The 55,238-nt window shown below is 58.3% G+C and carries 45 protein-coding genes and 11 pseudogenes; 27 read left to right on the plus strand and 29 right to left on the minus strand.

Translation table 11 applies throughout. The features are described 5' to 3' along the window. Together AC0L2H_RS29960 and AC0L2H_RS29965 are read left to right on the plus strand one after the other, a co-directional pair. Positions 1-761, plus strand: a 761-nt coding sequence (locus tag AC0L2H_RS29960) for an omptin family outer membrane protease (protein WP_473593435.1), incomplete at its 5' end; no start/stop codon positions are given. 318 nt (positions 762-1,079) lie between these two features. Then, the gene (locus tag AC0L2H_RS29965) at positions 1,080-1,400 is read left to right on the plus strand and encodes a hypothetical protein (protein WP_155249172.1); all 321 of its coding nucleotides are present in this window, start codon (positions 1,080-1,082) and stop codon (positions 1,398-1,400) included. A gap of 17 nt (positions 1,401-1,417) precedes the next feature. Here the strand turns inward: AC0L2H_RS29965 and AC0L2H_RS29970 are convergent. Then, positions 1,418-1,775 (minus strand): annotated as a pseudogene (locus AC0L2H_RS29970) (transposase); the annotation flags it as partial. Continuing rightward, positions 1,744-2,473: pseudogene (locus tag AC0L2H_RS29975) on the minus strand (IS110 family transposase); the annotation flags it as partial. The pseudogenes AC0L2H_RS29975 and AC0L2H_RS29970, both read right to left, overlap by 32 nt. On the opposite strand from AC0L2H_RS29975, the pseudogene AC0L2H_RS29980 reads away from it, so the two are divergent. Then, positions 2,412-2,674 (plus strand): annotated as a pseudogene (locus AC0L2H_RS29980) (integrase core domain-containing protein); the annotation flags it as partial. The pseudogenes AC0L2H_RS29975 and AC0L2H_RS29980 overlap by 62 nt on opposite strands. On the opposite strand, the gene AC0L2H_RS29985 reads toward AC0L2H_RS29980, so the two are convergent. Continuing rightward, positions 2,631-3,806, minus strand: coding sequence for an acyltransferase family protein (locus tag AC0L2H_RS29985; protein ID WP_223217792.1), 1,176 nt, complete (start codon positions 3,804-3,806; stop codon positions 2,631-2,633). The pseudogene AC0L2H_RS29980 and the gene AC0L2H_RS29985 sit on opposite strands and share 44 nt — an antisense overlap. Positions 3,807-4,249: 443 nt before the next feature. Then, positions 4,250-4,513: an SRPBCC family protein gene (locus tag AC0L2H_RS29990; RefSeq protein ID WP_245306409.1), complete on the minus strand. Its 264-nt coding sequence runs from the start codon at positions 4,511-4,513 to the stop codon at positions 4,250-4,252. Positions 4,514-4,779: 266 nt separating this feature from the next. Here AC0L2H_RS29990 and AC0L2H_RS29995 point away from each other — a divergent pair, with 266 nt between their 5' ends. The 6 genes from AC0L2H_RS29995 to AC0L2H_RS30020 all read left to right on the plus strand — a co-directional run bounded on the left by AC0L2H_RS29995 (position 4,780) and on the right by AC0L2H_RS30020 (position 9,950). After that, positions 4,780-5,817, plus strand: coding sequence for an IS110 family RNA-guided transposase (locus AC0L2H_RS29995; protein ID WP_027047818.1), 1,038 nt, complete (start codon positions 4,780-4,782; stop codon positions 5,815-5,817). A 475-nt stretch (positions 5,818-6,292) separates the two neighbouring features. After that, positions 6,293-6,733 (plus strand): type II toxin-antitoxin system toxin DNA ADP-ribosyl transferase DarT, encoded by a 441-nt coding sequence (gene darT / locus AC0L2H_RS30000; protein ID WP_236952145.1) that lies wholly within the window; start codon positions 6,293-6,295, stop codon positions 6,731-6,733. Next, entirely contained in the window at positions 6,733-7,812 is a 1,080-nt protein-coding gene (gene darG / locus AC0L2H_RS30005; protein WP_019863525.1) for a type II toxin-antitoxin system antitoxin DNA ADP-ribosyl glycohydrolase DarG, read from the plus strand. The genes darT and darG overlap by 1 nt, the downstream gene beginning before the upstream one ends. 38 nt (positions 7,813-7,850) lie before the next feature. Continuing rightward, positions 7,851-8,042, plus strand: a complete 192-nt coding sequence (locus tag AC0L2H_RS30010; protein WP_223217790.1) for an RNA-binding protein — start codon at positions 7,851-7,853, stop codon at positions 8,040-8,042. Positions 8,043-8,066: 24 nt separating this feature from the next. Then, the gene (locus AC0L2H_RS30015) at positions 8,067-8,792 is read left to right on the plus strand and encodes a hypothetical protein (protein ID WP_155249173.1); all 726 of its coding nucleotides are present in this window, start codon (positions 8,067-8,069) and stop codon (positions 8,790-8,792) included. A gap of 12 nt (positions 8,793-8,804) precedes the next feature. Beyond that, entirely contained in the window at positions 8,805-9,950 is a 1,146-nt protein-coding gene (locus AC0L2H_RS30020; RefSeq protein WP_051112868.1) for an XRE family transcriptional regulator, read from the plus strand. 224 nt (positions 9,951-10,174) lie between these two features. Here AC0L2H_RS30020 and AC0L2H_RS30025 read toward each other — a convergent pair. From AC0L2H_RS30025 to AC0L2H_RS30035, 3 pseudogenes are all read right to left on the minus strand, one after another. Then, positions 10,175-10,583 (minus strand): annotated as a pseudogene (locus AC0L2H_RS30025) (GNAT family N-acetyltransferase). After that, a pseudogene (locus AC0L2H_RS30030) lies at positions 10,580-10,979 on the minus strand (copper homeostasis protein CutC); the annotation flags it as partial. The pseudogenes AC0L2H_RS30030 and AC0L2H_RS30025, both read right to left, overlap by 4 nt. Next, positions 10,968-11,849: pseudogene (locus AC0L2H_RS30035) on the minus strand (IS701 family transposase); the annotation flags it as partial. The pseudogenes AC0L2H_RS30035 and AC0L2H_RS30030, both read right to left, overlap by 12 nt. Positions 11,850-12,689: 840 nt before the next feature. Here AC0L2H_RS30035 and AC0L2H_RS30040 point away from each other — a divergent pair. Then, on the plus strand, positions 12,690-14,876 hold the full coding sequence (locus AC0L2H_RS30040; protein WP_027047822.1) for a tetratricopeptide repeat protein: 2,187 nt from the start codon (positions 12,690-12,692) through the stop codon (positions 14,874-14,876). A 346-nt stretch (positions 14,877-15,222) separates the two neighbouring features. Then, on the plus strand, positions 15,223-15,486 hold the full coding sequence (locus AC0L2H_RS30045; RefSeq protein ID WP_019863533.1) for a helix-turn-helix transcriptional regulator: 264 nt from the start codon (positions 15,223-15,225) through the stop codon (positions 15,484-15,486). Positions 15,487-15,572: 86 nt separating this feature from the next. On the opposite strand, the gene AC0L2H_RS30050 is transcribed toward AC0L2H_RS30045, so the two are convergent. After that, complete coding sequence (locus tag AC0L2H_RS30050) at positions 15,573-16,391, minus strand: NAD(P)-dependent oxidoreductase (RefSeq protein ID WP_155249174.1); 819 nt, start codon at positions 16,389-16,391, stop codon at positions 15,573-15,575. A gap of 28 nt (positions 16,392-16,419) precedes the next feature. Between AC0L2H_RS30050 and AC0L2H_RS30055 the strand changes: the two genes are divergently transcribed. Further along, positions 16,420-17,523 (plus strand): IS5 family transposase, encoded by a 1,104-nt coding sequence (locus AC0L2H_RS30055; RefSeq protein WP_019863535.1) that lies wholly within the window; start codon positions 16,420-16,422, stop codon positions 17,521-17,523. 1 nt (position 17,524) lies between these two features. Further along, a complete protein-coding gene (locus AC0L2H_RS30060) occupies positions 17,525-17,869 on the plus strand; it encodes a hypothetical protein (RefSeq protein ID WP_019863536.1) in 345 nt (114 codons plus the stop codon). Between the two features lie 5 nt (positions 17,870-17,874). Here AC0L2H_RS30060 and AC0L2H_RS30065 read toward each other — a convergent pair whose 3' ends face one another. From AC0L2H_RS30065 to AC0L2H_RS30105, 9 genes are all read right to left on the minus strand, one after another. Next, on the minus strand, positions 17,875-18,138 hold the full coding sequence (locus AC0L2H_RS30065; RefSeq protein WP_155249175.1) for a hypothetical protein: 264 nt from the start codon (positions 18,136-18,138) through the stop codon (positions 17,875-17,877). A gap of 94 nt (positions 18,139-18,232) precedes the next feature. After that, positions 18,233-19,237, minus strand: coding sequence for a N(2)-acetyl-L-2,4-diaminobutanoate deacetylase DoeB (gene doeB, locus AC0L2H_RS30070; protein WP_019863537.1), 1,005 nt, complete (start codon positions 19,235-19,237; stop codon positions 18,233-18,235). 4 nt (positions 19,238-19,241) lie between these two features. Beyond that, a complete protein-coding gene (gene doeA / locus AC0L2H_RS30075) occupies positions 19,242-20,420 on the minus strand; it encodes an ectoine hydrolase DoeA (protein ID WP_019863538.1) in 1,179 nt (392 codons plus the stop codon). Positions 20,421-20,602: 182 nt separating this feature from the next. Further along, positions 20,603-21,379, minus strand: a complete 777-nt coding sequence (eutA, locus tag AC0L2H_RS30080; protein WP_019863539.1) for an ectoine utilization protein EutA — start codon at positions 21,377-21,379, stop codon at positions 20,603-20,605. A 5-nt stretch (positions 21,380-21,384) separates the two neighbouring features. Beyond that, positions 21,385-22,044, minus strand: coding sequence for an ectoine/hydroxyectoine ABC transporter permease subunit EhuD (ehuD, locus tag AC0L2H_RS30085; protein ID WP_019863540.1), 660 nt, complete (start codon positions 22,042-22,044; stop codon positions 21,385-21,387). Next, positions 22,044-22,703: an ectoine/hydroxyectoine ABC transporter permease subunit EhuC gene (gene ehuC / locus AC0L2H_RS30090; RefSeq protein WP_019863541.1), complete on the minus strand. Its 660-nt coding sequence runs from the start codon at positions 22,701-22,703 to the stop codon at positions 22,044-22,046. The genes ehuD and ehuC overlap by 1 nt, the downstream gene beginning before the upstream one ends. Positions 22,704-22,860: 157 nt before the next feature. Next, on the minus strand, positions 22,861-23,697 hold the full coding sequence (gene ehuB / locus AC0L2H_RS30095; RefSeq protein ID WP_223217947.1) for an ectoine/hydroxyectoine ABC transporter substrate-binding protein EhuB: 837 nt from the start codon (positions 23,695-23,697) through the stop codon (positions 22,861-22,863). A gap of 114 nt (positions 23,698-23,811) precedes the next feature. Further along, a complete protein-coding gene (gene ehuA / locus AC0L2H_RS30100) occupies positions 23,812-24,522 on the minus strand; it encodes an ectoine/hydroxyectoine ABC transporter ATP-binding protein EhuA (protein WP_394811817.1) in 711 nt (236 codons plus the stop codon). Positions 24,523-24,725: 203 nt separating this feature from the next. Beyond that, on the minus strand, positions 24,726-25,631 hold the full coding sequence (locus tag AC0L2H_RS30105; protein WP_155249176.1) for a peptidyl-alpha-hydroxyglycine alpha-amidating lyase family protein: 906 nt from the start codon (positions 25,629-25,631) through the stop codon (positions 24,726-24,728). 254 nt (positions 25,632-25,885) lie between these two features. On the opposite strand from AC0L2H_RS30105, the gene AC0L2H_RS30110 reads away from it, so the two are divergent. Together AC0L2H_RS30110 and ehuR (AC0L2H_RS30115) are read left to right on the plus strand one after the other, a co-directional pair. Continuing rightward, entirely contained in the window at positions 25,886-26,968 is a 1,083-nt protein-coding gene (locus tag AC0L2H_RS30110) for a 2-hydroxyacid dehydrogenase (protein WP_019863545.1), read from the plus strand. Positions 26,969-27,127: 159 nt separating this feature from the next. Continuing rightward, positions 27,128-28,513, plus strand: coding sequence for a MocR-like ectoine utilization transcription factor EhuR (ehuR, locus tag AC0L2H_RS30115; protein WP_019863547.1), 1,386 nt, complete (start codon positions 27,128-27,130; stop codon positions 28,511-28,513). A gap of 187 nt (positions 28,514-28,700) precedes the next feature. On the opposite strand, the gene AC0L2H_RS30120 is transcribed toward ehuR (AC0L2H_RS30115), so the two are convergent. From AC0L2H_RS30120 to ectA, 3 genes are read right to left on the minus strand one after another with little or no spacing between them, the layout of a single operon-like run. Further along, positions 28,701-29,093, minus strand: a complete 393-nt coding sequence (locus AC0L2H_RS30120; protein ID WP_019863548.1) for an ectoine synthase — start codon at positions 29,091-29,093, stop codon at positions 28,701-28,703. A gap of 10 nt (positions 29,094-29,103) precedes the next feature. Continuing rightward, on the minus strand, positions 29,104-30,411 hold the full coding sequence (gene ectB, locus AC0L2H_RS30125; RefSeq protein ID WP_051112870.1) for a diaminobutyrate--2-oxoglutarate transaminase: 1,308 nt from the start codon (positions 30,409-30,411) through the stop codon (positions 29,104-29,106). A 17-nt stretch (positions 30,412-30,428) separates the two neighbouring features. Then, positions 30,429-31,004 carry a diaminobutyrate acetyltransferase gene (gene ectA, locus AC0L2H_RS30130; RefSeq protein WP_019863550.1) on the minus strand — a complete coding sequence of 192 codons (576 nt, stop codon included), beginning with the start codon at positions 31,002-31,004 and terminating at the stop codon, positions 30,429-30,431. A 370-nt stretch (positions 31,005-31,374) separates the two neighbouring features. On the opposite strand from ectA, the pseudogene AC0L2H_RS30135 reads away from it, so the two are divergent. Next, a pseudogene (locus AC0L2H_RS30135) lies at positions 31,375-31,739 on the plus strand (hypothetical protein); the annotation flags it as partial. Positions 31,740-31,983: 244 nt separating this feature from the next. Here the strand turns inward: AC0L2H_RS30135 and AC0L2H_RS30140 are convergent. Beyond that, complete coding sequence (locus AC0L2H_RS30140; protein WP_019863552.1) at positions 31,984-33,012, minus strand: IS110 family RNA-guided transposase; 1,029 nt, start codon at positions 33,010-33,012, stop codon at positions 31,984-31,986. Positions 33,013-33,197: 185 nt separating this feature from the next. Here AC0L2H_RS30140 and AC0L2H_RS30145 point away from each other — a divergent pair, with 185 nt between their 5' ends. The 5 genes and pseudogenes from AC0L2H_RS30145 to AC0L2H_RS30165 form a co-directional block, all read left to right on the plus strand. Then, complete coding sequence (locus tag AC0L2H_RS30145; protein WP_223217789.1) at positions 33,198-33,419, plus strand: transposase; 222 nt, start codon at positions 33,198-33,200, stop codon at positions 33,417-33,419. 418 nt (positions 33,420-33,837) lie between these two features. Then, positions 33,838-34,494, plus strand: a pseudogene (locus AC0L2H_RS30150) (IS110 family transposase); the annotation flags it as partial. Positions 34,495-34,804: 310 nt separating this feature from the next. Then, positions 34,805-34,978 carry a hypothetical protein gene (locus AC0L2H_RS30155; RefSeq protein WP_155249177.1) on the plus strand — a complete coding sequence of 58 codons (174 nt, stop codon included), beginning with the start codon at positions 34,805-34,807 and terminating at the stop codon, positions 34,976-34,978. Beyond that, a complete protein-coding gene (locus tag AC0L2H_RS30160; RefSeq protein ID WP_019863554.1) occupies positions 34,962-37,037 on the plus strand; it encodes a recombinase family protein in 2,076 nt (691 codons plus the stop codon). Before AC0L2H_RS30155 ends, AC0L2H_RS30160 begins: the two co-directional genes overlap by 17 nt. Positions 37,038-37,058: 21 nt before the next feature. Then, positions 37,059-37,430 (plus strand): annotated as a pseudogene (locus AC0L2H_RS30165) (transposase); the annotation flags it as partial. A gap of 306 nt (positions 37,431-37,736) precedes the next feature. Here AC0L2H_RS30165 and ehuR (AC0L2H_RS30170) read toward each other — a convergent pair. Further along, positions 37,737-39,125, minus strand: coding sequence for a MocR-like ectoine utilization transcription factor EhuR (gene ehuR / locus AC0L2H_RS30170; protein WP_019863556.1), 1,389 nt, complete (start codon positions 39,123-39,125; stop codon positions 37,737-37,739). A gap of 311 nt (positions 39,126-39,436) precedes the next feature. On the opposite strand from ehuR (AC0L2H_RS30170), the pseudogene AC0L2H_RS30175 reads away from it, so the two are divergent. Beyond that, positions 39,437-39,669, plus strand: a pseudogene (locus AC0L2H_RS30175) (IS6 family transposase); the annotation flags it as partial. A 79-nt stretch (positions 39,670-39,748) separates the two neighbouring features. Here AC0L2H_RS30175 and AC0L2H_RS30180 read toward each other — a convergent pair. After that, complete coding sequence (locus tag AC0L2H_RS30180) at positions 39,749-42,496, minus strand: hypothetical protein (protein WP_019863557.1); 2,748 nt, start codon at positions 42,494-42,496, stop codon at positions 39,749-39,751. Positions 42,497-42,917: 421 nt separating this feature from the next. After that, on the minus strand, positions 42,918-44,210 hold the full coding sequence (locus tag AC0L2H_RS30185; protein ID WP_027047831.1) for an LLM class flavin-dependent oxidoreductase: 1,293 nt from the start codon (positions 44,208-44,210) through the stop codon (positions 42,918-42,920). 234 nt (positions 44,211-44,444) lie between these two features. On the opposite strand from AC0L2H_RS30185, the gene AC0L2H_RS30190 reads away from it, so the two are divergent. Further along, positions 44,445-44,621 (plus strand): hypothetical protein, encoded by a 177-nt coding sequence (locus AC0L2H_RS30190; protein ID WP_223217962.1) that lies wholly within the window; start codon positions 44,445-44,447, stop codon positions 44,619-44,621. A 7-nt stretch (positions 44,622-44,628) separates the two neighbouring features. Then, a complete protein-coding gene (locus tag AC0L2H_RS30195; protein ID WP_019863560.1) occupies positions 44,629-44,982 on the plus strand; it encodes a ProQ/FINO family protein in 354 nt (117 codons plus the stop codon). Positions 44,983-45,318: 336 nt separating this feature from the next. On the opposite strand, the gene groL is transcribed toward AC0L2H_RS30195, so the two are convergent. From groL to AC0L2H_RS30215, 4 genes and pseudogenes are all read right to left on the minus strand, one after another. Next, positions 45,319-46,983 (minus strand): chaperonin GroEL, encoded by a 1,665-nt coding sequence (gene groL, locus AC0L2H_RS30200; protein ID WP_019863562.1) that lies wholly within the window; start codon positions 46,981-46,983, stop codon positions 45,319-45,321. 64 nt (positions 46,984-47,047) lie between these two features. Continuing rightward, positions 47,048-47,344: a co-chaperone GroES gene (gene groES / locus AC0L2H_RS30205; RefSeq protein WP_019863563.1), complete on the minus strand. Its 297-nt coding sequence runs from the start codon at positions 47,342-47,344 to the stop codon at positions 47,048-47,050. 664 nt (positions 47,345-48,008) lie between these two features. Next, positions 48,009-48,233, minus strand: a complete 225-nt coding sequence (locus AC0L2H_RS30210) for a DUF1173 family protein (RefSeq protein WP_250637482.1) — start codon at positions 48,231-48,233, stop codon at positions 48,009-48,011. Beyond that, positions 48,190-49,030 (minus strand): annotated as a pseudogene (locus AC0L2H_RS30215) (DUF1173 family protein). Before AC0L2H_RS30215 ends, AC0L2H_RS30210 begins: the two are co-directional and overlap by 44 nt. A gap of 881 nt (positions 49,031-49,911) precedes the next feature. Here AC0L2H_RS30215 and AC0L2H_RS30220 point away from each other — a divergent pair. The 3 genes from AC0L2H_RS30220 (at position 49,912) to AC0L2H_RS30230 (ending at position 53,287) form a co-directional block, all read left to right on the plus strand. After that, positions 49,912-50,874 carry an ArdC family protein gene (locus tag AC0L2H_RS30220; protein WP_064982001.1) on the plus strand — a complete coding sequence of 321 codons (963 nt, stop codon included), beginning with the start codon at positions 49,912-49,914 and terminating at the stop codon, positions 50,872-50,874. Positions 50,875-51,057: 183 nt separating this feature from the next. Beyond that, positions 51,058-51,477 (plus strand): DUF2958 domain-containing protein, encoded by a 420-nt coding sequence (locus tag AC0L2H_RS30225; protein ID WP_019856449.1) that lies wholly within the window; start codon positions 51,058-51,060, stop codon positions 51,475-51,477. Positions 51,478-51,556: 79 nt separating this feature from the next. Further along, on the plus strand, positions 51,557-53,287 hold the full coding sequence (locus AC0L2H_RS30230) for a ParB/RepB/Spo0J family partition protein (protein WP_027046513.1): 1,731 nt from the start codon (positions 51,557-51,559) through the stop codon (positions 53,285-53,287). A 154-nt stretch (positions 53,288-53,441) separates the two neighbouring features. Here AC0L2H_RS30230 and AC0L2H_RS30235 read toward each other — a convergent pair. Further along, positions 53,442-55,238, minus strand: a 1,797-nt coding sequence (locus tag AC0L2H_RS30235) for a peptidase domain-containing ABC transporter (protein ID WP_473593436.1), incomplete at its 5' end; no start/stop codon positions are given.

Genomic DNA, 55,238 nt, shown 5'->3' on the forward strand with positions numbered 1-55,238 from the left:
AAAGCACCTCTCCGGTCATCTCAGCCGAGATGACGGCGCGCAGCGAGGCCGGCTGGACCGCCAAGCTTTCCGGCCAGTTCGCCTTCAGCGGCGACAGCTACATGGAAAACTATGACTGGAGCCCGGCCTTCTCGACCAATGATGGCTGGAACGACTGGAGCGACCGTTCGCGCTTTTCCGAGACCGATCTGGATCACTTCTATTCGGCAACCGTCGCGCTCGGCCACGACTTCCAGCTCAGCGATCAGTTGCTGATCAACGTCAACGGCGGCTTCAAGTACACCTCGGTCAAGTGGACTGCCTATGGCGGCTCCTATGTCGAGAGCGTTGGCGGCTTCCGGGATTCGGTTGGCGACTACCGAGGAGGCGAAAAGTCCAACAGCTACCAGCAGAACTTGCCGGTCGCCTTCGCCGGCATCGATGCGACCTATGTCAAGGATCGCTGGAACTTCGGCTTTGCGCTGAAGGGCGGCATGACCTTCTCGGCCGGTGATACCGATCATCACTGGCTGCGTGACCTGCGCTTCGAAGATCATTTCGAATCGGCGCCGGTTCTGATGGTCGGCGGCAGCGTCGGCTACCAGTACAACGAGCGGACCAGCTTCTTCGTCTCCGGTTCCTACGAAAAGATGTTCACCGCTCGCGCCGACTACAACACCTATGACATTCCGACCGGCGCAGAGACTCGCGGCTACGACGATCGGAGCGGCGGCGATTTTGCCGCGGCGACGGTGATGGTCGGCATCAGGACCTCGTTCTGACCGGAACGCCAAACCGATGTCCGCAACGGTGCAGAAATTGGTGGGCGCGATAGGAACGACGTTCTTTCGCCGAGCTGTCGTTCCGCGGTAGACCGTCTCTGATCTCGCAGCATCGTCCTTGTCCCCGACAAATGGCGTTTGGAGAGATGCAAGCCGGTTGGGCCATCGAATAGGCCCATCGCGATAGCTGTGAGCTGATCGCCTTCAATCGTAGGCTTCCAGAACAACGTCGAGCCGCACTCAGAACCCGCGTTCAACCGACTGAGAGCGCGTCGCACCGAACATTCACGGCAGCGAGCAAATGGCCCGATTCTTTCGATGTTATCGAACGTGAAGCACGCGACGTCGGGTGAGCAGACCCGGCGGTTCCCCACCATCTGCATGAACATGCTCCGGAACTTTCAATCGCGGCTGACCTGGCCCGCCGCTTTGCCGCGGCCATACATGGCGACGACGATGCAGGCCTCGGTCAATGGGGCTTCCCTTGCAGCAGCCTCCAGCCGTGACATTGAGGCTCTCCGGGCGGCAATCACCAAGCCCTGGAGTGCGAACCCGGTCGAAGGCCAGATCAACCGCCTCACGATCAAGCGCCAGATGTACGGGCGCGCTGCCTATCCCCGACTTCTGGCAGCCGCTTGACCCGACCGGACAAAGGGACAAGCCGCAGGGCCGAGGAAGGTCAGCGTGCGCCAGTGGCCGTGTGAGGCAAAGCCGCGCAGGGGTTTGCCGCACGGTCCCCAGCCCCGCAGCGGAGCCATGTTGGTCTTGATCCAGGTTTCGCCGATAAACACCAACCGTTCCGGATCGAGACCCGCTTGCCAGGAGCGCCAGCGTTGCCGTCGCCGCGCGATGTCGGCGCGAACCTGTTCAACGGCGAACAGCGTTTTTTTTGAACCGCAAACCCTCGCACCGCAGGAAGTGCCATACCGTGTCGTGCGAGACCTTCACACCGCGTGCGGCAAGTTCGTCCTTCAGGCCGTGTAGCGACAGATGCGGCGTCTGGTTGATCCGCTCCTTCAAGTGGCAGCGGCAGTCCGATCGATGAGCGCGCCGTCTCAATATCCGTCAGAATCTGTGTCTTGCTGACCTTGCGACCGACGACATCCCACGCTCCTGTCACAAACTCCTCCTTCGTCAGTGCCGTGATGCTTGCCGGGGTAGGAAAGGCATGGAGGAAAGCGAAGAACCAGTCGCTGCGGCTGTTCCCCCGGAGGCGGTCGATCTCGGGAAAATACAGCGGCAGGTAGTGCGTCAGGACACGGTGCTGGATCTCGGTCTTGGCCCTGGCGATCGCTTCATGGGTCTTCGACAGCTCCTGCACGTCGTTGATGCCGGCGCGCAGCGGATCATGGTAGACTTGTGTTGCCTGGATCCTGAGCATGTGCAGCATCACCTGTGCATCTTGTTGTGCAACGCTTCTCGTGTTCGGGCCAGCGCCAGCGACGACACCAGCCGCACCTCAAAGCCCGCTTCAGCCAGGCGCCATGCTATCGGCCGGTGATAGTTCCCAGTCGCCTCAAAGGCGCAGAGCACAGGGCGGCCATACGCCTGCAGCACCTCTATCAGATGGTCGTGCTCAGTACAGGTGTTGAGGACCAAAAGGCGACGCCGGCGCTTGTGTGGCCTGGTGCTTCGATCAGAACTTCATTGCGAACCACAAAGCCAAAGCATCCATGGACCAACGACCAGGTCGAGCGCACGAATCGCACCATCAAGGACCCAACCGTCAAGCGCTTGCACTAGGAAGATCACGACCAACTACGTCGGCATCTTGCTGACTTCGTCGCAGCTTACAACTTCGGCCGCAAGCTCACGGCCTCACGCCCTACGAGTTCATCTGCAAGGCATGGGCTTCCCAGCCCGAGCTCTTCACTCTCGATCCGATCCGGCAAATGCCGGGACTAAACAGCTAGAAGGTGCCGCTGCTGTGGGAAGTTCCTCTTTGGCGTCACCCTTGCGCGCGGTGAAACTGTATTTCCTGCGCAATCCAAGGGTAGGCTTCTCAATGAAATGCCATGAGAGCATCGCCACTCCTGTCACCAGTACCATCGAGATGCCAAAATGCAGCCATGGCGATGTCAGTTTCGGGAAGAGCGTCACCAAAGCCTGCTGAAATGGGTAGCCGTAGAGATAGATGCCGTAGGAGTAGTCGCCTCGACCATAAATCGGAATGCGCGGGATCGGCGATAGCCCAACATAGACTGTTACGTAGGCGACAATCGGAATCAGCAGAAGCTTTACCGGCATTTGCGGGAGAGCAGCAAACACGTCAAATGCCGCCAGGAAAAACAACAGGATTGCAGTGCCGAAAATCGCAGGATGGAAAGGTATTTTGTTACGGAACAAATACAGCAGAATGCCCGCGAGGAAATAGACGTACAAGGTCCTGCCGTCGCTCTTGAGGAAATGGTTCGTGGCCGTGAAGATCCGACCTTCGCCACCAAATGGAACCCACTCATAGGCGAGAGAGATGAAGACCAGCACGGCGAAAACGAGTGCGGCGCACAAGAGAATTCGCGGGCGCTTCAGCAGGTGCGTGAGGATGATCAACGCCATGATCGCATAACACCCGATTTCGAACGGAACCGTCCACAACGAGCCGTTTACGGTGTTGGGAAATGGGTTGCTTTCGAAAACGCCAGGCAGGACATAGTGAATCAGTCCAACGATGTTGGCGAAGTATGACAAAAATTCGTAGGTTGAAAAATATTCCCTTAAACTAAGTGTCGTGAATATTGGCCCGATAACGATAGCAGCAAAGAATATATCCATGACCAAGGCTGGGACAATCCTCATGCCTCTATTCAAGATGAAGTCCTTTAGACGGAGTCGTAGTGCGCTGCCCGTTATAAGAAATCCACTTAGGGTGAAGAACATCGGGATGATGCTTGCATGCATCAGCGCCAAGGGCGGGGTGCTGTATTGAAATTTCTCGCCTTCGGCAATCAGAAACGAATGGGCGAACAGCACGGACATAGCCAGCGCGATACGCAAAAAATCGAAGCCGGGTCCAATGCCTTTGTTTCGGTCCAGCACTTCGCCCATGGTCCGCATACCAACATAGCCTCCTGCATCAACACCTCGGAGCTAGTTGGTGTTGCTGCACTGCACAATAAACGATTTCTTTCTCTTCGAGACATTGCGTCGGTTTCCGAATACCCGGGTGATGGAGGGGTGACTTCCCCAGCCACTGGCGTCTTCGCCGGCGCGCCCCGCAGCGACTATCTTATCGAGCGACCGGCGCGCGAATGGCTCGACCGCAACTGGTGAATGCCGCCGCAACTGGTGAATGCCGCCGCCCTTGGTGCGAATAGGCACATTGGAACCTTGAGATGACGGTCAGGTCGATCGGCTCTTCTTCTCGATCAGATACCGCCGGAGGCCGGCTTCGCCGCACGGCCTCGTCCAGCGATGGTTCCACGCGAAGGCTGGCCGCAGCAGCGGCGCTAGCAATTTGAGGATCGGCCTCAGCACCGTGACCTGCCAGGTCAACTGGACGTGGGTGCCGGTGCCCTGTCGGCCGGACACGCCCGCCACAGCCTGTCGAAATCGCCGAGGGCTTTCACCACCACCAGGCGGCCGGGTACAAGCTCCGCCGCTTCGATGATGAAATTGAGCTCGTAGGGGCAGGGCGCCGCGAGCCCGGCTCTTGCGCGCGACCCGATGGTCGCCTTGCCCTTGCTGCCGAGCGGGACCACTTCCTTGTAGACGTCGCACCACCAAAGCGGCAGCAACTCGGCATCCGAGAGCACTCCCACACTTCCTGCGGCGTGCCCTCGGGGACGTGCCAGCTTTCGTCCAGCGGACGAAGTTGCTGGGCGCTGCATTTCCTCCGGTTGGTGGAAACACCGATATTAGCTTCAGCTTGGTTGTCTGGCCAGTGCAGCGCATTAGGGGTAGATGGGGTATTCGGCTTGCGCCCCTTCTTCAATGGTGAAGCAGGAAGGTGCTGCGCTTCGAGCTGATGATAGAACGTGGTCTGTCCAAACAGCCACAAGCATCAGGAAGGAAGCGCAGCATGAAGTACTTTATCGGTCTCGATGTCGCGGTGAAAGAGACTGCCGTTTACATCGTTGATGAAACCGGCAGGATCTGGCGTGAGGTGAAGGTGGTCAGCCATCCCGACGATCTCCTCGCCGTGCTGAAGCATGCTGCCTTGAATATTGAACGGGTCGGCCTCGAGGCCGGGCCGTTGTCGCAATGGCTTTTCGAGGGGCTGGCCAGGGCCGGGTTGCCGGTCATCTGCATCGAGGCGCGCCATGTGAAAGCGTTCTTGAAGGCGCAGCCGAACAAGACGGATCGCAATGATGCGCGCGGCATCGCGCAGATGATGCGGGTCAACCTGTACCGCCCGGTGCATGTGAAAACGCTCACGAGCCAGATGCGGCGGGCACTCCTAACAGCCCGCAAGCTACTGCAAGGCAAGGCAATCGCCATCGAGAATGACATCCGCGGCCTTCTGCGCAACTTTGGCCTCAAGGTCGGTGTTGTGGGAACGGTGAAGTTCGAGGAGCGCACTCGCGAGCTCGTCGAAGGCATGCCCGATCTCGAAGAAATCATGGAACCGCTGCTGGCCGCCAGGCGGAAGCTGCGTGCCGAATTTGCTCGCCTGCACAAAAAAGTGCTCATGATCGCCAGGAATGATGCGACCTGCCAGCGCTTGATTACGGTTCCCGGTGTCGGCCCTGTTGTGGCGCTCGCCTATGCCGCGACAATCGACATTCCGCAGCGGTTCAGCAACTCCAAGGCGGTGGGGCCCATCCTGGGACTGACGCCGAAGCTCAACGAGTCCGGGGAAAGCAAGCGCGTTGGATGCATATCCCTGTGCGGGGACGGCATGATGCGGACGTTGCTCTATGAGGCTGCCCAAACGCTGATGACTCGCGTGACGAAATGGTCGTGGCTCAAGACCTGGGCGATGAACGTCGCCAAGCGGCGCGGGATGCGCAAAGCAATTGTCGCGCTGGCACGTCGCCTGGCGGTCATCATGCATCGCATGTGGCTGGACGGCGCCGAGTTCCGCTGGACGCGGGAAACCATGGCGTCAGCCATCTGATCCAGGAGGCCGGGAAGGAGAGAGACAGTGCGATCAGGACGCTTGGCAGATTGGGCCGCCTCGTTCTTCTGACCCCATACTGGGAGGGCAAAACGCCGATCCCGCAGAGAAGCAAGGCCCTGCGAAAGACGTCAAAATGCCGGAGACTGAAAAGCCCGATAGCGCTTGACCTCAACACGCCGAATAGAGAAGTGTCTCGGTTTGAAATCTTGTCAGCCGTGTAGCCACGGCGACCATTCCGGGCTGTGCTTGCCGCTAAGCATGTGGCAGCATTCGCGCGAATCATGTCCAAAGACCTCAACCCAGAGAAAGCGCTCATTTTTCGGATTGTCCACAGGGACAATATCGGACCAGTGCTGGCTGATGGTTGCCACTGCCGCGCGACCATGGAAGGTAAGAAATATATCGAGATCGGGAATCCGGAGCTGATCCGAAGCGCACTGACAAGGCGGTTCCGATCGATCCGGGCGGCACTTTGAGCGACTACGTTCCGTTCTATTTCACACCCTATAGCCCGATGCTCTACAACATCAAGACGGGTTACAACGGCATCAAGCAGCGCTCGATGCGAGACATCGTGATCCTCGTATCTTCGCTGCATCACCTGGCCAAGCTAGAGGTTCCGTTTGTGCTTACCGACCGGCATGCCTATCTGAAGTTGGCGCAGTTCTCGGACGATTTGGCCGATCTGAACTGGATTATCTGGCTGACCCTGCAAGCGCGCGATTTCAAGAAAGATGACATCGACAAGTTCGAGAAATATCAGGCTGAAGCGCTTGTATATAAGCACGTTCCGCTCACTGCCCTGCTTGGCATCGTTTGCTATGACGAAAACGCAAAAGCCGAGATCGAGGCTGCCGCCGCGAAAGCAGGCGCTAAGGTGAAGGTCCTGGCAGAAAGGAGATGGTTCCTCTGATGGTCAAGTTTGTCCGTGGCAACCTACTTGAAGCTGACACTGAAGCTCTGGTGAACACCGTCAACACCGTCGGCGTGATGGGGAAGGGCGTCGCCTTGATGTTCAAAGAGGCATTCCCCGAAAACTTCAAGCTTTACGAAGCCGCTTGTGAGGATAAGCGCGTGCGGCTTGGCGAGATGTTCGTTACGGAGCGGAACGACCTCTATGGCCCGAAATGGATAATCAACTTTCCCACTAAGGCGCACTGGCGATATCCATCTAAGATCGAATGGATAGCAAAGGGCTTGGACGATCTTAAAGCTGTCGTGGAACATAACAACATCAAATCCATAGCTGTTCCACCTTTGGGTGCTGGCAACGGCGGCTTAGATTGGCCTGAAGTTCGCGAGATAATCCTGTCTAAGCTTGATTCGCTAAATGATGTCGAAGTTCTTGTTTACGAGCCGACCCGACAATGCCAGAACGTGGGCAAGCGTGCCGGCGTAGATAAGTTGACTCCAGCGCGAGCGCTGATAGCTGAACTTGTTAGGAGATATTGTATTCCTGGAATCCAGTGCTCGTTGCTGGAAGTTCAGAAACTTGGCTATTTCGTGGAGAGATTCGCGAACCGAGAGGGCTTGGATGAGATGAAATTCGAATTCGGAGCCAATAAATATGGGCCGTATTCGGACAAGATGAAGCATATGCTGAATGCTCTGGATGGAAGCTATTTACATTGCGATAAGCGACTTGGTGATGCCGGCCCCTTTGAGCCAATTCATTTTGATGATGAGCGAAAGGAACGCGTCTCTGCCTACTTTTCTACCGCTGAAGCAAAGCCATATCGATCAGCTTTGGAGGCCACCAGCAAGCTTATCGACGGCTTCGAGTCTCCCCTGGGGATGGAGTTGCTTGCGACCGTCGATTGGTTGATGCGCCACGAAAAGGTTGCCCCCCAAGTGGATGAGATCAGGGCTGCCCTGTCCAAATGGCCCGGTGGCGAGGATGCGGCTGAGCGGAAGTTGCGGCTGTTTGATGATCGCATCATCAAGATAGCCCTGGATGCTTTGAAGGAAAACTCTTTGGTGCAGGCCAGCTAATGCCCACGGGACCTAAAGGACAGAAGCGCCCCGCCGACGTGATCGGCAACGCCGTCCGCGTCATGCGCATTGCCACTGGCGATGAAGCCGAGGACGTTGACGACGGCAAAGACCCTGCCGCCAAGGCGCTTGGCTCAAAGGGCGGCAAGAAGCGCGCCGAGAACATGACGCCAGAGCGCCGGGCAGAGATTGCGAAGAAAGCTGCTGAAAAGCAGTGGGGTAAGCTGTAATTCAGTTGACCGGAGATCGGGTTTTTGGGAATCTGGTTTACCGAATCAGATTTGAGCCCGCGCTGCATGCCCATCATTCCAGAAATTCAGAACCGCTTAAGGCTAGCCTTCCCGCAATCAAGCGACTTGGCTCTTGCTCGCGCGGTCCAAGAAGGCAGTTTCTTGGCGGGCCATCTTTTTGAGGGAGAATCTTTCCTCAACAACGCCATCGGTAGAGACCTCCGTGGCCATATTCGCCGGATCGGGATCGCATATCAGATCGACCTCTACTGCGCCCGAGGCGATCTTCCCTTTCTCGCATCAATGAAGCCCATGCCGAAAGGAAGCTGGCATTGGTTGGAGGTCACCGCGACTGGCGCGATTGCCCATGTCGTCCGGACCGATGATGTAGACGGCTTCCCAGAAGAGGCCGAGAGCAGGCAGGACACGCGGCTTTCTTTGCAGCCTGATCTGTTGAGCTGGTCAGAGAAGGACAAGGACATCAAAAGCCTCGTCCGCGAGATCCCAAAGCTTTACGCGTGGCTGACGCTTCGCGCGGCGCGTGATGGCAAGCTCAGCCATCTTTGCTGGGGTGCGCCGGCTCCCGACTCAGATACATGGATCGGGCACGTCAATGTTCTTGAGGAAGTGGCTAAACGTGGCGTAGAGGTTCCGGTGGGATCGACGGTGCCCGACGCTGGGGCAAAGCTTCGCCTGAAGGACCATATTGCCCAAGCGCTCGAAGAGAGCGCCAAGAAGGAAGGCGCATAAAGCGCAGCAGCAATGGATGATCTATTTTCTTCAGACAGGCGGAATCTGCCTCGGGTTATTCCCGAGCGAATCCGCGAGGCGCGGGAAGCTCGCGGGCTACAGATTGAGCCATTCGCCGAACTCTTGAACGTGACAAAGCAGGCTGTATCCCGGATGGAAAGCGGTCTCTCCGCCCCGAGTGGGGAAACATTCGGCCGCATCATAGCCGTGACTGAGCAGCCGCCGGCGTTTTTCACTACCCCAAGACAACGATCCGGCGCGGGCATCGCGCCGTTTTGGCGAAGTTTAAAGCGAGTCGAATTGTACCATCGCAAGCGCATCGCTCGTCGGCTTGAGTGGGCTAGCGATGTCGTCGCATATTTGGAGCGCTTCATTGATATGCCATCGCTCGATCTCCCAGCCCTTGATTTTGATCCGTCTTCTCAATCAACGGATCAAATTGAAGCGGCGGCAGATGCACTGCGATCCGCCTGGTCGCTTGGGCGCGGTCCCCTCCGGGACCTCTCAGCGATCATGGAGCTGCATGGCTTCATCCTTGTTCGCGAGGCGGTCGACTGTCCTGATATGGATGCCGTTTCATGCTGGCAGGCAGGCAGGCCGTATGTCTTGTTTTCAGCAGATGTAACCAGCGGGCCGCGTACCGCCTATAACCTTGCTCACGAACTTGGACATATGCTGCTCCATTCGTCTGTTGAGGTTACGTCCGAAAATATCAACGACATCGAGCGACAGGCGGATCGCTTCGCTAGTGCTTTTCTTCTACCTCAAGATTCATTTAGCCGTGAGGTTCTAGGTACCTCTCTTAGTCATTTTGAATTCCTCAAACAAAAGTGGGGCATTTCGATTGCCGCTATGGCCTATCGCTGTAGGGACCTTGAGATAATTAGCGGAAATCAGCACAGCTATGTAATGCGCCAGCTAAACATGAAGCGCATTCGCACGCACGAGCCATTGGACGAATTGTTCCAAACACGAGCGCCTGCTATTCTTGGGGCATCTGTGAAAATGCTTTTGGATCAATCTGTGCAGACAAGAAATCAAGTTGAGCAAGCATTGGCGTTGAACCTGGGTGACATTGAACGCCTTTGTGGCCTCCCGAAGGGCCATCTAGATACCCGCGTCGTCCCCTTCACGCCAAAGCTACGCAATTCGAATTGAGCTTTATGCTTGACACTAGGCATAAAAACCCGTTCAATATTCAAGGCAGGATTCTTCAGCACCAGTATTGGGTTAGAAGAACGAGGCGAGTACTTCATGCTGCGCTTCCTTCCTGATGCTTGTGGCTGTTTGGACAGACCACGTTCTATCATCAGCTCGAAGCGCAGTACCTTCCTGCTTCACCATTGAAGAAGGGGCGCAAGCCGAATACCCCATCTACCGCATTAGGCGGTGATCTGCTTGACGTAATAGCGCACCGCATTCTTGCCGCCATGGATCACCGCGTCGCCGGCCTCACTGAAGCCAAGGGCGGCGTGAAAAGGCATCCGAGGCGGGATGGTCTCGGCCACGCGCTTGCGCCGCCACCACAACGCGGTCGACCTAGACGAAGCGCTCGTAGCGCTCGCGGAACCACAAGAAATTCGGGCTGTCGTAACCGGCGTCCTGGTCGAAGGTCATGATGAAGGCTTCGAGATCGCCGATGCGGCGCGCATAGAATGATTCGCCAAGCAGGAAGGACAGCCGCTCAGCCTCCAGCCACAACAGTTCGGCGGGGTGCTCATTGTTGAGCGCCAGGATCGCCGCTTCGTCTGCGGCCGATACATGGGCTATCGGGGCAGGCCCCGCGCTCATGCCTTGGCTGCCTTGATGGTGGCTGCCACGAGGGCGGTGTCGGTCAGCGTGTTGCGATACTCGTCTAGGTCGGAGCCGCCCATGCCGACATTGGGATTGCGGTAGTACATAGCGCTCGGCACATCCTTGAGCGCGGCGAAATGCATTTCGGACAGGCCGGTCTTGCTGCGCACTTCGGCGATGTTGCCAAGATCGAGCCCGCCGCAACCGAGGATGACGATGCGGTCGCCGGCCTGCCGCACCAGGTCCGCCAGGAGTGAAGCGCTTTCGACTGCCATGTCGCGCTGGCCGCTGGTCGCGGCCGACCTTGCAGCGGATCAATGCTTCCAACGCCTCAGACGGATCGCGCGTCATGTCGAAGGCGCGATGGCAAGTGACGTTCAAGGGGCCGGCAGCTGCGCTGCGGCGAAGATCAGCCGATAGCTTCGAGAGGAATGCCAGGGGCGGCCATGCACAGGCTCATATGGCGATGCCATCCGTGCCAGGACCGAGCCTCGCAATGATCAAGAGATCATCCTTGGCGCGCGCAAAGCACTCCTCGATCGCCCAGCGCAGGCCGGCCACTGCCACCAATTCGGCCAAAGAGGAACCGGGCGGGGCGAAGACCAGGTAATAGGCTTTTCTCCCGATGTCGATCGCTTGCGGCTGACGAGAAGCCAATGCTCGAAGCCGCCCTTTTGACGTCCAGGGACGGTGGATGCGTGCCCAGTCGTAGAGCCGAGGCCCTTTGGCGCCATCACCTGCCGCATGACAGACCCAGTCGTCGGGCTCGAACTCGCTGGCCAGTTCCTCGGGCGAGGTTTCCTCAAACAGACGATCCCCTCCACGGCGCATGAAGTGAGCGCCTCGAACCGCCAGGACGTAGGGCTGCTCGCGAGCTTCCAGCATCCGGCGAAAGCTGCTGTCCGCTCAGTAGACAGCGTCGCCCAGATCGTAAGCGCACGGGACGCCGGCATCGAGCGCCGCCTCGACCATGGAGCGCGCCATCTTTGGCTTGGTCGCAAACTCGACCATCTCCGGGATCGATCCGCGTCCCAGTGGCTGCGCCCCAATAACGACTGCATCCGATAGGGCCGCCCCGCTCCGGATTGCTCAGCCATCAGCCAGCCTGTCTTGCGCTCAATGCCGGAAAGAAGGCCGTCAAGGAAATCGGCGCCCGTCTCCCGCAACTCACGACGAGGAAGCACCCGCCCAACCCGCGCCTTCAGCACTGTCAGCTCCTGCTCCCAGGTCAACAACGACCCCTGACCATGAAGCGACAGACATGGTTCCCTCCATAACCTGCCGAAGTGAATCAGAAAACCAAATGACCCGCAACTGTAGTCCTAAGCTTGACGGCGCCCGCGCGCCTGACGGCGCGGGCCGGGTGCTCGTGAACCGAGCCCGCTTTTTCTTCGACGGGCTCAGGCGGTCTCGGCCATCCGGCTTCGCCCCCTAGATTGCGAATATTGAGGAGCACGCCGGATTTCGCTTTGCCATCGCCATGACCGCGTCCTCCCTTCAGACTTGTTTTGCGGTTCAGGATCCAGTCGCCGACAAGGTCGAACGAGATAGCCACCGCCGCAAGCGTCGGGCCGGACGAGGGCGCTGAGATCTGTCTTGATAAGCCCGACCGACAACAAACCCGAAAGGGTTTTGCGGCCGTCGCCCTGCTTGCGCCGCTCCGATCACGTTCCGGGTGCGACAATCGCGTCGCACGCCGGCGGCCGTATGGGCGGGCAGTTTGTCCCAGCGAATTGCACCGCCGAAAGTAGCCAACATTTGTCCCACACACGACAATTCTGCCGCCCCGAGGGTGGAGCGGCGCGACAAACCTTTTATTCAAGCAATTGAGATCGCTCATGGAATTTCGGAGGTTCTTCGACGACGCTACACGCGCGGCACGAAAGTTGCTGTTCATCCTTGCAGGGTGCTGACCGCAGCAAGCCGGCGTACGGCAACATCACTGAGTAGCATCCGCCAACCACGAGAAAGGAATGCACCATGAAGAAGAAGATCGCAGAAACCACCACGGTCATCCGTACGACCACGCCGTACACGGGCACGGTCTGATGACTTGGGAGGGTGGCAATGCGCCACCCTCCCTCAACCAAGAAGGCGAGCAGTATGGCCGATTTTGTACAGTCGCACGCTTTGGCGTTGATTTCGGAGGCGGTTGGCGCCTCAACAATAACCGTGCTCAAGGCTGACAAAGGCATGGCTCCTCGAGCCACGGTCGCGACAGCTCTTGCAGACTGTGGATCTAATGTCGAGTTTGCTGATGGTGATTGGCAACGTGGCGGCTATCTCGCGGGATTCCAAAACCTGGTTGATGCGGCTTTGGAATGGACGACCAAAGAATGCCCGCACCTGATCGAGAAGCACCAGCAATCGCTTAAGCGCCTGTTTCCGCTTCTCTCCAGCGCCGCCTTTACCGTTCCAAAAGACCTCACCAACACATCGAGCAAGGAAGAGCGAACACGGTTCTACCATCACGAATATCAGAACAAGCTGCTCGTGGGGCTCGCCGAATATCTGCTCGAATATGCTAGCCGAAGCGGTCTCCGCTGTGTGCTGGTCATCGATCGAGCTTCAGAGATGTCACCTACGGCCGTCAACCTGGTGAAAGTGTTGCGGCGGCTCGACAGCGAACGCCATTTCCGCTTTGTTCTCGTGGACCATTCCAATTCCGTGTTCATTGAAGGGGCCTGTGAAGTCAACTTCGGCTGTTATTCGATCGATGAACTCGTCGATCTCTTTAAACCTGACATGGCACCACAGAAGCGGCGGTTGATTTTTGAGGCGGCTCGCGGGAATCCGCTACTCCTTCGCGCTCTGATCACCTGCAATCAGGCCGGCATGCCAGTTGTTGGATACTTGACCTCCAATGCTGCTATCGACTTGCACCTGGCGAGCCTGAGCCCTGAGGAACGCAGCGAGATGCTTCGATCTTATGTGGAAGCAGACTGCAACCCGACCGATCTAATCGCCCAACGCAACTATGAGACATTTGATCGGGAGTATGCTGACAGTCTGCATGCAGAAATGCATCGGGCCGCAATTGAAAAATATCTTGCCGGAAAGTCACCCTTGGTGACATTCCACGCCTTGTCTGTTCGGAACAAATTCAAGCGGCTCGAGCTTATTGCGGAGCCAAGCGAAATTCTTAAGAGCATTGGGCTTTATGACACTTGGTTCAGCTATTTCGGCGAAATGTTTGCGGATCCCGAGCTGCGCGTTTACGGAACAGGAAACGATGCGGTCAACGCGGTTTTCATCAATGCAGCGTTTGTTCTCTACAGCTTGGGATGCGGCTGCGTCTCGGTTCCCTATCTCGATCTTTTCTACTCGAAATTCCCATCAAGCCGCTACACGCCTACGGTGCTTTACGCCCAATCAATGACCTATGCCAGATATCAACAGCCAGTGAACCTTCCATTGGCGGAACAATACGCGCTGCGAAACATCGATACTATTGAGCGGGATTTCAAATATCACGAGAAATACCACTACATAAAGGTTTTCGCGGAAAACGCCTATGCCTATATCAAGGCAAGGCAGGGTCAATTTGACGAAGCCCTCCAGCTTTGCACGGAAGGTAAGGCGACAATGTCAGAGATATATGGCGACAATCGCTTCAAACTCCATCAGTCAATTTTGATGTATAATATCAGTCAGGTATACGAGCTTGTAAACGAACTTTCTCTCGCGGAGAAAAAGCTTGGCGATGTCATCGCCGTTGATCCTTATTACGGCGAATACCAGAACGATCTTGGCAATCTCCTCGGCAAAGTCCCGGGCCGTGAAGTTCACGCGTCAAATGCATATGCGCGCGCGATCGAGCTCTGCCCGCCTTACTACGAGGCGCATTTGAACCGGGCAGGTCTCCGTAAACGTCTCGGTGATACACAAGGCGCGCTTTCCGATCTTGATCGCGCTCTGTCGATCAAGCCGGAAGAATGGCGAGCTCTGCTGGAGAAAGGCAATATCCTTCTCTCAGCCGGAAGCCCTTCTTCTGCAATTGAAGCTTACCTTGCTGCCGCTGAGTTCGTTCCCTCACATGCGGACCTGCAGAGCAACTTGGGTCTTGCCTATTCCGAGTTGGAGAAGCCTGAGCAGAGCATCGCTCATTATCAGAAGGCCCTCGATATCGATCCCCGTCATGCGCCGGCCCACAACAACCTTGCAATTGAGCTGTTCAACGCCAAGCAGCCTGATTTGGCATTGGAGCATGCCAATCAAGCCGTCGATTTTGCCGGCGAGCCCGATTACGAGGCCACGCGCAACCATATCCGCATGGCATTGGCGAGTTAGACAAATAGGTAGGCGTAAAAATTTGCGGTAAGGGGCTCCGTCGCCATTTCCACAGCCCTGCGGATTGGCATGACAAGCCTCGCTTATGCCCAAGCTCGATTGCGCCTAACCGTTCACGCTGGGATCGGGAGGCAAGGGTTAAGCAGCAAGCAACTGACCGCCAATGACGACGGAATCGGGATCCTGAACCGCCCCAATCGGGCTGCGGAACCCCGACCATCTCCTCGTCGCAGCCGGTACGCAAAACACCAGCCATCAGTGTGGTATGAAGCCGGCCACCGTTCCAACCAAAGACCGGCCAGTTTTCGGCACTAAAGATTGTCTCCCGCGGGGCCGATCTGTAGCAATGTCGGCGAGATTCGAACCGACCCATCTGCAGATAAGTCCCCGGCGATGGCTTACCAAGGAGCGCATCATGATGGCGCAAAAGATGCTCCTCGAGACTGATCTGACCGCTAGCGACGTTGCCGATCAATGCGGTTTTTTTGACGCCTATCACTTTAGCCGCGAATTCAAGCGAAGCATTGGTACAAGTCCGCGCTATTGGCGACGAGGTGAGGTCGTTGAATTTCGCAAGCGTGGCGAGAGCTGCGGGACAGATGATCCTTGATGCGGTTGCCTTACAAGCGCCCGTCGACGAATCGACTTGCGATCCGCCGAAACCCGTATCGATCTTAAAATCAACGCTGGCGGGTTCTAATATCCTAGGTCGAGACTGACCTCGTTCTTAACCACCTGACCTCCAAAAAATTCTACTAGATTCTGGGTGCCGTAGGCGAGATTCCGTTCCCGGACGTCGTCGGCATTGGAGGCTTGATCACCTGAACACAGGACATTCGGCAATTTATGTACCCCCAGCCGAGACATAGTGCCGCTGTAACACGTTGCTGGCATCGCGTTCTCATACCACCACCAGACATCGGCTGCGTAACCGCGCAAACGACCGGAAATGAGGGCATCATGAAGAGGCTTTTCAGCAACCAGTGTGCCACGTGCGACGTTAATAAGAAATGCCGATGATTTCATTGCCTCGATTTCGGACTTGCCGAAAAACTGCTCGGTGTCTCGGGTGAGCGGCATTGCCAATACCGCATAGTCACTTCTAGCTATCACGGAATGCAGGTCATCTATCCCGTACATGGAATCGACATGATCGACGCCTACGTCTTTGTCGCGACGAACGCCCAAGACTTGCATGTCAAACGCCTTTGCACGTTTGGCGACGCGACCTCCGACATTACCGACACCGAGAAGTCCCAAAGTACGACCGTTCAACATGGCTGCCCGGGTTCCATCCTCCCACCAGGGAAAAACCTGCTGTCCGCTCGAAGCCATATTGTGCTTCAGCACGGTCAATTTAGCCAATGAAAGCATGAACATCTTGGCCTGTTCAGCGACCGCAATTGCATTCGACCCACGAATATTTGCGACCTTTATTCCTCTATTTTTCAAAAAATTGAGATCTAGCAGGCTGTTGAAAAAGGCGCTCGCCATCGGACCGCAGCGGTGATTCATTGGTTCCGAAGGGATTCGGAGGTGACGAGTGCGCGGCGGCGGCGATCGAACTGGCGAACTGTTCAGCTATGTTGACCTTGAGGCACGAGTGCGGCGCAATCATCCGTTGCGGGCGATCCGGTTAATCGTGAGCGAGGCGCTGTCGGCACTGGAGCGGGAGTTCGCGGCGCTGTATTCGCCGATCGGACGGCCATCGATCCCGTCGGAGAAGCTGCTCAGGGCGATGCTGCTTCAAGCCTTCTATTCGATCCGCTCGGAGCGGCTTTTGATGGAGCGGCTGGAATACGACCTCCTGTTCCGCTGGTTTGTGGGCATCGGCGTGGACGACGCAGGCTGGGATCATTCGGTGTTCTCCAAGAACCGTGACCGGCTGCTGGAGGGCGACATCGCTACAAAGTTCCTAAGCGCGGTGCTGGCGCAGCCCAAGGTGAAGAGGCTTCTGTCGACGGATCACTTCTCGGTCGACGGCACGCTGATCGAGGTCTGGGCGTCGATGAAGAGCGTCAAGCCGAAGGACGGCCCAAGCGGTGGTCATGGCGAGCCGCCGGCAGACGGCGGCGGGCGCAACGCGGAAGCGGACTTCCACGGCGAGAGGCGATCGAACGAGACGCACGCCTCGACCACCGATCCCGACGCCAGGCTCTACCGCAAAGGGCGAGGCAAGGAGGCGAAGCTGTGCTTCATGGGGCATGGGCTGATGGAGAACCGCCACGGCCTGCTGATCGAAGCCTGCCTGACGTTGGCCGACGGGCATGCCGAGCGGGTGGCGGCACTGCACATGGCCGAGCCTCGCGCCGACCGACCGCAGGCGATCACGCTCGGTGCCGACAAGGCTTATGACGCAGAAGACTTCGTCAACGAACTGCGCTCAATGAAGGTGACACCGCATGTGGCGCAGAACACCAGCGCCCGTAGTTCGGCGATCGACGGGCGCACGACGCGGCACAGCGGCTATGCGATCAGCCAGCGCATCCGCAAGCGCATCGAGGAGGCATTCGGTTGGATCAAGACCGTCGCCGGGCAGGAGAAGACCAAATTGCGCGGCCGCGACCGCGTCGGATGGGCCTTCACTTTCGCGGCTGCCGACTACAATCTGGTGCGGCTGCCGAAGCTCATCGCTGGGACCAACTGACATGGCCAAGGTTCCAGTCATCGCCAAGGCCTTTGCCGGTCGCTGGCGTATCGTCGAAATGGATGTCTGGGACAACGATTTCCTCGATCTCGTCGAAGAGGCGCATCTGACGTTCAAAGGCGCGGCGGACGGCGAGATTGGCTTCGGTGCCCTCAAGGGCTTCCTTGATGTCCGCTACGGCGCGCGAGACGGCTCGGCCTGCGCGGAATTCTCGTGGGAGGGTCACGACGAAAGCGATCCCGCTTGCGGTCGCGGATGGGCGATGATCGGCACCGCGGGTCGCCTCGTCGGCCACTTCTATATCCACAATGCCGACGATTCAGGCTTCGTCTGCGAGCGCGCCTGACTTCTTCAACAGCCTGCTAGTTCATTTATCCCTGAGTGCATGAAGCTGATGAACTGAAGTTTTTCTGCTATTTCTATCGTTCCTCTAGGAAAGGTGTAGCCGATGATAGCGTCTGCGTCTACGACAAGATCTCTGACATCGTTGAATGTACATTCAAATCGTGAAAAATAGTCGCCACGAGGCGCTACCACGTTGGTACCGGCCGGCAATGCATCCTTCAGGTACTTTAGCTCCTCTTCGGTGGCATGCCACGAGCAGGCAACGTTCATAGTGCAATCCTTCTAAGTCGGATGACGCCGACGGGGTCTCAAGATCCTGGTAAACGCCGGGCCAATTCAATGGATGCTGCTCTCGCTTTAGCAACTACGAGAGGACAGCCAAGACCGAGATGCAGTCACCGGCGGTCACAAGACCGGGGAAATGACGGGCCGCGATCACACCGTCCATCTTCGCACTCACCACCAACGGTTCGGCGCCGGTGCGACCTAGGGGATAAATGCGAGCGACCGCATTACCTTTTGCGACGCGATCGCCAAGGTCATGGAGCGGTTCAAAAAGCCCGCCATCCTCAGCGAAGGAGAAACAATCGCCGTCAGGCATATCGAGCCAGATGGTTGGGAGGGTCTGGACTTCACCTTTCAGGATCCCCGCTGCTTTCAAGACATTGGTAACACCAGTCTTGGCAATTCGGACACTTTTCGCAGTCGTGGTACCCCCGCCTCCGAGTTCGGTGGTGACGAAGACCTTCCCCATTTCCTCGGCCGCGGTGTCGTACATGCCGACCGCGTCTATCTCCAGCATAGCCATGGAATATGGTGCGCCGAAGGCCTGAACAAGCTCAAAGCTCTTTCGCTCCTGCACCTTGTCTGGCAACCGGTGTGCCGCGCAATAGGGCAGGAAATCTAGAGTTTTGCCACCTGAGTGGAAGTCCAGCACGATGTCGGCTAACGGCAACAGATATCGCTGGAAATAGTCGGCAATCTTTTGGGTGACGGTCCCATCCGGCGCGCCGGGGAAGGACCGGTTCATATTCCCCCTATCGATCGGCGAAGTTCGGGTACCGCTGAGAAACGCGGGATAGTTCATGGCCGGCACGATGATGACAGTCCCGGTTACGTCTTCAGCCTTCAGTGAACGCGCCAAGTCGAAAAGCGCAATCGGTCCCTCATATTCATCTCCATGGTTGCCGCCGGTGAGTAGAGCCGTCGGCCCCTCGCCGTTCCGTACAACCGTAACCGGGATCATCACGGCCCCCCAGGCAGAGTCATCGCGGCTGAAAGGCAGGCGCATAAAGCCGTGCTGTGTGCCTTTAGACGAAAAATCAACCGTGGGCGCGATCGGTGACTGGCGGAGAGGGCGGTCCAGCATGGTTTCAATCCTTCACGAGAAGTTTGCGTGGCACGTTGGCTAGGCACTCGACTCCGGTCTCGGTAATCAAAATGCTTTCAGTGATCTCGAAACCCATGTCCTCCAGCCAAAGACCTGTCATGAAGTGGAAAGTCATGGCCGGCCTCAATTCCGTGCGGTCGCCGGGACGTAAGCTCATAGTGCGCTCACCCCAATCCGGCGGATAGCTGACACCGATGCCATAACCCGTACGGCTGTCTTTGACGATGCCATGACGGGCCAACACAGCAAAGTACGCCTTGGCGATATCTTCACAGGTGTTACCCGGTTTGGCGGCGGCCAGGCCAGCCTCCAAGCCTTCGAGAGTTGCGCTTTCCGCGTCGAGAAAGGCTTGGGTAGGCTTTCCTAGGAAGACGGTTCGCGACAGAGGCACATGATATCGATTATGGCATCCCGCAATTTCAAAAAAGGTGCCTTCTCCCGCACGCATTGGTCGGTCATCCCAGGTCAGGTGCGGCGCACTGGCCTCCGCCCCGGAGGGCAACATTGGAACGATAGCTGGGTAGTCTCCGCCCGCGCCTTCCACCCCACGAGTTGCAGCGTCATAGATTTCGGCGACAAGATCGCATTTGCGCATACCGACCTCGATCTTGGTCGCGATACGCTGGTGCATAGTCTCCACAATGCGCGCGGCGCTGCGCATATATTTTATCTCGGTCGGGCTTTTGACCGCCCGCTGCCAGTTCACCAGCGCTGTACAATCGACGAAGCGGGCGTTCGGAAGATTCTTGACCAGGGCCGCAAATGCCGCTGCCGAGAACCAGTAATTATCCATCTCAACGCCTATGCGCAGCGAACCAAAGCCCTTGCCGGCAAGGATATTCGCCAGGTGGTCCATGGGGTGGCGCTCAGTCGACTGTACATAGTGGTCGGCATACGGAATTATATTGTCGTGCTGCAGATAGGCGGTGTGCTTCGCTCCATTGGCGTCCATGCCCCGGCCGTACCAGATGGGCTCGCCTGTAGGTGGGACGATCACCGCCTGATGAACATAGAACGACCACCCGTCATAGCCGGTAAGCCAGTTCATGTTGGAAGGGTCGCTAACAATAAGCAAGTCGACTCCCTTGGCCTCCATTGCCGTCCGCGTCTTCGCAAGACGATCGGCAAATTCTCCTCGTGAGAATTTCAGGTTTGGCTGCATCGTTGGTGGTCTCCTTTGTTGGTCCGCGCGGAGTCGATTGCTTTTTGGACTATCGCGGTGTCCCGTAGGCCTCAGCCGGTGAGATCCACGGCGGATTGTTGAGCGAGCATGAGCCACCTGTTGTCGAATGCCCGTCCCACTTCGGCCCACGGGATCATGCGCCGCAGATGTGCGTGCTGACATCACTCAGTCAGCCGCTTCGTCATCAGCCTGCCGAATTCGGGGCGCGCTGTGCCGTCCCCGCAAAGCCGCAGACAGTTCCAGGCGCTGGCCTGATTGCTGGTGACGACCGGGCGGCCGATCGCGTCTTCCATTCCGGAAACGGCGAGCGCAGCGCGTAGCGCCGTGCACGAGACGAACAGCGCGTCGGCCTGTGCATGCGTGGCCTTGCGCGCCAATTCCACGAGGGAAGACGGCTTGATGCGTGCCATCTCGCGATCGTCCTCGAAGCCGAGGCAGGTGAAGCTCTCGATATCGAAGCCATGCGCCGCAAAATAGGCGGCCATCGGCCGGCTGGTCTCGGTGGTATAAGGCGTGAGAATGCTGATGCGCTTCACGCCCAAGGCGTTCAGGCCGCGGATGCCTGCCATCGGCGGCGTGACCACGGGAACGCCGGGCTTCGCAGCCTGGATTGCTGCCTCAATCTCGGCATCGCCGATCACCACCGAGGCAGAGGTGCAGGAGTAGCAGACGGCGTCGAGCGGCTCGTCCGGCAGGATGAGCGCCGCGCCGGCCGAAAGTGACGGCTGCATCTTGCGCAGATTTTCCGGTGTCGTCGGATTGGCATAGGGAATGCGCGCCACATAGACGCCGATCCGCTCGCTCGCCACCATCCGGCGGAAATCGACCTCGCTGGTGTGGTCGGTGGCTAAAGCGATAAGGCCGACGCGCTTTGCCAGTGGGCGCCCATCAAATGTCGGGCGCCCTGTTTCGAGGCGGATCTCAGGCAGTGGTTTCATGACTTTCACCTCTCGATCCTGCCGTAACGATGCTCCAGCCAGCGCAAGAGCACGACGGAACAGAGGCTGATGATTAGGAAAAAGGCGCCGACCAGCGTGATCGGCTCGAGATAGCGGTAAGAGCTGTTGGCGACGATCTTGGCCTGGTTCATCAGTTCCAGCACGGTGATCGCCGAAAGCAGCGGCGTCTCCTTGAACATGGCGATGAAATAATTGGCCAGCGCTGGGATCATTGGCGGGATGGCCTGCGGAATGATGATGTGCGTCCAGGTCTGCCGGGCGGAGAGATTACAAGCCTTGGCAGCCTCCCACTGGCCACGCGGCACATTGTCGATGCCGGCGCGATAGACTTCCGCCGTGTAGGTGCCGTAGTGCAGACCAAGCCCGATGACGCCCGCCACCAGCGGCGGCAACAGGATGCCAATGTTGGGCAGCACGTAGAAGATAAAGTAGAGTTGCACCAAGAGCGGCGTACCGCGGATGAACTCGGCGAACCAGCCGACGCTGCGCGAAACGAGCCGGTGCGGCAAGCGCCGCGCCAGAGCGATGGCCAGGCCGACGATCGCCGCCAGGATCGAGCCGAGCACCGTCGCCAGGATGGTGATCTTCACGCCCTGGATAAGATTCGGCATGATCTCCCGGACGAAATTCCAATCCCATTCCATCAGACACGCACCCCGTCGAGGCCGCGCGCCAGGCGCCGTTCCAGCGTCCGTACGCCCCAGGAGATGATCAGCGCCAGCATAAAATAGATGACGAGAATGGTGGTGAACGGCATCAGCGTGCTGCCCGTTTGCGAGCGCACGATTTGCGCCTGGAATGTCAGGTCGGAGAGCGAGATCAGCGACACGACCGAGGTCGCCTTGAGCAATTCGATCGCGTTGTTGCCGAAGGTCGGCAGCATGATGAGCAGCGCTTGCGGCAGGATCACGTGGCGCATGCCTTGCCAGCGGCCGAGATTGAGCGCCGTGCAGGCCTCGTATTGCTCGCTGCCGATCGACAGGATGGCGCCGCGCACCACTTCAGCGCCATAGGCGCCGATATTCAAGCCCAGCGCCAGCACGCCAGCCTGGAGCGGCGTCAAAGTCACTCCCACCAGAGGCAGAACGAAGTAAGCGAAGAACAGTTGTACGAAGCCCGACGTGCCGCGGAAGAACTCAATATAGGCCGTCGCTAACCACCGTATTGCACCGAAGCGTGACAGCCGCCCTAGCCCGGCGACGAAGGCCATCACCAGCCCCAGCACTGCGCCCATCACGGTGAGTTCCACCGTGACCACCGCGCCCTGCAGGATCAAGTTAAGATATCCGCACCAGTCTGTCATGAGATCGCGTGTTTACCAATTAGCAGCTGAGGACGGGACACCCGCATGACCTCCCGTTCAAAGGGAGGTCATGCGGCGGGCACGGGTGGGGTTAATAAGGCAGCTTGGAAACCCACCCGTTCGCCGACCCTTCCAGTTGTGGGGGGTCAGAGCGAGCCTATTGCGCCGAGGCGCAGAGCTTCTCGCGCGTCGTCGACATCGCCGCCTTGGCGGAGAAGCCGTATGGCTCGATTATCTTGGCGAATTCGCCGGACTTCTTCATCTTGGCGAGCTCGACGTCGAAGGCATCGCGCAGCGCCTCGTCACCCTTTTTGAAGGCCGCGCCGTCGCAGGAGACCGGCAATCCCTGCACCGGGGCGATCACTTCGAGGTTTGGGTCGTTGGCCTTCTTGACAAGGTCGGTGATGGATAGAATCGGGAGCGTATAGACGTCAATGCGACCGTCTTGCACCATCTTCAGCCCGCTCTGACCGTCAGGCACGACGATGAAGCGGTCGCTCGGCACGCCGGCTTTGGACGCGTACTTTGCCTGAAGTCCACCACCCGGACCGCCGATGGTGGCGGAGGAGTCCTTGGCAATATCCTCATACGTCATTAAATGCTTTGGATTCCCCTTTCTCACCAGAAAGGCGTCAGCGTCGCAAAGCACGGGTTCGGAATAGGCGACCGACGCGCAGCGCTCCGGTTTCATCATCAGGCCGGCAGTGACGACGTCGAAGCGGCCGGCCTGCAGGCCGGGGATCATCGCGCCATATTCCGAGATTGAGGCAACGATGTCGGCGACGCCGAGGCGTTTGAAGATCACGCGCGCCACGTCGGGCGCAGCGCCCGAGACCTTGCCGTCGGCGGCTACCGCCGTGTAGGGCGGCTCATTGGCGATGGCGACGCGGGCGAAGCCTTGCGCCTTGAGCTCCCCGAGCTTGGCGTCATCTGCCGAACGTGCACCGGAGGCGAGTAGCATCGTGCTCACTGCGAGGCTGGCGACGCCAGCCATAATGCCAAGTTTGTTCATCGTTCCCAACTCCTTGTTTCTCTTCTGGTTGCTCGAACTGGGCGCGCAGGTCCGAGGACGCTCCTCGGAACTCGCTGCGTCGCCCGTGCATAGCGGTCAGACCCGATGTCCGGCCGCGATGATCTTCTTCAGGAAGCTCCGCGTTCTCTCCTGCTTCGGATTGCGGAAAATCTCATCGGGCTTGCCTTCCTCGAAGATCCTGCCGCGGTCGAAGAACAGCACGCGATCGGCGAAGTCGTGGGCAAAGCCCATTTCATGGGTAACAAGCAGCATCGTCATGTCTGTCTCGGTGGCCAGCTTGCGCATGACGTTGAGCACCTCCTCGACCAGTTCCGGATCGAGCGCCGAGGTAATCTCGTCGAACAGCATGATCTTGGGCGACAGGGCGAGTGCCCGAGCGATCGCCGCGCGCTGCTTCTGGCCGCCGGAAAGCTGCGCCGGCATCGCCTTGGCCTTATCGGCCATGCCTACCATGTCCAGCAGTTCCATCGCCCGTTTCTCGGCGGCGGCGCGCGTGACGCCCTTGGTCAGCATCGGCGCCAACGTCACGTTGTCCATGACGCACTTGTGCGGAAACAGGTTGAACAACTGGAAGACCATGCCGATCTTCTGCCGCATCTTGGCCAGATGCCCCTCGTCGGCGGCCAGCAGCTGGCCGTTGCGCTCCATGTGATAGAGCTGCTCGCCGTCGATCTGGATATGGCCGCCGTCGATCTTCTCCAGCGTCATCAGGATGCGTAGGATCGTCGTCTTGCCCGAACCGGAGGGACCGATCAGCGCCAGCTTCTCGCCCGGCATGACCTGCATCGACAGCCCCTCCAGCACCTTGAAGGCGCCGAAGCTCTTCGAAATGCCGTCGATCTTGATGATGGGCGCGGGCTTGCCCCGGGCCTCATCACGAGATTGCGAAAAAGGTATCAGGCTCGTGCTCCACGAAATCAGGGGTTTGTGCGTGAGCGGAAGGTTGCTTCAGATCTCTTGTTAAGGCGTCATCCGCTCACACCGCGCGCTCAGTTTAGTTTTCGGAATTTTGACATACGCCAGCCGTACACTTCGCAGACATAAATATCGCCATTTTGAGCGACGCATAGATCGTGTGGTCCGATCAGAGTCTCCTTGTCGTCACTCGCCGTATTATCCCAGCTAGTAAGCCGTTTACCGTCGAGGTCATAGAGTGAAATGGAGCCACTCCCTCGTCCGTTCGTCTTGTCCTCAAACGGTTGTAACTGGGCGAAGTAAACAATATCATCTTTGATAAAAATACCGCTCGGATTTCCGAGTTCCCATTCTTCTAGATATTTTCCTTCCATATTAAATAGCTGAACTCTGTCGTTCTCATCATCGCAGATAAGAACTCTGTCCCTGCTGTCGATCCAAACATTGTGAACCAGCTCAAATTGGCCTGGTCCTCGTCCTTGACGCCCCCAAGACAGCAGCAGCTCACCTTTCGAATTGAAGCGGTGAACCTTATGGCCACCATAACCATCGGCGACGAAAATATCTCCGTTCGGTGCAATCGCGAGATTTGTGGGCAGGTTGAAGGGTTGCGCGTGTACGAGGCGCCCCTCGCAAGTAGGCGATGGGGAGTTCTTGTTCCCTAAAGTACGCAAAATCTGACCGTGCGGTGAGAACTCCATCGCAACGTGAGCACCACAATCAACTATCCAGACATTATCGTCTTTCCCGATAAAGATTCCATGAGGTATAGCAGAGAACATTCCATCGCCCCACGACCCAATGAAGTCGCCTTCCGGGGTCCAGATAGTTACTGGATGGTTTCCTCGAGCGAGCACGAAGATCTCTCCAGAAGAGTTGATGGCAACATCGCTTGGCTGTCCCATCTCAAAATATTTTGGAACGTTTGGCCAACGCTCGACCCGCTCATAACGGTACTGACCTGACCCTAATACTTTCAATTTCTTTGTTCTCCAAGGCGGGACCCTTGTCCCCGATCGAGACCCATTGATATGCACCGATGAGGGGCAATGCCAACTATTCTTGCGTTTTAAATAGCTGTCAATCTCGAAATTGACACAGTTCAATCCTTGGGATCAAGGTCCTGTGCACACTCTGGCGGCCACAGTGATGAAACGGAGCATGCCGCTACGTATCATGCTGCTTGCGGAGCAATGCGCCAAAGCCAGATTGATATGATTCAAGTTAGCTATTGATGCATGTCAAATCCGGTGTTAACAGCAAGCGGCTTTCTGTTTTCGCAACCGGTCAGAGGATCAAAATGAAGGTTTTATTGGGATGGCATGCTACGGACGAGGAGTTGGCGACGGTCCGGCAGTCGCTTCCTGGAGCTACTGTCGTTGGGCCACGCCCTGAGCCATATCTTTCTCGATTCGATCTAACTCTAGAGTCGATCGCAGATACCCTTGGAGACGTGGACGCTTTCGTAGGTTATGTTTTACCCGAAGGGTCCTTAGACATCGCCAAAAACCTAAAGTTGATATGCTGGATGCATGCCGGCTGTGATGAACTTGACCTGGCTCGCCTAAAGACACTGGGTGTCCAAGTTACCAATTTACGTGGGGCCAACAGTATTGCTGTTGCCGAACATGCGATGGCGATCATTCTCGGGTTGGCCAAACGGCTGATTGCCAAGCACCAAGCCTGCGTCAACGCTCTCCCAGTGCCAGTTTACGATGCCGATTCCCGCTCAGCGATGTTGCATCGAAGAACCCTTGGGATAATAGGCCTTGGGCAGATTGGAAGTGCGATCGCCCAGCGCGCCAAGGCTTTCGACATGAGAGTCTTGGGCGTTCGCCTCCATCCTGAACTCGGTGCAGGTGCGGCGGATGCGGTTTTCGGCGTCGACCAGATGGCGCAGGTGCTAGGAAACAGCGATTACGTTGTGTTGGCGACACCTATCACTCGCAAAACGAACTCGTTTTTCGGGGCAACTGAAATTGATGCGATGAAGTCAGGGGCATTCCTCATAAACATTGCTCGTGGCAATCTTATTCAGGAACGCCCGCTCTATGACGCTCTGCAAAGCGGAAAGATTGCGGGCTATGGTTCTGACGTGTGGTGGACATATAACAACGCATTTCCAGCAAGTTACCATTTTCCGGTGCCTTCACGAACCGGAATCCAGAAGATGCCGAATGTCATCGGCACGGGTGATCAAGGTGCTAATGCCGATGACGTTCTCGATCGCAACATAGCGCGATCGGTGGAAAGTTTGCTTGAGTTCCAAAACGACAAGCCTCTTACCTGGAAAATCGATCTCGACCTAGGATATTGAAAAACCTTGTTTTTCGGAGGGTATTGATGGCAAAAACGGCTGGTCAAAATCAAGCGACCAGCCGATCCGCTTCGGGGAGTGTCTCGGCGAACATACATCGGATGCCGGAATTCATCGAGTTGGTTAGGGCTCTGCCGTACCGTGAGAGGATCGTGCATTATGGATGTGTGGCTACCTGAGCCAGGCTCACTTGAACGTCCAATCTATCTTTCTTTAGCTGAGAAAGTCGTAGAAGCTCTTCAAGCTGGCAAACTGGCAGAGGGAGCGCGCTTGCCAACGCACCGCGAGTTATCGTTCCGCTTAAAGGTTTCAGCTCAGACTGTTAGCAGGGCGTACGAAGAATTGGCTAGACGGGGTTTGGTCACCAGTTCTGTTGGGCGTGGGAGTTTCGTCAAGCACTCATTAGACAAGCCGGCTTACCCGCACTCCCCTGAACGCTCCGAAACATCAATTGACCTTTCGATTTTGAAGCCGGTGAGTGATTCAACTCATCTTGAGCATATGCGTAGGGTACTCCAAGATCTTGCGGTGGATCTGCCTCTTACGAATTTCTTTTCATTCCGGCCAAATAATGCATTGGCGCGTCATCGCAGCATCGGCGTAGACTGGTTGCGCTCGTATGGCATCGAAGTCGACGAACGCAACTTGATGGTCACCAATGGTGCAACGCCGGGCATGACACTTGCGTTGATGTCTGTTCTAAGCCCGGGGTCGACCCTGCTATCCGAGGAAATTGGCCACCACACGCTAAGTCCGCTCGCTGCGTACCTCGGCTCAAAGCTCCATGCGGTGAAAATAGACTCGGAGGGGATTTGTCCAGATTCGCTGGAGCAGGCTTGTTTAGAACACAACCCGCGCGCGCTGTTCATTATGCCTGGTCCCATCAGCCCGACTGTGAGTGTTATGAGCAATGGACGGCGAGCAGAAATCGCTGACATTGCGCGGCGCCATGGGCTCTTTATTATTGAAAATGATCCTCTCGGTGCGCTGGTCGATCGCGGCTTGCTGTCCTTTGTTGAACTCGCTCCCGAACGGACGTTTTATATTACCTCTTTGACAAAGTCCCTGATGCCGGGTTTGCGAACCGGTCATCTGGTCGTTCCAAGTAGCCTGATCCCTGCGGTCACGAACCGATCTCTGGTAACGACCTGGATGGCTACACCACTGGTAGCGGAGATTGCCAGCCGATGGATTGAAGATGGCACTGCGAAAGGCCTTATTGACTGGCAGCGGAAAGCATTGGCGGAGCGGCACAAAATTACGACCGAACTTTTGGGTGGCGTCCCATATATTTCGCACCCACAAAGTCTTCACATCTGGCTTCCGCTACCGAAAGGTCACACCGAAGATGGCTTCGTCGCCAATGCTCGTCTCCGCGGAGTGGGCGTCGCACGCGGCAGTGCATTTACGCTATCCCAACACGCGCAGCCTCCTGCAATTCGCATCTCTGTTGGATCAACGCGCCCAGATGAGTTGAGGCGGGGCCTTGAGATAATTTCCGCCATGCTAACAGAGGAGCCTGAACCGATTCTCCACAGGTTGTAATCTATGAGCGGAGAAAGCTGCCGCAGCCTCGCCTTCAAGCCGAGACCGTGTATTGTGGGCGCTAGGCAAGAGGAGGTTTCACCTCAAAACCCTTTCGGCGAGGTGGGTCGTATCCCCTGGGCGACGAGCGACGCGGAGAAGTCAAAACTCTCCATGTCGACACTCGCTAACCTTCACTGAAGCGAAATCAGATCGCCTCGGAATCGAGAGGATACGCGCCGGTCTCGTCATGCACCTCGCTGCCGGCCAAGGGAGGATCGAAGACGCAGGCTAAAACCAATTCGGTTTCGGCACACAGCAGGTGAGCATCGTGATTATCGAGCGCATAAATGATGCCCGGTCTAACGACATGAACCTCGTCTGCCTGCAGATTCTCGATAGAACCCGTTCCAGAGATGCAGTAGACCGCCTCAAGATGGTTTCGATAGTGCATCTTGAGCCGGGCGCCCGGATGGATCGTAGTGATATGGAAGGAGAAGCCCATTCCATCGTTCCTGAGGAGCAACCGCACACTTTCCCAGTTCGTCGTCTGGACCCGCCTAGCTGTCTTTTTTTCCTCATTGAAATCCCTCACGATCATGATTCACCTCTTACGCTGCCATATGCCCTATGCTGCCGATCACGCTATCGATAGCGTCCTCGAGGATGTCGAGACCCTGGCTAAGCTGATCCTCGGCGATGACGAGGGGTGGCAGACACTTTACGACCTCGTCTTTGGGACCAGCGGCCTCGAGAACAAGACCATTCTGAAAGGCGGTGCTGACGACCTGACCTGCAACTTCCCCAGACTTCAAATCGATGCCTCGCATCATACCCCGACCTTTAGCTGACACTCGGCTCGGGTCGTACTTCTGGGCGATCTGATCGAGGCGACCCTTCAGCAGCTTGCCTTTTTCCCTGACGGAAGCTGCCAAGCTTTCCGTTCGCCAGAAGTGCTCTAGAGCTGCTCTGGCGGTCACGAAAGCATGGCAATTGCCGCGGAATGTCCCAGTGTGCTCTCCAGGCTCCCACTTGTCGAGTTGTCGATCAATTAGGACGAGGGCCATGGGCAAACCATAGCCCGATATCGATTTGGCCATTGTGACGATGTCTGGACGGAGCCCGGATCCTTCGAAGCTGAAGAATGCATCGGTCCGGCCAACACCGGCCTGAATGTCATCGATGATCAGCAGAGCTCCGTGTCTCCGCGCAATGCCTGCTACTTTCCGCAGCCACTCCGTGCCGGCGACATTCAGGCCGCCTTCGCCCTGAACTGTTTCGACAATCACCGCCGCCGGGACGTCGACGCCGCTGGACGGATCCGACAGCAATCGATCGAGGTAATCGGCGGTGTCTACAGTAGATCCAAGGTATCCGTCATACGGCAGCCGGGTCACGCCGCCGAGCAACTGGCCGGCGGCTGCACGGTGGTGTCGGCTGCCGGTACAGGAGAGCGCGCCAAGGCTCACGCCATGAAAGCCATTGGTGAATGCTATGATGTTGGACCGACCAGTTATCTTGCGCGCTAACTTGAGGGCAGCCTCGACCGCGTTAGCGCCCGTTGGACCGGGAAACTGAACGACGTAGTCGAGTTGTCGCGGTCTGAAAATCGTCTCGTCCAATTCTCGTAAGAAAGATTCCTTAGCCTCACTATACAGATCGAGGCTATGCGTGATGCCGTCGCGGGCAATGTATTCTGCGAGCGCGCTCTTCAGTTCGAGGGGATTATGGCCATAGTTTAGACTTGAGCACCCCATCAGAAAATCGAGATAGACGGTTCCATCGCGCGCAAACAACTGGGCCCCCCGCGCTGTCGTGAAAACAGTAGGAGCGCGACGAGCGTAGCTGCGCACTTCGGACTCGAGATGGTGGAAGGTCGCGAATTCGCCCCCGCCGTATGGGCCACTTCGGTCAGTCATGTTTCCCTCTTATTTGCTTATTGGTTTGGGGGCTCGGCGAGCATGCCCTCAGCGCTGCTAGAGCATACGATAGGGCCGATGGCTATCGTGTACTCGCTCTCATGCTGTCCCTTAAAATGGATATCGCGGTCGAAGCGAATAGCCTGCCGGATGGGCGCGCGCATATCCCGAGCCACACCTGCGAAGAGCGACTGGGTGGTACTGTTGCTGAGAGTGACCGTGGCGCTGATGTGGGTCACGCCGTCGCAAGATCGCCTGTTTAGGGCTGAGATGATCAACCCTTTGCCGACCCCTATACTGCGTGCCTCAGGATGCACGGCAATCTGCCAAATGAAGAGCGTCGATTGCTCGCTCGGCCGCCGATACGTCGCTAGCCAGCCAACCACCTCGCCATCCCGCTCCGCGAGAACACAGGTGTCAGCGAAATCAGTGCAGAGCAGGAGCTCGCAGTACAGCGAGTTGCGGTTCAGGGGCGGGCATTTCGCGATGAGGTCCCATACGTCGGCTGCATGAATTTCCGTGGGCTCTCGGAATGTCACTCCTGACAACTGGACGGTGGGAGGCAACGAGAACCTCTGGCTATCACTGACCATTTGTATCCTCCGGGCGCAACACCAGTGCCGCCTCGCGTCGACTTCACGAAGAGGACTTCTCAAAAATCATGCCAATAGCGCCCAGGGAGCAACAGAAAGATTTTCTGAGCTTTGTTCAATGACTTGACCGGGAATGCCGCAGGCATGGAGGCCGAAAAACTGTGTCGCGGATATACGACAAACACGACAGGAGGCGTCGGTTGCCTGCGTTTTCTTAGGAATCCGACGGGGTTTAACAACGGGATTGGTCGCGCATCATCTTGTGATCGGCGCCGGCGACGGAGCAGGTCCGCCCTGAGCCCTAATCAACTAAATGCGTGACCGCGCCTCGCCTATCCGAACTCGCCGCCGTTCGCTTGACGCTCGAGATAGAACGCGGACGCCGGCCGGATATCAGGCGCAGGTCGACTTCGCGATCCATCATCGAGTTCACCCACGAGCCGTCGATACGCATCGGCTGGCTCTTTTCGGTGGTGCTTGGCCATTCGCGCCACATCTTCGCCCGCGCGTCATGCACCAGGACCTGCAGACGCTGCTGCGCGCACGTGTCAAACCAAGGTCACGAGCGAGGTCTTTGCGGCAAAGCAGCTGAAACTTCAATCCCTTCCGGCAGTTCCGTTCGACGTCCTGCTCAAGCTGGAGCGGCGGGTCAGCCATGACGATCTCGTCCGCGTCGAATGCGAACGGGAACGATGTAATAGTTGCCGCCGATGCGTTGTTGAGGTTCACCAGCTTGTCAAACGGCCCTTTAATTGCGGGTAGTTGTCAATCCGGATCTCGCACTGCCATCGCCGGGGTCATGGTCCTTTCCGAGGTCGAGTGCCTCATGATGATGTTCGGGTCGGGCGCCTCAACGTTTCCAACGAGATGCAGATGAACTGCTGTCAGCCGTTTGACCGAGGTCGCCGCAACCACCGTCCCGGCGGGGACATCACGAGTTCCGGAAACGGGCCCGCGATTGGGATCGAGTGCTGATCTGTTATGCCATCTTTTCGCCGCCCCACTCGAAGCTGGTGCCGTCGACCCAGAGGCAGTGGAGCAGAACCGCGATCTTGCGAGCAACCGCCACTTTCGCTTTCTTCATGCCGATCCGCTTCGACAGGCGAACACCCCACGCCTTGAGCGTCGACCATTTCTTCGTCCGGTGCAGGAGGACGCTGGCCGCCTCGTAGAGATAGGTTCGCAACAGCCGATCTCCCCAGCGTGAGACACGGCCGTTGACGTCTGTTTCGCCGGACTGCTTTCGTCGCGGGGTCAGGCCGAGATAGGCACCTACGTTGGCGGCCGAGCGAAAGCGCGCGGGATCGTCGATCGTGTGGCGGAAGGTGAGCGCGGTCACCACGCCAATGCCGGGGACCGTCATCAGCCGGCGTGTGGTTTCGTCTTCACGAGCGAGATGCCGGACTCGCCGATCGAGCTTCTCCTGTTCACAGCAGACCTGCTCGTGGACAGACAGAAGCGCCTGAACCAACGACTGAAGCGGATGCCCGTCAGCAACAAGTTCCCAAACCTTTCGCCGGAACTGTGACCCAATCGATCGACTGAACTGCAGCCCGTATTCCTTCAGCATCGACCGTGTCTGGTTTTCGAGATCGCGCCGGATCTCGACAAGTCTTGACCGTGCGACGAGCATGGATCGGGTGGCCTGGCTCTCTGCGCTCTTGACCTTCACTTCCCGATACCAACCGACGCGAACCAGTTCGGCCAGGCCGCGGGCATCGTTCTCATCACTTTTGTTCATTCGAACTGAAAGTGCCGCCTTTGCATGCCGAGCATCAAGGCAGACGACCGGCAACCCGACCCTTTTCAGCTCGTGCCAGAGCCAGCTGGACATGGCACCAGTCTCAAATCCGATGCGCTCGGCGTGAGGCGCACGTTTACGCAGTAACTCCGTCAAGGCTCCCGGATCGGACTTCGCCTTTCCCTGGAACACCGTCTTTCCAGCATCGTCGACGACGCAAACGCTGGTCTCACGCTGCGACACATCCAATCCGACATATTGCTTCACTGCGGCCTCCTTGATCTCAATGGTCGGCGGCTTTTGCCGTCAGCCGAATCTTCGTTCAAAGGAGCGACGGCAGCAATTACGTCATCGTTTCCAAAACTGACCCTAGATTGGAGTGCGCCCCTCGGGCCAGACAGGTTGAACAAGCAGAATTGACTTGGAAGCCGGGCTTCGAAGGATGGAAGCCCATGGTGACTTATCGCACGCACAGCATCGAGTTTAAACGTCAGGTAGTGCAGGAGTTCCTCTCCGGCGAGACGCTGCATGGTCTCGCCAAGCGGCATGGACTGCCGCGTAACCTGATCCGCATCTGGGTCCAGAAACACGAGGCCGGCTCCTTCGACGAGGACGTGGCGGCGGCCGACACGATGCCTATGAGGCGCGGATCGCAGCGCTGGAGCGGCTGGTAGGCCGGCAAGCCTTGGAATTCGAGTTTCTAAAGGGGGCTCTGAAAAGCGCACCACGTCCGAGAAGCGGGACTACATCCGTGATCACCGGCCCGGCGGTGTCTCCATCGCTGAAGGATGCCTGGCCTGCTGCCGGTTTTTCGGACACGAGGTTAAGCTAACATAGCTTGTTCCTCGAACTCCACGGGGCTCAGATAGCCCAATTGCACTCAGCGCTCGGCTATCTCAGCCCGCAGCAGTTCGAGGACCAACACGCCCGGCACATGGTCAAAACTGCGGCTTGATCCTGTCCGGCCCGAGGGGCGCACTCCAGATCGGCGTCCAATTTTGCACACGATGACGTAATTGCTGCCGTCGCTCCTTTGAACGAAGATTCGGCTGACGGCAAAAGCCGCCGACCATTGAGATCGAGGAGGCCGCAGTGAAGCAATATGTCGGATTGGATGTGTCGCAGCGAGAGACCAGTGTTTGCGTCGTCGATGATGCTGCAAGGTCTGTCTTCCAAGCGAAAGTGAAGTCCGATCCGGGAGCACTGACCGAGTTGCTGCGAAAACGCGCACCTCACGCCGAGCGCATCGGATTCGAGACGGGCGCCATGTCCAGCTGGCTCTGGCATGAGCTTAAACGGGTCGGAATGCCGGTTGTCTGCATTGCTGCTCGACATGCGAAGGCGGCACTTTCAGTTCGAATGAACAAAAGTGATGAGAACGATGCCCGCGGCCTGGCCGAGCTGGTTCGCGTCGGCTGGTATCGGGAGGTCAAGGTAAAAAGCACAGAGAGCCAGGCAACCTGGTGGCGCGATCGCGACTCGTCGCCATCCGCCGCGATCTCGAGAACCAAGTCCGGTCAATGCTGAAAGAGTACGGGCTGCAGTTCAGTCGCTCAATCGGTGCGCAGTTTCGGCGAAAGGTCGTGGCGTTGGTTGTCGACGGGCATCAGCTTCGATCCGTGATCGAGCCGCTTCTGACCGTCCATGTAACAGGCCTGCAGGGAACAGGAAAAGCTGGACCGGCAGGTACGACGCCTTGCTCGTGAGGATGACACCACGCGCCGGCTTGTGACGGTTCCTGGCGTCGGGCCGACAGCTTCATAATACCCGCTATCAGCCGGGGAGACGATTATCCGTTACCGATTCCATCCCCGTTACGGGGAAACGGTTACTGTTGCCGGGCGCAATCGTCGTGGTGACGAGGTCAGTCTGACCATCCGCCAGCCTGACGGCACCCTGGCGCATCTGCCGATCTGGATGACGGAAGATCAGGCGGAGGCGATGATGATGACGGAGCGTCCCCGTCTGCCGCTGGCGTATCTGCACGAACTTCGTCTGGAGCTCGATGCCTGTCTAACCTTGCTGCGTGACGATTCCCGTCACGAAGGAGGAGACAAGCATGAAGCAACGGCAACCCTGTCACCGCCAATTCGATCTCTTCGTGCCCAAGACCCCACCGGTGCCGGTAGCAGCGTCCGAGCGGACGAAGCTGTTGCCACTGGTGAGTGCGCTGCTGTCGGAAACACTCAGCGTCCCCGCAGTGACGGAGGCCGGCGATGAAGATCACGTCTGATCACCTGGCGCGCGGTGCCTTCATCTACATTCGGCAATCCACCGTCGATCAGCTTGCCAACAACCATGAGAGCCGGCGGCGTCAATATGGACTTGCCGACCGTGCCCATGCTCTTGGCTGGACGGATGTGACAGTCATCGACGACGACCTTGGCCGCTCGGGGTCGGGCATCAGTCGTCCGGGCTTCGAGAAGCTGCTCGCAGCGATCTGTGAAGGCCGGGTCGGTGCCGTTTTTGCGATCGAAGTGTCGCGTCTGGCGCGCAATGGACGCGACTGGCACACGTTGATCGAATTTTGCGGACTGGTTGGCACGGTGATTGTCGATGAGGATGGAATCTATGAACCACGCCATCCAAACGATCGGTTGTTGCTGGGCATGAAAGGGACGATGAGCGAACTCGAACTGTCGCTCCTGCGGGCCCGTTCGATGGAAGCCTTGAAGCAGAAGGCTCGACGGGGCGAGCTCTTCTTCACGGTAGCTGTCGGCTATGTGAAAGTGGGCCGCGACAAGATCGAAATGGATCCAGACCTGCGTGTGCGAGAGGCGATCGGGTTGGTCTTCACCCGCTTTGCCGAAATGCAAAGCATCCGCCAGGTGTTCTTGTCGCTTCGAAGCGACCAGATCGCGCTGCCGTACCTCAACTCCAGGAACTCCGGACAACGGCAGGTGCTGTGGAAGCTTCCGGTCTATGCGACGGTGAGTAATCTTCTCACCAATCCTGTTTATGCCGGCGCTTACGCCTTTGGCCGAACCGGAAGTCGAACGATAATCGAAAACGGCCGCAAGCGAATCGTGCGCGGCCGTCGCAAAGATCGTTCAGATTGGGCTGTCTTGCTCGTTGACCATCACGAAGGCTATTTGTCCTGGGCGGAGTTTGAAAGGAACCAACGGCTGATCGCTGACAATGCCAACGGCAAGGGCATGATGGTGCGCGGGCCGGTGCGCAAGGGGGAGGCTTTGCTCGCAGGCCTGCTGCGCTGCGGCCATTGCGGCCGCCGACTGCTTGTCAGCTACAACGGCACCAAGGGCGATGTCGGCCGCTATAAGTGTGACGCCACCCGAAGCAACCCTGGCGGTGATCCCTGTATCTCGTTCGGCGCACTGCGCGTCGATGAAGCGGTGGGTGTCGAGATCGTGCGGTTGCTGCAGCCGCTCGGCGTTGAAGCGGCCATCCAAGCGATCACGCAGTGCGAGCACCAGTCTGGCGAAAAACAGCGCCAGATCGAGTTGGCGCTCGAACAGGCGCGATATGAGGCAACCAGGGCGCACCGACAATATGACACGGTCGACCCCGACAATCGTCTGGTAGCTGGCGAACTTGAGCGGCGGTGGAATGGCGCCCTCGCGAGCGTACGCGCTCTCGAGGAAGAATTGGAGGCCCTCCTGCGACAGCGGCCGGCAGCTTTGGGCGTCGAGGAGCGCCAGCGTCTATTGCAAATGGGGGCCGATCTGGAGGCCGCCTGGCATCATCCGGCGGCCACTTCCGTCACGCGCAAGCGTATCGTCCGGGTCGTGTTGCGCGAGATCGTGGCACAAGTCGAGGGTGACCAGATTCATTTGTTGTTGCATTGGCAGGGTGGCGATCACACCAGCCTGACGGTGAGAAAGAACCGGCGGGGTCAGACGCGGTGGTCCGTCGAGCCTGAGACAGTGGAGTTGATCCGCGCCTGCGCACGAATGATGCCTGACAAGGCCATTGCCGGCATGCTCAACCGGATGGGAAAGCGGACAGGTCGATCGAATGGATGGACACAGTCGCGTGTGCGGGGCTTCCGCAATACGCACGACATCGCGGTCTACAGGGATGGCGAATGGGCCGAGCGCGGCGAAGTCACGTTGACTGAAGCCGCCAGCATTCTCAATCTGAGCCCTGCGACGGTCCTTCGCCAGATTCGCGCCGGCATCATCCCTGCCCAACAATATTGCATGGGCGCACCTTGGGTTATCAAACGAGGGAATATCGAAGATTCCCATCTGATCGAGCGGATCACGTCGTGCTCCAAGGGGCCGCCATCATCAGATTCGGATCCAGAAGACCCTTGTCTTTCAATAGCGTAGCGAGATGGGCATTATGACGTGGGACCAGGCGTCGTGACGGCGTTGACCTACCGCCACACGATCGATGATCCTTCGCGCTTTTCCTCGGCCAGTGACGTCGGCGCCTACCTTGGTCTGACACCGCGGCGAAAACAATCTGGGGAAACAGATGTCAACGGCCGTGTCTCACGCTGGGGAGATCGGCTGTTGCGGACCTATTTATACGAAGCGGCCAGCGTCCTCATGCACCGGACAAAGAAATGGTCGACGCTGAAGGCGTGGGGCGTTCGCCTGTCGAAGCGGATCGGCATGAAAAAGGCGAAAGTGGCGGTTGCTCGCAAGATCGCGGTTCTGCTCCACTGCCTCTGGGTTGACGGCACCAGCTTTGAGTGGGGCGGCGAAAAGATGGCGTGACAGATCCGCGCTCGATCCCAATCGCGGGTCCGCTTCCGAAACCCGTGATGTCCCCGCCGGGACGGTGGTTGTGGTGACCTCGTTGAATCGGCTGACGTCGACCTCGAACTTCGTTGCACACGTTGAGTCGCCCAACCCGAACATCATCATGAGGCATTCGACCTCGGAAAGGACCATGACCCCGGCGATGACAGAGCGAAACTCGGATTGACAATCACCCGCAATTAAAAGGGCCGATTCACACACCAGCTTGCCAATCGGATCCGCATCTTGGAGGAGGGCCCATTGGCGCGATAGAGCTGTGCATTAGTACGGAATGCTCATTGGATCGGGATCTTCTTGCAGAAGGGCCGCAATTCGTTCAAGCCCATCTTTGAAGTCCTGGTCATTTCTATTGGTGTCGCCAAGTGCCAAACGTACTGCATGGGGTTCGACTGCTCGTCCGATGATGAATGGATCGGGCGGGCTGACAAGGAGTCCCAGAGATCGCGCATGATCTACAAAATGGCTGGACCGCCAGTGTTCAGGCAGACTCAGCCAAGCGTGCATCGCGTATGGCTCCGCTTCATAGCTATATGCCCCGAGTACGTGGTTCAGGATCTCATATCTTGTCTTGAGCTTCTGTCGTTGCCATTCGATCAGCCGATCAATTGTCCCGTCCTGCAGCCAGCGAGCAGCAACGTCAGCGGTCCAGATGTTTGCACTCCATCCGGTTGCGCGAACGCGTGAAGTTAATCGAGGTATTGCCGGTACAGGGCCTGCAAGAAATCCTGTCCTTAAAGTAGGCATCACGCACTTCGTAAAGCTCGTCGCGTAGTATGTGCGTTCGGGAGCGAAGCACCACATGGGCTTTGGTCGCTTGGGTATTAGAGGACCGAAGACATCGTCCTCAATGATCGCTACATCATGCCGCCGTGCAATTTCGGCAATCCGCTCGCGGCGCGCCTCATCCATGAGGGAGACGGTGGGAGCACTGTAGCAGGGTGTAATGCACAAAACCTTGATGTTTTCGTGCGCACAGGCCTCTTCAAAGGATTCGGGTATAATACCGTTATGATCGATAGCCAGGCCGCGGAGCCTGACCTTGAGGATTGAGGCATTAATGGTAATAGATGTGTCCACAAGCGACTCGGTGGCGACCACATCACCAGGCTCAGTTATGCTAGCCATTGCTGTCCATATCGCGTGAGCGACGCCGTTCGTTACGATCACCCTGTCAGCACTCGCCTGAACCCCGTTGCGCTCAAGCCAGGCGGCGCCAGCTTCGCGATGCTGCGCTATGCCCTGGGTTGGCCGATACTCGAGCATGCGCTGGATGGCGCCGTCTTTGGCTGACGCGACCATCGCCTCCCTGAGTACCTCAATATGGATTTCGGAGAGCACAGGCACAATGTTTGAGAAGTCCCGCACGTTCGGCTCTTCGCTATCGGCGAAACACCGCGCACGCTGTTCCGGCCTGAAATACTGAACAAACGTTCCTCGACCCACTTCGCCCGAGAGTAGTCCTTTGCGTGCCGCCTCGGCGTACGCGCGAGCTACGGTCTGTACGCTGACGCCGAGTTTTTCTGCGAGTTCGCGGTGCGTCGGCAAACGATCACCCGGCTGTAGGGCTTTCGAAGCAATGGCTCGGTCAACCGCGTCGATGATTGCCTTGTATCGCGGGCCGACTGAATTAGACAGGTCTGGAATCCACATTGAATAATCCAAGATTGCTACTGAAACCGACATAGGCCTTGAAGCGGTCGAAACCGCGCCAGGTAAATTCGGGCCAGGCCGAAACACGTCTGGGGCATGAGACTCCAATCGAGGCCGCCGCAGAAGTTTGTTAGCTTGTGGATAGATTTAGCGACTGCGGACCATGTCTTCGATCCCGGGCCGCTCCCTCTTGTGGCAACCGTCCGGCCATGCCGGTTTCCTCTCCTTGCGGGGTAGCTGTTCGCGATTTTCGTTGTCTCAACCGGGGGGGCACTCCAATGCGTCCGGGACTTACTGAAAGACGCAGCTAGCTCATGCCGCACTTAGAACACCGCTCGCATAGAGGCTTGAACAACCGGGCGGAGAGTTCTCACCTACGGTCCCGAAAACGGGAACGAACGCGACAGGGTTTCCTGTCGGTCGCCTCATTGCAGCATTTCGTGTCGATCTTCTCGTAAATCTCATCGTCCCATCCCAGACCAACCGTTCCGCAGCACAAATTCGAGTCCATCCACGCCGAGCCATGGCCGCATGGGAGCCGTGAGTGCACGGCCTGCCTGAAAGGCGCCGGATCGGCCTCACGCGGCTACATTTCAAACGACGTGACAACGCCGCGCCGGTCGCTATCCACTCCTCATAGGATTTGAACAGTCAGTCCAATCGTCGCCGCCGGCGCACTCTCTATCTCCGAATCCCTTCGCAGCCAGTAACTCACCGTTGCGCGGCCGGCAGGAATTTTCCTCTATTGGGACGCGCATGGCCTCCGCGGCAGAACCAGACGCCCTCGAAACCAATGGGCGAAAGATCACCTGATAATAATGAGGTGCTTTTATTTTTTGCAATTCAATGGGGTGTATTGTCGCCGCACTCGCCTGTGACAGGCACTGGTAAATCTCTCCCTCTCGGTTGATTTCTTCCAGATCGAGAGAACTGAACATATTACTACACACGCTTCTTGCATTATTAAATAGTTGGATATCCGCAATTTGCAACCATTCGTAGTGCTCCCCAAAGAGCATTTTCACACTGGTGCCGCTCCCATATGGCAGCATAATGGAGAAATAGCCATCATGCAGATGGTGTGCTTGAAGCAAGAAGAGTTTGGACTCATTTACGCTCACCATCGAGACTTTCAGAGGTGAAAACCGCACATTCATATCGTCTGGGCCTAGATCAAGCTGAAATCTTCTTTGCACTAGGCCGCTGAATGTGAAGTCAAGCCCCAAGCCACGCGTTTCATATGCGCCCAACCGATAGGGCGAGGGCAGGCGCCTCATATTCTGCCATGCGCTTTCTAGATGATAGATCGTCTTCTTGCGATCTGGTCCCATAAACTTGTCGTGCTGGAAGTCCTTGAAAAATTCCAACTCCGCTTCAACAGGCATGTAGGCATTACGGAACAGAGCTGCGTGGGCCGCTCGCTGCAAAATAGAGTACTCGTGCGTCATGCCAGATTTGGTAAACAACGTCCTCGCGTCATCGATGAAACGCAAGCATTCAGCTTGAACATTCGCGACCTTCTCATACTGCTTCTCACTAAGTATTATGTCCGCAATAATTGGCTCTCCGTCGAATTCATAGTCAACTACCGCTCCTTCCCGATGCGTGCAACATTGTTCGAATACAGTCGTATTATCCCATGTTGATGTAATAAGTGCCTTGCTATTCGCCGCCTTGTAAGGTTCGTCTGAAGCGAACACGTATCGGCCAAGCAGATCAATGTCAAAGTTGCCCATAATCGTGCGAGACAAATAGTCCTGCGTTCTGCCATTAAAGCCGATGTCGGCAAAGAGAATCGTATCACCGTCCTCCAACTCCAATTCCTTCGATATATAGCGCATCAAGCGGGTACGCAAAGAAAAGGAGTTCTTGAGAATTAAATCCAACACATCTTCATCGTTCAACAACTGATGGAACGCTGCCTGTGGATCGTCAGATTGATGGGCGACTTGTATTAACAATTCAGTCAGTTCAGGCGGAAGCAAAAGCTGCTTGGCGATGGCAGGAAGAGTATCGCATTCGGGCTCGATCCCGCTGATGTAATAATCGATATCGGCGCGGGTTTTGAAAGAGGCGGCAATGGCATGGAATTTGCGGATTCGTACCAGCTTGCCGACGGGCTTGCGTGCATACGCTTCACACGCGGCGGAAAGAAGATAAGCATCACGCATGAGAAAGAAGACTTTCACTCGCTTGCCCTGTTTTTGTAGCGCCTCCACCTCGTCCATAAGGAAGCGGGCATAGGCGTATAGCGCCGGGCCGAATGACATGTAGCCGATCAGTGTCGCAGGTGTGTACTGATGCAGATTTGCGACAGAAAACACTGGGCGAAACGGACTATAGCGTGGCAGAATAAGTACGTCCGGAGCTGCCTGTTCGAATACAATCAACGATGATGCTGCGTGCTGGAGGCGCAAGAAATCAGCAACCTCACGACCAAACGGCACAAAATGCAGCGCTCGTACGCCCAATTTCCGCGGCACTTGCGCATCGGCTACATAATTGTCTCCGATGTGAAGTAGTTGCGATGCATGTACACCAGACTCTTTGATTACGACCCGAAAAAGGGCATCGCTCTTGGATGTCCCATAATCGATAGAGCAGTAAACCTTGCTGATTGACTGCATGACGTCGGCAGGCAAATGCCGAGCCAAAAGGCGCCTCAACTCGTCTTCGCGAAAATATGTGTCGCTCACGACGATTGTTTTGATACCGCGAGTGTGCGCCAGCCTGATCAGTTCTACGTACGGTGAGAATGCAAAGCAAACACTCATTTCGGTCCGGAGTTCTGCCTCGGCTAGTAGCTCCCGTTCGTCATTGGAGAGCGATGTAAAAGACCGATAAATGTCACGGATATCGATTTCCCTGGATGCGTTCTCTAAATGCTTCGCTCGACGGGCACGAGCCGCAGCGCTAATTCGTTGGTGAGGAGTTACCCCTAATTTTCGCGCGATTGGGGTATCGGCCAGCACGGCAAAAACGTCTGTAGGTGTCGCCGTCTTGCGCCATAGCAACGTATCGAAACAGTCAAGTGAGAGTACCTTTAGGGAATCTCCAAATTCGTCCAGAGCCTTTGGAATATCCTTCGCCGTAATCTGGGCGTTATGGTCTGTGTCACGCATCTCGCTCCAAGGCAGGCGACCCTCCGGTTTGGTGACCGTTTCTGTTAGACCGCCCCCGTCTGGAAATATTGCATCAGGGTGACCGATAAATCGATAGATTTCGTCATAGACGTCGTCTTCTGGAAAACGCGGAACTATCTCCCCATAACTGTCAGCTTCGCACTTATGTCCGATACAGGATCCGGAAGACCGCTGGTTAATATCGCCGCGCATTATCTTGGCGGCAATGCGCTCTAGTATATGCTTCATATATTTTCTCCCTGGCCCAAGCGCAATTTGTCTGGCCGAGAACGTTTCACTCGTCGCCCCACCGCATCGCCAGAGTTTCTAGGTAAGCGGCAACCGCTTTCGCTGTGGAGCTCCCAACGGTTGACGGACTTGCGTTCGAACCGGGGGCTGCGGAGTAAAACACAGCTGTCCTATAGCCAGACGATTGCCCCGCCCTTGCAGAAACGAATCGGCTAACCTCAAAACCCACATCCGGCTAACCCTCTGCGCCGGACCAAACCATCGCCCTACTCTCAATGTGACAGCACCGAGGCCACACCGGCCAGCCAGCCGTGGAGCCTCGCGAAGGCAAGAAGAGTGGCTGCAACAAGCGAAGATGTGAAACGGTATTCAAACTCAGCTGCGATCCTTTGCTTGGAGGTGAAAGAAAATGCCTCATCGCTTACGCTTTGATAGTTTCCCTCAGAGTCGAGCCCGGATACTCCTTGCGGAATAAGCCGCGCTTCTGGAGGATCGGGACGACCGATCGCGTGAAGGCCTCGAAGGAGCCCGGCATTTCGGTGGGCGTTATGATGAAGCCATCGCAGCCCTCATTTTCGAAGAATCCCTGAAGCTCGTCGGCCACGCTCTCGGGCGTGCCGACGACTTGAGGGCAAAGTTCGCTTATGGCAAAATGTTTGGCCGCTTCGCCGAGCGTGAGATTGCAGGCCTTTGTGGCTTGAAGAATGACATCAAAAGAGCCGCGAGAACCGGCTTCTGCCGGAATATCGCTAATTGGCTTGTCTATCGGGTATTGCGACAGATCGAGTCCGCTATGGGTCGACATGAAGGGGATGGCGAGGCGAGGGTCGACCAAGTCATTGATGTAAGCCTGCTTCTCGCGGGCAATCGATTGCGTTTCGCCGACGATCGGGTCCACCGAGACCAGGATGGCGCAATCGTCCGGATTTCGCCCTGTCTTATCGACGCGACCCTTCATCTCGACATAGAATTTCTGCATGTCCGGCAACGAATGCTGAAGCGTAAAGACAAGCTCGGCGTAGCTGGCGGCGAAAGCGCGGCCCCGCGGTGACGAACCGGCCTGCATGATGACCGGATGCCGCTGAGGGCTGGGCGGAACGGTGAAGACGCCCCTTGCCCCGACGTATTGCCCGGCGATCTCGGTGCGGCGCATCTTCGCCTCATCAATGAAGTGGCCGCTTTTTTTGTCACAGACGAGCGCGCCGTCGGCCCACCCCGTCCACAGGTCGAGACACGCTTTCAGGACCTCCTCGGCGCGGTCGTAGCGTTCACTGCGCGGCAGGAGCGCCTCCTCGCCAAAAAACTGCGCCTCCTGGTCGATAACGGAAGTCACGATGTTCCAGGCGATACGGCCGGCGGTCAGCGCATCGAGCGAGGAAAGCACGCGGGCTATCGCATAGGGCTGTTGGAAACTCGTCGATATCGTCACACCGAGTCCAATGCGCGACGTCGCCCGCGCCATCATCGCGACAAGCGGGACAGGATCAAGCAGCGACATCTGGCCGCCCCGCGCCATAATAGTTTCGTTATAAAAACTTAGAGCATCGGCGAAAAAGAACGCGTCAAATCTCCCCGCCTCGAGCGTTCGCGCCAGCGTCTCCCAGAACGCCGGATCGAGAAACCTGTTCTCTGTCTGCGGATGGCGCCACATTCCATGATGATGGCAAGTTGGCCCCGCCATAAGAAACGCTACAAACTTCATTTGACGCGACATTCTGGGCCCCTCAATTTAAAGCATTTGATGAATATGCTTCTCCATGCAAGCGGCGTGCCGACTGAGAACACGTCCAGCTAGGTAGTTGAATCGCAACGGTTTTCCTCAACGTCTAAGCGGTGAGAGCCAAAAGCTCCCTGCAAAGCACAAGGAACTGTGGAGCCAATGTCATATTCAGGACACAGGACTTATCCGATCGAAAGGCCCGTTACGGGGCGGACAAAGCGCCAGCTCATGCCGAACGTGGAACACCGCTCGGATAAAGGCTTCAACAACCGTCGGAGGATTCTTACCGATCCGAAAACGGGAACGAACGCGACAGGTTTCTGGCAGGTCGGCTCATTGCAGCATTTCGTGTCGATCTTCTCCGGCGTCCGAAATCAGGCCGCTCAAGATCGGCATCCATCATGACATTCGCGTGCTTGACGGCGAACTGTCTGATGATGAATTAAGGAGAGCCCTGCTGGCGTATACCAGGATGGCCAAATACTTGGCGAGACTGGATGCCGGCGCCGCACGGGTCGATCTCGATGGCAAGCCGGCCGGCGTGGTCTCGGATGCCGACGCGGCGACCGCCAAGGCTTTGCTGAGGGCCCGCAAGCACAAACAAGAGGCCAAGCAAACGCCGGAGCCAAGGGTAGAGCCTCGAGCGCCACCCAAACCAAAACCGAAGCGAACCGCCGGGTACAGGGCGAAGAATACGGCCGACAGCCCGACCGGCATAGTCGTTGAGACGAAGCGTCGCCGCGCTTTTCGAAAGCCGATGGCTTGAGCGCCGCTGAGCGATAGGCCTTGCACCGACGGACACAGCCCCTGAGGGTCGCAGCGGCGCCCCGTGCCGATCCGAATTACCGCGATTGTAAGGAGCTGCCGCATTCGTGCTGGCGAAACGAAGTGGTCGGTCATCCCTTCTCGAGACGAACCGAGGCCGGCCGTTGGTGTCTCCGAAGCCACGGCCAGCGGCTCTCCGCCGCATCCTTGCCCGCGCTCTCCTTGTCCTCTTTCACGACCATCTCTACTACGCCCTGAACATTTCCGGCCGGATCCGACTTCAAGGAAAAGGGCGGCATCGCCGCCCTTTCACGTATGTGAAGTCAGATCGGCTGGATTAAAAGTCCATACCGCCCATGCCACCCATGCCGCCACCCATGCCGCCGCCCATGCCGCCAGGCATGCCGCCGCCAGCCGACTCCTTCTTCGGAGCCTCCGCGATCATGGCTTCGGTGGTGACGAGCAGGCCGGCGACCGAGGCCGCGTCCTGGAGAGCCGTGCGCACGACCTTGACCGGATCGACGATGCCCATGGCGATCATGTCGCCATATTCGCCGGTCTGGGCGTTGTAGCCGAAGGTCGCGCCCTTGTTGTCGAGGATCTTGCCGGCAACGATCGAGGCTTCCGCACCGGCGTTGGCCGCGATCTGGCGGGCCGGAGCCTGCAGGGCGCGACGCACGATGCTGATGCCCGCGGTCTGGTCGGAGTTGGCGCCGACAGCGTTGATGCTCAGCGAAGCGCGCAGCAGGGCAACGCCGCCGCCGGGAACGATGCCTTCTTCCACGGCCGCGCGGGTCGCGTTCAGCGCGTCATCGACGCGGTCCTTCTTTTCCTTGACTTCGACTTCCGTCGCACCGCCGACACGGATTACCGCAACGCCGCCCGCCAGCTTGGCGAGACGTTCCTGCAGCTTCTCCTTGTCGTAGTCCGACGTGGTCTCTTCGATCTGCTGCTTGATCTGGGCAACGCGGCCCTGGATCTCTTCCTTCTTGCCGGCGCCGTCGACGATGGTGGTGTTCTCCTTGGAGATCGACACCTTCTTGGCGCGGCCGAGCATGTTGAGGCCGACATTCTCGAGCTTGATGCCGAGGTCTTCCGAGATGACCTGACCACCGGTGAGGATGGCGATGTCTTCCAGCATGGCCTTGCGGCGATCACCGAAGCCCGGCGCCTTGACGGCGGCGATCTTCAGGCCACCACGCAGCTTGTTGACGACCAGCGTGGCCAGAGCCTCGCCTTCGACGTCTTCCGAGATGATGAGCAGCGGCTTCGAGGTCTGCACGACGGCTTCGAGAACCGGCAGCATGGCCTGCAGGTTGGAGAGCTTCTTCTCGTGGAGAAGGATGTAGGCGTCTTCCAGATCCGCAACCATCTTGTCGGCGTTGGTGACGAAGTAGGGCGAGAGATAGCCGCGGTCGAACTGCATGCCTTCGACGACTTCGAGTTCGGTCTCGGCGGTCTTGGCTTCCTCGACGGTGATGACGCCTTCGTTGCCGACCTTCTGCATCGCTTCCGCGATCATGGCGCCGACCGACTCGTCGCCATTGCCGGCGATCGTGCCGACCTGGGCAACCTCTTCCGAGGTCTTGATCTTCGTGGCGTTCTTGATCAGCGTCGCGACGACGTCGCTGACCGCGAGGTCGATGCCGCGCTTCAGATCCATCGGGTTCATGCCGGCGGCAACGGCCTTGTTGCCTTCCTGGACGATCGACTGCGCCAGGACGGTCGCCGTCGTGGTGCCGTCGCCGGCGATGTCGTTGGTCTTCGAAGCGACTTCGCGGATCATTTGAGCGCCCATGTTCTCGAACTTGTCGGAAAGTTCGATTTCCTTGGCAACGGTGACGCCGTCCTTGGTGATGCGCGGCGCGCCGAACGACTTGTCGATGACGACGTTGCGGCCCTTGGGACCGAGCGTCACCTTCACCGCGTCGGCGAGGATGTTGATGCCGTGAAGCATGCGCTCACGGGCATCACGGGAGAATTTTACGTCTTTGGCAGCCATGTTTAACTCCTGGGCATTTCGCCCGAATTCAGATTGGATGGTGCGGATGAAAGGCGGCGGCGTGTCAGCCGATGATGCCCATGATGTCGGATTCCTTCATGATCAGAAGGTCTTCGCCATTGAGCTTGACTTCGGTGCCCGACCACTTGCCGAACAGGATGCGGTCGCCAGCCTTGACGTCCAGCGGGACGAGCTTGCCGGCTTCGTCGCGGGCGCCGGAGCCGACAGCGATGATCTCGCCTTCCTGCGGCTTTTCCTTCGCCGTATCAGGGATGATGATCCCGCCGGCGGTCTTGGATTCGGATTCGACCCGGCGAACGACCACACGGTCATGAAGCGGCCGGAAATTCGACTTTGCCATTTTGGATATCCCTGGTGCAGAGGTTGAACGGTTCTTCGTTGCCGGAGCCTGGGTTAGCACTCGCCAGTTGGGAGTGCTAACGTGGCGGTGAGATAGGCTGTAGGTTCGTCCTGGTCAAGACGGATGAGCGGACGGCCGAAGAGCCAGAAGATTTGGAATCGGCCCGGAAGCCTGGCCCGCATTGCGGCGCATCCCAATGCCTAGACGCGTTTCGGCCGTAAGCTATGGGCCGAATTTTGTGTCTTATTTGGAATGTGAAATTATGTGAAATTAACGGCCGAGCAGTCGGCCGGAATCGACGGCCAGCCGAACAGTCTCGAGCTTTTTGCAAGCCCGGCCTTTTTCATGCGCGCCTGAGGCGATGAGGCGGCTGACTGGCCGCTGTGAACATGGCTTGACCCGCCCAACTTGCGAGCAGCAAGGATCGCTCGCACGTGCTGCACTGGGAGGCCCTTCGTGATCCAGGTCGCACACATCATTTGCTGGGAAGATCGCTCAAGCGAGCACCTGAAAATACTCGCCGGCCTGCGAATCATGCTGCAATAGCGTCCGCGAAGGGTGCCTGCTTCATATGATAGGCCCACGTCTTGCCGACCAGGCAAAGTCGGCATCTCACGATCGGCCGTCCGCCAGATCCAGGAATCAAACTCCGGTCGCGATGCGATCAGTTCGCCCAGCGTTTCCTGGTACGCACCATCGGAGGAGGGGGTACGACATACAGGCCAACCGGCCGCGGCTGTATCTGCAATATCGCCGTCGCGGTTGGCTTGTCCATAGGCAGGTTGAAGCGCGGTCCTTTCACGCTTCGCTCCCTTGTCCTGGCAAGGGCGTCGACCAGCTTCTTTTCATAGGCGGAGTCGTACGGCACCCAATTCTCCGCCACCACCATGACGGGCCGTTTCCTCGATCACCGCCAGCCCCGCCGAACTCAACCCGAAGATGGCTATCGCGATCAAATGCGATGCCTCATCCACGCCCCAAAGTGCCATCCCGGTTTCAAAACGGGTTTGAAGCCGACGATGAAGACTCTCGTCCAACAGGAACACGAACCCCGGCATGTGCTTGATGATCAACTTGTGGCCGCTGCGAGCCGGGCTGAACTCCTTGACCTCGCCGACCAGGATCATCAGCTTTCTGGGGCCGCTCTTCGGGGGCAGCGCGGAAGCAAGCGCCTGGCCGCGCCTTTTCTCGATCGCAATCTTGTCGGCGGACCGGAACGGCTCGGGCACGAACAGTATGTCGCGCTCCGCCCTTGACCCTCATCTGGCCCGCGGCCTCGACGAGGTGCCAACGCATGTCCCACCAATGCCTCTTGCCAGCCCATCGCGAGGTCCAGACCGTCAGCTCCGCCTCGTGCCAGAGATAATGGAGCAGGCCTCCCAGGGAGAGTCTCTTGGTGTCCCCGACCACGCTGTTCGAATCTGGAATGCCAGCTGCCGACGCAGCGAGCGCGCCTACCTTCGACAGGCGAAAATCCAGCTTCAGCGCGGCCATGCCGCTCTCGGAATCGACCTGGTTTGCGCTGCCCATCAGCACGCCGAGGCCGGACAGTTCGTCGGGCGGGTCGTAAGAGGAACAGGACGTATCGTGGGCACCTGCCGTATATTGCTCGCGAATCACGCAATATACATCGCCGGGCACGGCTCTTTGCACACGCAAAACGGTGGCAGCTTTCCGCGATATCATCCCCTAGCGCAGCTTGTAGACCAGGCGCCGCCTCCTCGATCACCTGGTCAGCAACTCTGAAACCTCGTATTGCCTCCGTTGCTCCGGACGCCGCCGCATCCCCACGCCCATTGAGTCATGGTTTTGCCGTCGAAGCAACGGGCTTGTTCGTCAGGACATGCTGACCCGCCTCTCTTACCGGAACGGGGCTGCGCTTGACTGAACATCCGGTGTGCGGCTGGGTCTTCACCTTGGGCGTGCGTTTGGGCACTGCCACGTCGCCGGGGCCTCGATAGGCGACGGTGCGGCCAGCAGAGGAAGAGGGCAAGCAGGGATTTCGGTGGGCGGGCGAAGGTCCGGGAGAGAGACTCGGCGTCCGCCTCGGAGCAACCATGACACAGATGGGGCACCGATGCTCGCGCCGCTCCCAAGGAGCTATCACGATGTCTTCGAGGGTGCATTCCGAAGCGCGTGCCGTCATTTGCACGCGCATCCCCCCGAGATCAAAGCTACGGTCGTCGCGGACCTGAGTGGCGCCCGCGCGCCTGAAGGCGCGCGCCGGGTGCTCGTGAACCGAGCCCGCTTTTCTTCGGCAAGCCTCAGGCGGTCTCGGCCATTCGGCTTCGCCCCCTGGCGCATGCAGCCTTTCGCCTGCTGATGGCCGCCGGCCGTTGGCCGGCGTGGTCTGTCTGTTGGCCATCCCCCGGTGACGCGCGGTGGGCGGCTCTCCCTTCTAGGTCCGCCGCGGCATCCCGCAACCCTTCGCTGCCGCTCAGGGTCCTCCTCTTCGTTCCGGTCCTTCGAATGCGGTCTGCCTCCGACGGCGGACCTTTCCGGTCGTTCTCGCCGCCCACCCCGCTTTCCGGGGGAGGGCGCGCGATTGAAGAGCGGAGGACCAGACGATGCGTGCAAACAACAAGCGTTCCGCCTGCCGGCAGGCCGGCGCAGGCAAGGACGGGCGCCCCGGCGCCAGCCTTTATCAGGAGATCACCGATCGCATCATCGCCGAACTGGAGCGCGGGACCGTGCCGTGGGTCAAGCCATGGGGCAGCGCAAAGGCCGGCCTCGGCCTGCCGAGCAATGCCGCCACCGGCCGGCTCTATTCCGGCATCAACATCCTCATCCTGTGGGGCGCCGTCTTCGAGCGCAGCTATGCCAGCCAGAACTGGCTGACCTTCCGGCAGGCGCTTGCGCTTGGCGGCAATGTCCGGAAGGGCGAGCACGGCACAACCATCGTGCATGCCGACCGCTTCGTCCCGAAGGGCGAGAAGGAGCGCGCCAAGACCGATGGCGACGAACCGCACGCCGTTCCCTTTCTGAAGCGCTTCACCGTCTTCAATGTCGCGCAGTGCGACGGGCTGCCCGACCATCTCCATGCCGCCGCCGAGCCGCTGCCCGAGCGCGAGATCACCCCGCAGGCCGAGGCGCTTATTCGAGGAAGCGGCGCGGATTTCCGCATCGGCGGCGATCGCGCTTTCTACATGCCGGGCAGCGACTTCATTCAGGTGCCGCCGCAGCCGGCATTCTTTCGGCAGATCGACTATTACCGCACCTGCTTCCACGAGCTTGGCCACTGGACCGGCCACCCGGCGCGGCTTGCGCGCGACCTCTCCGGCGCCTTCGGTTCCAAGACCTATGCGCGCGAGGAACTGGTCGCCGAAATCTGCGCCGCCTTCGTCTGCAGCTCTCTCGCCATCGAGCCGACCGTGCGCCATGCCGACTATATCGGCTCATGGCTCACCGTGCTGCGCGAGGACAATCGCGCCATTTTCCGCGCCGCCAGCCTTGCCTCCAAGGCCGCCGATTTTCTTCTCGGCTTTAACGCCGAGGCCGAAGGCGCGCAACAAGACGAGATCGCGGCATGAGCGCGCAATCCCGACACCCTGCAGACCGAGCCGACGCCGCAAGGCGTGCCCTTCTGGCGGACGCGCCGATGCGCCCGCGCGCGGCGCAGAAGCCGCTCGATAGCGGATCAGAGAAAGATCCAGTGAATCTTTCTCCCGCCGAACGCCCGAATTCAACTCGACCTGTTTTGAGAGGAGTCTCCCATGATCCTGATCACCGACGAGCTTTGCGCCCGGCTGCTCGCCAATGGCGCAACCGACACCGAAACCGACCATGTCCCGGTGGTCAAACTGTTCGATCCGACCGGGCCAGCAACCTGGCTTCTCACCGAACTCGACGCCGACGGCGACACAATGTTCGGGCTTTGCGACCTCGGCTTCGGCTTCCCCGAACTCGGCAGCGTCAGTCTTGCCGAGCTTGCAAGCGTCAAGGGGCGGCTTGGCCTCGGCATCGAGCGCGACCTCGGGTTCAAGCCGCGCTTTCCGCTCTCCGTCTACGCCCAGGCAGCGTGCAGCGCCGGCCACATCACCGAAGCCGAGCGGCTGCTGCGACAGGCGGCAAAAGCCCTTGGCAACGCACATTCCAAGCTTCCGCCCGACACGGCGGAACAGACGCGCCGATAAGGCGCGAAAACCGTCCCGCCGCGCCGGCTTGCAGCCTCTGGGGGGGGACAATTCCACCCCTCAACGAAGGAGACAAACCATGCAACTTGCCCACATTCCGCTTGATAAGCTCAACATTTCCGCGCTCAACATGCGCCATTCCAAACGCGCGCCCGACGTGTCGGACATCCTGCCGTCGATTCGCGCGCGCGGCGTCCTGGTGCCGCTTCTGGTGCGGCCCAACGGCACGCCGGAAAGCTTCGAGATCGTCGCCGGCCGGCGGCGCTATTTCGCCGCGAAGTCGCTCGCCGACGAGCGCGGCCAGCGCAATGCCTTGCCCTGCGCCGTCATGGAAGACGGCGACGACGCCGGCGCGCTCGAGGCCTCGCTGATCGAAAACTTCGCCCGGCTCGATCCCGACGAAGTGTCGCAGTGGGAGACGTTTTCGCGGCTGATCAAGGAGGGCCGCGGCGTTGCCGACATCGCCGCCACTTTCGGCATCACCGAGCTCCTGGTCAAACGCATTCTGGCGCTCGGCGACTTGCTTCCCAAGATCCGCGAGGCCTATCGGCGCGAGGACATCGACGCCGAGACGGCGCGCCATCTGACCATGGCTTCCAAGGCGCAGCAGAAGGACTGGCTGGCGCTTTATGCCGATCCGCAGCAATACGCGCCGCGCGGTCACCAGTTGAAGCAATGGCTGTTCGGCGGCCAGTCGATCTCCACCAAGGTCGCGCTGTTCCCCATCGAGGAGTATCCCGGCCTGATCGTCTGTGACCTGTTCGGCGAGGAGAGCTATTTCGCCGATGCCGACCTGTTCTGGCAAAAGCAGAACGAGGCGATTGCCGCCAAACGCGATGCCTATCTGGAAGCCGGCTGGCCCGAGGTGGCCGTGCTCGAACCCGGGCAGCATTTCCAGTCATGGGACCATGAAAAGACGCCGAGGAAGAAGGGCGGCAAGGTCTTCATATCGGTCTCGCATCGCGGCGCGGTCGAATGCCACGAGGGCTGGCTGTCGCGCAAGGAGGCCCGCCGCGCCCGCGCGCAAGGCGAGGGCGGCGCGCCCGAAGAAACGCCCGCCAAGCCGTCGCGACCGGAACTCACCGGGCCGATGCAGAACTATGTCGATCTGCACCGCCACGGAGCCGTGCGTACCGCCATGCTCGACCATCCTTGTGTCGCGCTGCGCCTGATGGTGGCGCATGCCATCGCGGGTTCGGGCCTGTGGCAGGTTCGCCGCGAGCCGCAGCGCACCGCCAATGAAGCGGTGGCGGCAAGCATTGCCGCGTCCAGGGCCGAAGCCGCATTCGCCGAAAAACGGCGCGCGGTGCTGGCGCTGCTTGGGCAGGCCGACGAGGAGGGTGCGATAGCCGGCGGCAATGGCGACGCCTTTGCGCTTGCCGCCGTGTTCGCCCGTTTGCTGGCACTTTGCGACGACGACGTCATGCGCGTTCTCAGCCTTGCCATGGCCGAGACGCTCGAAGCCGGCAGCGCCGCCGTCGAGGCGCTCGGCAACCATCTGGGCATCGACATGGGCGCGTGGTGGCAAGCGGACGATGCCTTCTTCGACCTGCTGCGCGACAGGGAGATCGCCAATGCGATGCTGGCCGACCTCGGCGGCAAGCATGTCGCCGACGGCAATGTCGCCGAGAAGGTCAAGACGCAAAAGAAGATCATCCGCGATTGCCTCGCGGGCGAGAACGGCCGCGAGAAAATCGACAACTGGCTGCCCAACTGGATGAAATTCCCGGTCGAAAGCTACACGAAACGCGGCGGCTTCCGCACCGCCGATCAATGGGCCAGGGTCCAGTCGCTGTTCGTCCGCGAATAGGTGCCAAGCCGGGCGGCGGCTCCTTCGAGTGCCGCCGCCCCGATTGCCTGCCGCTGGAATATTGGCTGATGCGCACGGCGATCCGAACAGCATTTGGCATGCGAGAAGCCTAATCGTGCACAAAATCCCACGGGTCTTCCGCCTCGGAAGCTGTTTAGCCGGATCCGGTTTGCGCCCGCCACAAGCGAGCGTAAGCGCCTTCAGCTGTCAGCAGATCAGCATGCCTTCCCTCCGCAACGACCCGCCCCTTGTCCAAGACCACTATTTTGTCGGCGCAACGGATGGTGCTCAGTCGATGAGATATGATGACGATGGTCTTGCCGCCCCGACGCAGATCCTCAACCACTCGCAGGACAAACCCCTCGGCGACCGAGTCGAGAGAGGAGGTTGCTTCGTCGAGGATCAGGATCTCCGGATCCCGGTACAGAGCCCGAGCCAACGAAAGGCGCTGCTTCTCGCCCCCGGAGAGGCGTACACCGTTTTCGCCTAGATAGGCCTGGAAGCCACCGGGCCAGCGCTCGATCACCTCCCGCAGCCCTATTTCATCGCAGATTCGGAGGATCTTTTCGATGTCCGGCTCGAACTCGCCAAGGGCGATGTTGTCGATCACCGAGCCCGAGAACACATCGATCGATTGCGGCACCGCAGCGACAACCTTGCGCAGGGATACGGTCGACAGGTCCTGGAGGGCATAACGGCCGATCCGGATGTATCCACCTTCAAGCGGGTAGACATTCTGCAGCAGCGCCGCAAGGGTGCTCTTGCCCGAGCCGCTTTCCCCCACCACTGCTGTCATTTCCCCCCGGCGGAAGGTGCCGCTAAGATCCTGGAAAAGCTCGAACTGGCTACCATATCGGAACGTGACCTTCTCCAGGTGGATGTCGCCAATGTCGGATTTGTCTGCATCGATGCCGCCACCGCTTTCCGGCTCCAGGTCGAAGATCTCGAACAGGCGATCCGCTGCGACAAAAGCATCCTGAACGATCCGGTTGGTCTGGATCAGACTGGCAATCGGCCGGGTGATATAGCCTAGCAAGGTATAGCAGGAGAGTAATTCGCCAGGCGTGACGGTTTGATCGAGGGCAAGTGTCGTTCCGAACCACATCAGCACGATGGTGAATAAAGTCGCGAGGAATGTCGAGGTGCTGTCCCCGAAGATCGAGATCAGGCCGGAGCTGTAGACGGAGTGCAGCATCTTGATGAAGCGGGTCTCCACCTTGAAGTTGGCGAAGCTCTCCATGCCGGAGATCTTGATTGTGGAGACAGCTCCGAGTGATTCCACCAGTTGTGTCTCCAGTTCGGCAGCGTTCTCCATTACGGCGCGCTGGCGATTCCTGTTCAGCCGGTTGATGATCCAATAGACCGAGAGGTACAAAGGGATGGAGACCGCCACGACCAAGGCGATCTTCCACGAGTAGATGAACATCAGCCCCAACGAGAACAGTACCGTTAGCACGTCAACGAACATGTTGATGGAGACGTCGTTCAGGAAGCTCCTGATCTTCACCGCGTCATTCATACGGGAGATGATTTCGCCCATGCGCATGCTGTCGAAGAACTTCTGAGGCAGGCTTAGGATATGATTGTAGTAGCCGAGGATCAGGTGGACGTCGATCTTCTGCCCCGTTTGCAGGACGAGCCGGTTTCTGAGGAGATTGATCAGGATCTGCACAACCAGGATCAAGAGCATGGCGACGCTCATCAGGTTGAGCAGATTGCGGTTGCCCGCTGTAATCACATGGTCGACGATCTTCTGCACGTAAATGGCAGTCGAGAGGCCAAGGATCGTCGTCACCAGCGCCCCCGCGAGAGCCTGCGCCATCGCCGCCTTGTGTGGCGCAAGCAGACGCGCGAAACGACCCAGGGGTGAGGTGGTCTCGTCGCGGCGCTTGAAGGTGTCTGCGGGAACCAGGAGCACCAGGGCGCCAGTCCATTGCTTTTTGAATTCCTC

The organism is Mesorhizobium sp. WSM4871 (assembly GCF_055811295.1).

Coding starts and splice junctions, on each gene's coding strand:
- AC0L2H_RS29965 (WP_155249172.1), top strand. CDS start 1,080: ATGTTATCGAACGTGAAGCACGCGACGTCGGGTGAGCAGACCCGGCGG.
- AC0L2H_RS29985 (WP_223217792.1), bottom strand. CDS start 3,806: ATGGGCGAAGTGCTGGACCGAAACAAAGGCATTGGACCCGGCTTCGAT.
- AC0L2H_RS29995 (WP_027047818.1), top strand. CDS start 4,780: ATGAAGTACTTTATCGGTCTCGATGTCGCGGTGAAAGAGACTGCCGTT.
- darG (WP_019863525.1), top strand. CDS start 6,733: ATGGTCAAGTTTGTCCGTGGCAACCTACTTGAAGCTGACACTGAAGCT.
- AC0L2H_RS30020 (WP_051112868.1), top strand. CDS start 8,805: ATGGATGATCTATTTTCTTCAGACAGGCGGAATCTGCCTCGGGTTATT.
- AC0L2H_RS30040 (WP_027047822.1), top strand. CDS start 12,690: ATGGCCGATTTTGTACAGTCGCACGCTTTGGCGTTGATTTCGGAGGCG.
- AC0L2H_RS30045 (WP_019863533.1), top strand. CDS start 15,223: ATGTCGGCGAGATTCGAACCGACCCATCTGCAGATAAGTCCCCGGCGA.
- AC0L2H_RS30050 (WP_155249174.1), bottom strand. CDS start 16,391: ATGAATCACCGCTGCGGTCCGATGGCGAGCGCCTTTTTCAACAGCCTG.
- AC0L2H_RS30060 (WP_019863536.1), top strand. CDS start 17,525: ATGGCCAAGGTTCCAGTCATCGCCAAGGCCTTTGCCGGTCGCTGGCGT.
- AC0L2H_RS30065 (WP_155249175.1), bottom strand. CDS start 18,138: ATGAACGTTGCCTGCTCGTGGCATGCCACCGAAGAGGAGCTAAAGTAC.
- doeB (WP_019863537.1), bottom strand. CDS start 19,237: ATGCTGGACCGCCCTCTCCGCCAGTCACCGATCGCGCCCACGGTTGAT.
- doeA (WP_019863538.1), bottom strand. CDS start 20,420: ATGCAGCCAAACCTGAAATTCTCACGAGGAGAATTTGCCGATCGTCTT.
- eutA (WP_019863539.1), bottom strand. CDS start 21,379: ATGAAACCACTGCCTGAGATCCGCCTCGAAACAGGGCGCCCGACATTT.
- ehuD (WP_019863540.1), bottom strand. CDS start 22,044: ATGGAATGGGATTGGAATTTCGTCCGGGAGATCATGCCGAATCTTATC.
- ehuC (WP_019863541.1), bottom strand. CDS start 22,703: ATGACAGACTGGTGCGGATATCTTAACTTGATCCTGCAGGGCGCGGTG.
- ehuB (WP_223217947.1), bottom strand. CDS start 23,697: ATGGCTGGCGTCGCCAGCCTCGCAGTGAGCACGATGCTACTCGCCTCC.
- ehuA (WP_394811817.1), bottom strand. CDS start 24,522: ATGCAGGTCATGCCGGGCGAGAAGCTGGCGCTGATCGGTCCCTCCGGT.
- AC0L2H_RS30110 (WP_019863545.1), top strand. CDS start 25,886: ATGCATGTCAAATCCGGTGTTAACAGCAAGCGGCTTTCTGTTTTCGCA.
- ehuR (WP_019863547.1), top strand. CDS start 27,128: ATGGATGTGTGGCTACCTGAGCCAGGCTCACTTGAACGTCCAATCTAT.
- AC0L2H_RS30120 (WP_019863548.1), bottom strand. CDS start 29,093: ATGATCGTGAGGGATTTCAATGAGGAAAAAAAGACAGCTAGGCGGGTC.
- ectB (WP_051112870.1), bottom strand. CDS start 30,411: ATGACTGACCGAAGTGGCCCATACGGCGGGGGCGAATTCGCGACCTTC.
- ectA (WP_019863550.1), bottom strand. CDS start 31,004: ATGGTCAGTGATAGCCAGAGGTTCTCGTTGCCTCCCACCGTCCAGTTG.
- AC0L2H_RS30145 (WP_223217789.1), top strand. CDS start 33,198: ATGGTGACTTATCGCACGCACAGCATCGAGTTTAAACGTCAGGTAGTG.
- AC0L2H_RS30155 (WP_155249177.1), top strand. CDS start 34,805: ATGAAGCAACGGCAACCCTGTCACCGCCAATTCGATCTCTTCGTGCCC.
- AC0L2H_RS30160 (WP_019863554.1), top strand. CDS start 34,962: ATGAAGATCACGTCTGATCACCTGGCGCGCGGTGCCTTCATCTACATT.
- ehuR (WP_019863556.1), bottom strand. CDS start 39,125: ATGTGGATTCCAGACCTGTCTAATTCAGTCGGCCCGCGATACAAGGCA.
- AC0L2H_RS30180 (WP_019863557.1), bottom strand. CDS start 42,496: ATGAAGCATATACTAGAGCGCATTGCCGCCAAGATAATGCGCGGCGAT.
- AC0L2H_RS30185 (WP_027047831.1), bottom strand. CDS start 44,210: ATGTCGCGTCAAATGAAGTTTGTAGCGTTTCTTATGGCGGGGCCAACT.
- AC0L2H_RS30190 (WP_223217962.1), top strand. CDS start 44,445: ATGCCGAACGTGGAACACCGCTCGGATAAAGGCTTCAACAACCGTCGG.
- groL (WP_019863562.1), bottom strand. CDS start 46,983: ATGGCTGCCAAAGACGTAAAATTCTCCCGTGATGCCCGTGAGCGCATG.
- groES (WP_019863563.1), bottom strand. CDS start 47,344: ATGGCAAAGTCGAATTTCCGGCCGCTTCATGACCGTGTGGTCGTTCGC.
- AC0L2H_RS30210 (WP_250637482.1), bottom strand. CDS start 48,233: ATGGTGGTGGCGGAGAATTGGGTGCCGTACGACTCCGCCTATGAAAAG.
- AC0L2H_RS30220 (WP_064982001.1), top strand. CDS start 49,912: ATGCGTGCAAACAACAAGCGTTCCGCCTGCCGGCAGGCCGGCGCAGGC.
- AC0L2H_RS30225 (WP_019856449.1), top strand. CDS start 51,058: ATGATCCTGATCACCGACGAGCTTTGCGCCCGGCTGCTCGCCAATGGC.
- AC0L2H_RS30230 (WP_027046513.1), top strand. CDS start 51,557: ATGCAACTTGCCCACATTCCGCTTGATAAGCTCAACATTTCCGCGCTC.